The sequence below is a fragment of the Paraburkholderia sp. GAS41 genome (assembly GCF_050436545.1).
GTDB lineage: Bacteria > Pseudomonadota > Gammaproteobacteria > Burkholderiales > Burkholderiaceae > Paraburkholderia.
The window spans coordinates 112,304-169,223 of sequence record NZ_JBNDMK010000012.1; the positions used below are offsets into that span (position 1 = coordinate 112,304).

Below are 56,920 nucleotides of genomic sequence, written 5' to 3' on the forward strand. Positions count from 1 at the left end.
AATCAGCGCCAGATGTCTGTCATTTCAATGTTGCTTGACAACTATTCCTCCCGTTGATTATCTTGGCGTCCATGGTGCGATCCTGCATGGCGGTCCGACCACGGACCCGAGCCATCACGGCGACTCTCGCCCTGGCACGATGCACGCCGGGAACACGCTGCCCGCACCATACAACACGGCACGTCAGGACACGGCGGCATATTGGAGGAGCAAATGGGCAAGGTTAGAGGCATGCGCTGGTGGATGATCGGACTCGTCACGTCAGGTCTCATCGTCAATTACATCGCGCGCAATTCGCTCGCGGTCGCCGCGCCGGAAATGAACCGGCTGCTGAGCATTTCGACCGCGCAATACTCCTATATCGTCGCTTCGTTTCAGGCCGCGTACATGGTCATGCAGCCGATCGCCGGCTACATCCTCGACGTGGTCGGCATCAAGATCGGCTTCGCGCTCTTCGCCATTGCCTGGTCCGGCGCGTGCATGCTGCACGGCACGGCCAACGGCTGGATTTCGCTGGCGGTGTTCCGCGGCATGCTGGGTCTAACCGAAGCCGCCGGCATTCCCTCCGGCCTGAAGGCCACCTCCGAATGGTTTCCCGCTAAAGAGCGTTCCATCGCAACCGGCTGGTTCAACATCGGTTCGTCGATTGGCGCCGTGATCGCGCCGCCGCTGGTGGTCTGGTGGGTGCTGCATGGCAACTGGCGCATGGCGTTCGTGTCGATCGGCGTGCTTGGGCTGATCTGGAGTGTCTTGTGGCTGCTGTTGTACCGTGCGCCGAAAGATCAACCGCGCCTGTCCGATACCGAGCGCGACTACATTCTTGCCGGGCAGGAAGCGCAATACAAAACCGCGACCGTGGCGCGTCCGTCGTGGCGCGCCATTATCCGGCGCCGCGCGTTCTGGGGCATTGCGATTCCGCGTTTTCTGGCCGAACCTGCATGGCAGACCTTCAACTTCTGGATCCCGCTCTATATGGTGAGCGTGCGCCATATGAACCTGAAGGAAATCGCCCTGTTTGCGTGGCTGCCGTTCCTCGCGGCGGATATTGGCTGCGTGCTGGGCGGCTATCTCGCACCGTGGTATCAGAAGCGCTTCAAGACGTCGCTGATCACCTCGCGCAAGCTGGTGGTGGTGACGGGTTCGCTCTGCATGATTGGACCGGCGTGCATCGGCCTCGCCACCAGCCCGTACGTGGCGATCGCGCTGTTCTGTATTGGCGGATTTGCTCACCAGACGCTGTCGGGTGCGCTCTATACGCTTGCTTCCGATGTGTTCGGCAAGAACGATGTCGCCACCGCAACGGGCCTGACGGGAATGGCAGGCTATGCCGGCGCCACGCTGTTCTCGCTGGCGGTGGGCGTGGTGGTGGCGCTGGTCGGCTACGACCCGCTGTTCGTGGCGCTCGCCTGCTTCGATCTGGTCGGAGCCGTGGTGGTATGGTTCGTCCTGAAAGAACCGCGCGAACCGCAATCGCGCAGCGCCGATACAGTCCCGCCTGGAGTCGACGCAGCGCGTGCATAAACTAATCAGCTGCCGGTCCGGCAACGCGGCAACGCATTGACGGCGCAAGGTGCGCAGGACCGCAGCAGCAAGGAGAAGCAGGAAGAATGAGCAAGCAGGAATCGAAGGCTAAGCCGTTTCGCCGGCTGTTGCTGACCGGCGCCGCCGGCAATCTCGGCCAGCAGTTGCGCAGCGCGCTGGCGCAGTGGGCGGATATCGTGCGTCTGTCGGATATCACGCCGCTTGGCGAAGCGGCTGAGCACGAAGAACATGTGGTGCTCGATCTCGCGGATCGCGCGGGCGTGGATGCGCTGCTCGAAGGCGTCGACGCTGTCGTGCATCTGGGGGGCATTTCCGTGGATGCGCCATTCGACGACCTGCTGGAAGCGAATATCCGCGGCACGTATAACCTGTACGCGGCGGCGCAGAAACACGGCGTGAAGCGCGTGCTGTTCGCGAGTTCCAATCATGCGATCGGTTTTCATCCGACCACGAGCGTGCTCGATGCCGATGCGCCGTTACGTCCGGACAGCCTCTATGGCGTGACGAAATGCTTTGGCGAATCGTTGTCGCGCTACTACTTCGACCGTTTCGGTCTGGAGACGGTCTGCCTGCGAATTGGTTCGTCGTTCGAAGTACCGAAGAACCCGCGCATGATGGTGACGTACCTGAGCTTTCGCGACTTTATCGAACTGGTGCGCTGCTCGCTGTTCACGAACCGTGTGGGACATGCAATCGTGTACGGCGTGTCGAACAACCGGGTGGTGTGGTGGGATAACACCAAGGCCGCGTTCCTGGGTTATCGGCCGCAGGACAGTTCAGCGCAGTTCGATGAACTGTTCTCGATTCAGGCGCCGACAGCCGAATTCGACGATCCGGCGCAGCGCTTTCAAGGTGGACCTTTCGTGGTGGCGCTGCCGCAGTCGGAGTAGGGCTACGCGCAGTTCCAAAGGCTTCGCGCAGCTACAAACGCTTTGCGCGGCTCCGAAGGCTTCGCGCGGCTCCAAAGGGTTCGCTTAAACCCGCTCCTGCGCCTCGCTGCCCCGCGAGGCGCGCCGTATCACCTGCGGCGGTTGCCCGAATGCGCGCAGGAACGCCCGGCGCATCCGCTCGCGATCACCGAAACCCGTATCGCGCGCGACCACTTCAATGGGATGCAGGCCCGACTCCAGCATCAGGCGCGCGGCCTCGATGCGCAGATGCTCGATCGCCTTCGCGGGCGATTGACCTGTCTCGGCGCGGAACGCACGGCTGAATTGCCGCGGACTTAAATGAGCGGCTTCGGCCAGCTGTTCGACGGACAGTTCAGTGTGAAGATTCTGCTTCGCGTAGGCGAGGGCAGTCTGGATGCGGTCCGAGCGCGGCTCCAGTTCAAGCAGCGCTGAAAACTGCGATTGCCCGCCTGCCCGCCGGTGATAGACCACCAGTTTTCTCGCCACCTGGCGCGCAATTTCAGCGCCCGCATCCTTTTCGACCAGGGCCAGTGCGAGGTCGATACACGCCGTCATGCCCGCGGAAGTCCATACCGGCCCGTCGATGATAAAGATGCGGTCTTCTTCCAGCTTCACCGCCGGATAGTCATGGCGCAGTTTCGCGGCGAAATACCAGTGGGTGGTGGCGCGCCGCCCGTCGAGCAGGCCCGCTTGCGCGAGATTGAACGCGCCGGTGCAGGTGGAGCCGATCCGCCTCGAGGTCTGCGCCGAGCGTTGCAGAAAGGCGATCAGCCCCGCACCGGGCGCGATCACCTCGTTGTCGCCCACGACCAGCACGGTATCGAAACGGCTGTCGTCGAACGCCTGGGTTTCGACCGCGAAGCCGGCTGACGTTTGCACCGGGCCACCGTGTTCAGAAAGCAGCACGACTTCGTAGAGGGGCTTGGCGGCCGTGAGGTTGGCGAATTCGCAAACACTCGTAATAGCCAGGTTGATGACCTGGAAGCCGCGGTACAGCACGATTCCGATACGTAACATGGAGGTGTCCTCGGGCGTCGCAAATGGATGGCTTAAAAGGTGGCATCTATGACATTGGAGACGCCTGATTATGAGCCTAATCTCCTCTCCATGCAGGCCGACATGAGTCGGTCGTCATGAACCCCAGGAGAAATGTGATGAACGATACGACGCACAAGGGCACGGCCCTCATTACCGGCGCCTCTTCAGGCATCGGCGCGATTTACGCAGATCGGCTTGCCCGCCGCGGCTATGACCTGATTCTGGTGGCGCGCAACCGCGAGCGGCTTAACCAGTTGGCCGATCGTCTGACGACCGCAACCGGCCGCTCGATCGAAGTGGTCGCGGCAGACCTCGGCAACAAGTCCGACGTGCGCCGCATCGAAGAGATCCTGCGCACCGATTCGAGCATCACGATGCTGGTGAACAATGCCGGCATCGGCGGCGCCGGTCCGCTGCTGGTTTCCGACGTGGACACCATGGAAGGGATGATCGAGTTGAATGTCACCGCGCTCACGCGGCTGACCTATGCGATCGCGCCGGCATTCGTGGAGCGGGGCGCGGGCACGATCGTCAACATCGCCTCGATCGTGGCCGTGGCGCCGGAAATCCTGAACGGCGTGTACGGCGGCACGAAGGCCTTCGTGCTGGCGTTCAGCCAGTCGCTGCACCACGAACTGGCTGCGAAGGGCGTCCGCGTGCAAGCGGTGTTGCCTGGCGCGATTCGCACGGAATTCTGGGACATCGCGGGTCATCCGGTCGACAACCTGCCGCAGAGCATCGTGATGAGCGCGGACGATCTGGTCGACGCGGCGCTCGCCGGTCTGGACCAGGGCGAACTCGCCACGGTGCCGTCGTTGCCGGATTCGGCCGATTGGGCTGCCTTCGAATCGGCGCGTGCGGCGCTGGGCCCGAATCTGTCGCGCAATGCACCGGCTGCTCGGTACGGTGTGGGCGCTGCCGCTTGAGGTAACGGGAGTGTTCGAGGAGCCGCAATCGACGCGGCTCCTCGCCGTGCGGGGGCTTCGCTCATCAGACGCGATGCTCGCCCGCCGGGGGCGGCCTACCTAGCGCAGGATTCTGGAAAACAGAAGGTGCTTGAACCGCACCACGGGCTGCGGGCTGCGTTGCGCCTTGGCGAGCAAAATCGAACCCTGGAGTGAGGCGACGATGAAGCTGGCCACATCGTTGCAATCGAAATCCGCGGGCAACTCGCCCGCCTTGATCGCCGACGCGAGGCAGTATTCGAAACTCTGCTGCAGTTCGGCGAAGATCGCGACGACGCGCTGGCGAATGGCGTCGCTATGGTCGCTTGCTTCGAGCGCGAAGTTGCCCAGCAGGCACCCGTTGCGCGTCTGGTTCTGGGAGACGCGGGCGATGCTCCAGTCGATATAGTCGCCCAGACGCCTGAGCGGCGGGAGGGCGTCATTGCGCAGCATGTCGCGCACGGCCTCACGGCTATTGGCGAAGTAAAGCTCGAGGATCTCGAGACCGAACGCTTCCTTTGAAGCGAAGTGGTTCGTGAACGATCCTTGCGGTACGCCCGCGGCCTGCACGATATCGCGCACGCTGGCGCCCGCAAAGCCGCGTTCATGCACGACTTTCAGGCCTTCGGCGAGGATTTTCCCGCGGTGTGAGGGTCTAGACATAGTGAGGAAATTGTACGGTCGTCCATATTGGGGCGTCAACGGATATGGGGCCTCGCAGCCAGGAGAGCGGAAAAGCCGCCCTGCAAAGACCAGGGATATCCTTGACATCAATAAGCCGTTCCATTTTAATACGGACAGTCGTATTGGTTTGTGGAAATTGATATTTTCCTGCCGTGCAGAATCTGCCCGCCGCCAATCACGCCAACCTTGCCCGCGCGCCGGGCGAATCTAAAAGCTCAAAGGGATCGGGATATGGACCGGCTGCAAGCCATGAAAGTGTTCACGCGGGTGGTGGAGACGAACAGTTTTTCGCGCGCCGCAGACACGCTGGACCTGCCGCGTGCGTCGGTCACCACGATCATTCAGAACCTCGAGGCGCATCTGAAGGTGCGCCTGCTGCAGCGCACCACGCGGCGTCTGAGCCTCACGCCGGATGGCGCGGCGTACTACGAGCGCTGCGTGCGCATTCTGGCGGACATCGAGGAAACCGAAAGCTCCTTGTCGCACGCCCAGCGGGCGCCGCACGGCAGATTGCGGGTCGATATGCCGAGCGCGCTCGGCAAGCTGGTGGTCATGCCCAAGATCGACGAGTTCCACGAGCGTTATCCGGACATCGAGTTGATGGTCGGCTTCGGCGACAAACCCGTTGATCTGATTCAGGAGGGTGTGGACTGCGTCATCCGCATCGGCACCTTGCAGGATTCGAGTCTGGTCGCACGCCGGATTGGCGTGTTTCAGCGTGTGACGGTGGCGAGCCCGCTTTATCTGGAACAACACGGCAAGCCGGAAACCATCGAAGATCTGCAGAACCACGTTGCCGTCAATTACTTCCTTGGCCGCACAGGGCGCGTCATGGATTTGACCTTCGGGGTCGACGATCAGACCGTGGAAGTCAAGATGCGCGGCAATATTGCCGTGAACGACGCCGAAGCCTATGTGGCAAGCGGTCTGAAAGGCGTGGGTATGCTTCAGGCGCCGCGCTTCATGGCCTTGCCGCATTTGCGTTCCGGCGAACTGGTCGAGGTGCTGTCGCAATGGAAACCTTCGCCACTGCCGATCTCGGCGGTATATCCGCATAACCGCCATCTGTCACCCACCGTGCGAGTGTTCGTCGACTGGGTGGCCGAGCTGTTCGGCCGTTGCCCGTTGTTCTCCGGTCAGGAAGACGCCGAGCAGCGCTGCCTGCCGACCACCGCGCCGGCTGCGGCTCCCGCCATCCGGCGCAGTGCGCCGGTGGCCGCCGTGGATAACGTGGAACTGGCGGTCTAAACGCGTCGCCCAGCTAGAAATCCTGGGCCAGGCTCCTAAGCGGTCCGTCCAGGCAGGCTGCATGAGTCCCCGGAGCCGGACGCCGCTTGCGCAGCGGATTGTTCGGCACGGTCGGATTGTGTTTCGGGAATACAAGTCTTTATCCGCCGCCCTTTGAGCACGACAATATGTCGTATTACAACAAGGGAGACGGCGCGAGGGCGCCCGACAGTAGACATGGTGTCGACGCTGGATCTTGGACTGTGTATCGAAGATGTCCACATCACAGGACATGCGCAACTCATCACGCTGCGCAGCTACCGGCCCGCATCGAAGGGTGCGACGCTGCCCGTGGTCCTGTATTTCCACGGGGGCGGATTCTGCGGCGGCACGCTTGAAGGCGCGGATATCGCAGCGCGCCACATTGCCCACGCGACGCCGGCATGGGTCGTGTCGGTTGGCTACTCGCTCGCCCCGCAGTTTCCCTTTCCCGTCGCCCCTGAAGATGGCTATCGCGCGTTGCAATGGGCGGTGTCGCAAGCGCGAGGGCAACGCGCCGATCCGCAACGGATCGGCATTGCCGGTCACGATGCGGGCGGCAATCTCGCTACTTGCGTCTCCGCCATCGCGCGCGACCGGGCGGAGATTACGATTTCAGCCCAAGGGTTGCTGGCGCCGCTGCTCGATCCGAGCATGACGCGCGGCGCCGATCATCGAAAACCCGCCACGCCCCCCGATCTTTTTGAGCGCGCCCGATGCTATCGGAACTATCTGCCGAATGCTGCGCAACGGCTCCATCCTTATGCGGCGCCGGTCGATTCGCGGCGGCTCGCCGGCTTGCCGCCCGCGCTGATCGCCAGCGCACACGACGCGTTGCGCGAGGAAGCCGAAACCTATGCGGACGCGCTGACCCGTGCGGGTGTCGTCACTGAAGTGCGCCATTACGAGGGTACCTCGCGGGACGCTTTGGCCTCGCATGCCGAGGCTTTGGCTGACCTTGTCGCGTTCTTGCGGGCGCGCCTGAAGCAAGCTTGAATCCGTGTGTTCGAAGGATGACGTTTGGCGTGGCATAACGTGTCGTGCGAATTGGTTCGGCGGTGTGTCCATCGTGTTCGCAGAGGGACTTGCCGACGACCGTGTCCAGCGAAACCAAAGGATTCCCACAGCTTGCCCAGCCGGGCCCAACTATGCGGTAATCTGCGGACGCCCGGTTCCGTATCCGATAAAGAGGGCGTAGGACCGCGCCAGGCAAGCCACCGGCTGACGAGCCCACCACGAGCACCACGAGCACCAAGAGCCCACCACGAGGTCGTCTATGGATTATCTGGAGAGTCTGCGGGTTTTCCGCGCGGTGGTCGAAGCGAGGAGCTTTACGCGCGCCGCAGATATGCTCGGCCTGACCACACCCATCGTGTCGCGCTCCATCTCCGGACTCGAGCGGCGGCTCGGCAGCCGCCTGTTCAATCGAACCACGCGGCAGGTCTCGCTCACCGAGGCGGCGGAACATTTCTACGAGGGTTGCGCGCGGATTCTCGACGATCTGGAAGCGCTCGAAGCCGATGCGTCGGCGCAGACCCGCGAACCAAGCGGCGTGTTGCGCCTCGTCGCGCACACGACCGCCACAGTCAACCGGCTCGTGCCATTGATTTCGACCTTCAAGCGCAAGCATCCCAAAGTGAGTCTCGACGTGACGCTGACGGAGCGGCCGGTCGATCTGGTGGCGGACGGTTATGACCTCGGCATCGTGCTGCCTTTCATGTTGAGCACCGACACGGTCGTGACGCGCCTGCTCGAACGCATGACCTTTGTCATCGTGGCGACGCCGGAGTATCTGAAACGGCATACGCGGCCGGCCCATCCGTCGGAGTTGAGCGGACATATGTTCGTGGCGCTCTCGCCGGAGTTTCGCAAGCCTCAATTGACCTTCCGGCTTGGCGCGGAAGATCTGGTGATCCCGTTCAAGTACGACATCGCCTCGAACAACGCCGTGTTCAATCGGGAGATGGTGCTGGAGGGGTTGGGTATCGGCGCGCTTCCCCTTGCACTTGCGCAGGCCGAACTGGCCAGCGGCCGGCTGGTGACCCTGCTCGATGACTTCGAGGTGATCGACCCGGCGGTCGATCTACGGCTTGCCTACAACACGCGCACGCTGCTACCGGCCAAGGTGAAAGCCTTTGTCGAGCATGCGGCGGAGTTCTTCGCGGATGTGTCGGCTGTTTAAGCGTTGTCGCCGGATCTGAAGATCAGACAATTTGGCGGCTGGCTGGGGCATTGAACCGTCCGTTGAACTGCTCATTGAACTGTTCATTGAACCCGCCCTCGACGCTGCCGTGAGCCGTCCGTTTGCCCGTATCGCAGCGCGCACTCTTGTCGCCATCGCAACAATCAGATGTACCCACGAGATTGATCCGCGAGCGCAGCATCACTACTCTGTGCACATGCACACTCACTCACCCGAAAACGACGATTGCTTCGCGATTCGTCAGGCCGCCCGGCATATTTCCCAGCTTTACGAGCGGCATTTGTCCGAAGCAGGCGTGACGCCGACGCAGTTCAGCCTTCTCGTCGCGCTGCGGCGCGGCGTGAATCTGACCATGCTCGAATTGGCGCAGGTGATGGTGATGGATCGAACCACGCTGGTGCGCGCACTCAGGCCTTTGCTGCGAAATGGCCTGGTCGCGGATAAACCGGATGGGCAGGGCGCGCGGCGTCTGCAACTGGCCCTCACCCAGAACGGTCACGCGCGGCTCGATCAGGCCATGACGTACTGGCTCGCGGCGCAAAACGAGTTCGAGCGCAATTTCGGACCACCGCAGGCGGCTACGCTGCGGCACGAATTGTTCCGTCTGACACGCGATGTTTCGAAAGCCTAAATAAAGATTGGGCCGATGGCCCACTCCCAAACTGCAGTTTTTCAACCCATTTAGTGCATACACACAGGTGAAATCATGTCGAGTCCTGCCACTCCTGCTTCCGCTGTCCCCAAACCGATCGCCGACGCTGCCAAAGGCGGCCGCATTCCATGGATGCGCCTCGCCTACGGCGCGGTAGCGTTGGTGCTGGCGGCCGCCACGGGTTACTGGTTCTTTGTTCTGCGTTTCGAGCAGTCAACCGACGACGCCTACGTCGGCGGCAACGTGACGGTGATGGCGCCGAAGGTCTACGGCTTCGTCACGGATATCCTCGTGCAGGACAACCAGCATGTCGCCGCGAACCAGGTGCTGATCCGGCTCGATGCCCGCGACTATGACGCGAAGCTTGCGCAGGCCACCGCCGAGGTGGATAGCGCCCGCGCGGCGGTGCAGGAGTTGCAGGCGAAACAGACGCTGCAGGCTGCCGTGATCAACCAGCATCAGGCGGAAGTGCGGGCCTCGTCAGCCGAATTGACGCGCAGCGCCGAAGACCAGACGCGCTACCGCGAACTGGTCAAGGACGACGCCGTCTCCAATCAGATCGTCGAACGTGCCGACGCGGATTTTTCCAAGGCGCAGGCCGCGGTGCAGAGCAGCGGCGCAACGGTGCTCGCGGCACAACGCGAACTGGATGTACTCGGTGCGCAGATTGCCGACGCGCAGGCACGTGTCAACACGGCGCTGGCAGCGCAGCGTGTGGCACAACTGAACGTTGAATACACAACGATTCGTTCGCCCGTCGACGGTTACATCGGCAATCGCACGGCGCGGGTCGGCATGCTCGCCAATATCGGCGCGCCGCTCCTGACCGTGGTGCCGTCCACGGACCTCTGGGTGGACGCGAACTTCAAGGAAGACCAGCTGAAGAAGATGCAGATCGGCGACCAGGCCGACGTTGCGCTCGATGCCTCGAGCCGCACGCTACATGGCTATGTCGAAAGCCTCGCGCCCGCAACCGGCGCCACCTTCAGCGTGCTGCCGCCGGAAAACGCAACCGGAAACTTCACCAAGATCGTGCAGCGCGTGCCGGTGCGAATCCGCCTGAACGTGCCGCACGACATGGAGAACGTGTTGCGGCCGGGGCTGTCGGCGACCGTTGAAGTGCATCTTGCCGACGGCTCGCAAGCGTCGAGCGGTCACTAAGCGAACCGGGACAACATCATGACAAGCGCTCATCCGCTCGATCCGGCGTCCCAGCCCATGCGGCAACGTGTGTTGGCATTCGCACTCATGTGTCTGGGATTTTTCATGGCAACCCTGGATATCCAGATCGTCGCTTCCTCGCTGAGGGATATCGGCGGTGGACTTTCCGCGAGTCAGGACGAGTTGTCATGGGTGCAGACGGCCTATCTGATTGCGGAAATCCTCGTGATTCCGATGTCGGGCTGGCTCTCCAAAGTGTTCTCGACGCGCTGGCTATTCGTTGCCTCCGCGGTGGGTTTTACCGTGACCAGCATGCTGTGCGGCATTGCGTGGGACATCAATTCGATGATCCTGTTTCGCGGCCTGCAAGGCGCCATGGGCGCGGCGATGATTCCGACCGTGTTCACGACGGCCTTTGTACTGTTCCCCGGCAAGCAGCGGCTCGTTGCGTCCACCACGATCGGCGCGCTGGCTTCGCTTGCGCCGGCCATCGGCCCGGTGATCGGCGGCTGGATCACCGACCAGTGGTCGTGGCACTGGCTGTTCTATCTGAACGTCGTGCCCGGTGTGGCAGTGGCCGTGTTGGTGCCGAAGTACGTGAATATCGACAAGCCCGATCTGTCGCTGCTGAAGAAAGGCGATTACCTGGGAATCCTGCTGATGAGCGGCTTTCTCGGCTGCCTCGAATATGTGCTGGAAGAAGGGCCGCGCAAGAACTGGTTTGGCGATCACATCATCATCGCCTGCACGTGGATCTCAGCCATTTGCGGCTTTCTCTTCATCGTCCACGCACTGACTGCGGATGAACCCATCGTGGATCTGCGTGCGCTGGTGGTGAGAAATTTTGGCATCGGCAGCTTGCTGTCGTTCATCACGGGGATCGGCATTTTTGTGGCGGTGTTTCTGACGCCTGAGTTTCTCGCCCAGGTGCGCGGTTTCAGTTCGCTGCAGATCGGCATCGCGTTGCTCTCGGTGGGCGTGTTCCAGTTGCTCGCGCTGGCCGTCTATGCGGTGGTGGCACGGTTTGTCGATATGCGTCTGTTGTTGCTGTTTGGCTTGCTCTGCTTCGGGCTCGGTTGTTATCTGTATGTCCCGCTGACGCACGATTGGGGCTGGCAGCAACTGCTGTTGCCGCAAGCGTTGCGCGGTATCGGCCAGCAGTTCTCGATCCCGCCGATTGTCACGATGGCGCTCGGATCGCTGCCGCAGTCGCGGCTGAAATTGGCCAGTGGACTGTTCAATCTGATGCGTAATCTGGGCGGTGCGATCGGCATCGCGGTCAGCGCCACCATGCTCAACGACCGGCTCAATTTTCACTATCTGCGGCTCAACGAAAGCGTGACTGGTGGCCGTCCGGATGTGGAGTCGCTGCTCGCGGAGCAGACCGCACATTGGTCATCCGTGGCGGGCGACGTACTCGACTCGACACAGTCCGGGCTAGCCAGCCTGCATGCGCTGGTGTTGCGCGAAGCCTTGGTGCTGACGTACTCGGACACCTTCTACGTGCTGTCGCTGTGCTTCGTTGTCGCGATCGCCAGTGTGGTGTTTTCCAAACCGTTCTCTAACGGTGCGCCGCCGCCGGACGCACATTGAGGCCAATCATGAAAAAGCTCATTGTAGAAGTTCTGGCTTGTCTTTCGGTGGCCGCATGTGCGGTCCAACCGGCTACGCATGCGGATTTGCCGGCCACGGTCAAAACGGTTGCACCAGCCAGTTGGAGTGTCGAAGCGCCACAGGATGCCGTGGACGCGAAGACCTGGTGGTCGCAGTTCGGCGACCCGGTGCTCGACGAACTCGTGGATTCGGTGCTTAACGGTAACCTCGATCTGCAGGCTGCCGCGGAGCGCGTCAAGCAGGCGCAAGCCATCACCACGCAAAAGCACGCGGTGCTGCTGCCGGAACTCGATGCGACGGCCACCGCGGCGGACAGCCGCATCAACACGCCGCCGCCGCTCGGCTATGTGCGGCAGGGCGGTGTCGGTCTCGCGCTGAACTGGTCGCCGGATGTGTTCGGTGGCGAGCGGCTCGATCTGCTGGCTGCGCAGGCGCAGCTGGTTGGGCAACAGCATGCCGAGGACGCGTTGCGACTTGCGCTCGCGGCCAATACGGCTTCGGCCTATGTCGACTTGCGCTGGGCCCAGCAGGAATTGAAAATCTTGCAGGATAACCAGGTAATCCGGCAGCGGGCCTTGCAACTGACGCAGGAGCGTCTGAAATATGGCTTGTCGACGCAACTGGATGTGGCCCGCGCGCGAAACCAGCTCGATGAATTGCAGGCGCGTATTCCGCGTGCGCAATCGACGGTCGAACACGAACTCAGCCTGATTGCGGTGTATTCGGGCCGGACGCCGGAATCGGTAGACAAGCTGGTGCTGGCTACGCCCGGTACGATTCCCAACCCGGAAGGCGCGGCGCCGACGACATTGCCATCCGAGGCGCTGCTGCGTCGTCCCGATGTGCTGGTCGCCTATGCGACGGTCGAGCAACGCGCGGCGGAAGTGGGCGTATCGAAGGCGGAGCGTTATCCGAAGTTCAACCTGAATCTGAGCGACGGTTTGCTGGCGGCTTCTTACATCGGCATGCCGGCGTTGACCGATAACCTCTTCAGCGCGGCATTGAATGCCACCAGCCCGATTTTCAATGCGGGGCGGATCACGGCAAATATCCAGCAGAGCGAAAGCAAAATGCGCGAATCGCAACTGAATCTGCAGCAGACGATGCTCCAGGCGCTCAGGGAAGTGGAAGACACGCGCAGCGATCTGGTGAGCACGACCGCGTCGACGCAAAAATTGACCGATGCGTTGGGGGCGTCGGATCAGTCGCTCAAACTCGCAAACCAGCTGTATAAGGGCGGTGCGACAGACTTCCTCGATGTTTTGTCGGCCCAGCAGACTTATCTACAGGACTCCGATTCGTTGAATCAGGCAAAGCGCGAGCACGCGCTGGCCGCGGTGGCGCTTTACCGGTCGCTTGGGGGGGGCTGGAGTCAGACGACGGGAGCCGCGCTCGCGTCAGACGGTCATGCGGCAGGCGGTTGAACGCTTTGCGCTTTGCGGGCCAATGCATTAGATTGTGTAAGGTCCGTGCCTGTCTTTGTAAGGGTCACGCGCACGAACAAGCAATGACAGCAACCAGCTTGTATCGACAGGAGAAGAACATGAAGACAGTCGGAATCTTGAGCGCGTTATGTCTGACAGTAGCGATCGCCATGCCGGTGGCCGCTTACGCACAGGCGAGCGATGCGATGGCCGGGATGGACAACGGCTCCATGGCGAGTGGTAAAAAGGCCGCCACGAAGGCAGACAAGGCGCTAGCGCGGGCAGTGCGCCGCGCGTTGTCCAAAGCGCAGGGCTTCAATGTCTCGAACGTGTTTGTGAAGGCCCGCAGCGGCGCGGTAACGTTGTCAGGCAGCGTCGATACCGGAGACCAGATCGCCCAGGCCGAGCAGGTCGCCCACACGGTACAGGGCGTGACGTCGGTTTCGAACAAACTGACGCTGTTTCATGGTGGAAATGGTTAAATGAGGAGGGTTGTCGGGTTCGCCAAGGCAGGTTTGGCGATTCTGTCTTGGTACCTTGCATGACTTTCTGCACCGCATGGGTAGTCGCGTGCTCGCCAATGCGGTGCAAACCCTTCCTCCCAACAACCTCATTCGCACCCCCCACCTTCCAAAACGCGACATCGGCAAATTAGCCACGACGCGCCGCAACATCTCCCCAAACGCCCACCCAGCAAGCTTTTCACCTTGCCGCTAACGCTCGTGCTTTTTCGCCCGTGTCGTATTTGCGCAAGCGTCTGTCGCAATTAGTCGGCCTGTCGGGGTTTTTTCTGGCAACTATGGAGGCACACAGTGCGGGCCGGCGCCTGCACCACGAGGAGATGGATTCAATGAATTCCCCAAAGGTCGTGGTCGAAGGTTTATGTAAGGTGTTCGGAGCGAATCCCAGGCTGGCGCTCGATATGCTCGCCAGCGGCTCCACGAAGGATGAAGTGCATGCGAAAACGGGTCACGTGGTCGGCGTTCACAACGTCTCCTTCGACGTTCAGGAAGGCGAGATCTTCGTGTTGATGGGCCTGTCCGGTTCCGGCAAGTCGACCCTGATCCGCCTGATCAACCGGCTGGTCGAACCGACAGCGGGCAAGGTACTGGTGGACGGCCGCGATATCGCCGCCGTGCGCCGCTCCGAGCTGACCTCGCTGCGCCGCACGGACATGAGTATGGTGTTCCAGTCGTTTGCGCTGATGCCGCAACGCACGGTGCTCTCGAATGCCGCGTTCGGCCTCGAAGTTGCCGGCGTAGGCCGCAAGGAACGCGAAAAGCGCGCGCTTGGCGTGCTCGAACAGGTTGGCCTCGCCACCTTCGCGCAAAAACTGCCTGCTGAATTGTCCGGCGGCATGCAGCAACGGGTCGGTCTGGCGCGTGCGCTGGCCGTGAATCCGTCGTTGATGATCATGGATGAGGCGTTTTCCGCGCTCGACCCGCTCAAGCGCAAGGAAATGCAGAACGTGCTGCTGGAACTGCAAAGGAACCAGCGCCGCACGATCATGTTCGTCTCGCACGATCTCGAAGAGGCGCTCCGCATCGGCAACCGGATTGCAATCATGGAAGGCGGCCGTGTGGTGCAGATCGGCACGCCGCAAGAAATCATCAGCAATCCTGCAGACGACTACGTACGGGCGTTTTTCGAAGGCGTCGACACGAGCCGCTATCTGACGGCCGGCGATCTGATGCAGACCAACGACGTGCCGCTGGTGCGTAATCTGGATGTGTCGAGCGTTGCGGCTTCGTTGAACGGTAGCGCGGAATACGCTTTCGTCCTCGATGCGGAACGTCGTATTCGCGGTTTTGTCACCCGCGACGCGATCGGCAATGCCGCACCGGACCTGCTCAAGGTCGAATGCATCTCACGCGGGGCGTCGCTGGAGCATGTGGTCTCGCGCGTCTGTGCCAACGCCACTGCACTGCCGGTCGTCGACGACGACAACCGCTATTGCGGCTCTGTCAATCAGGCAGCTGTCCTGAAGGTTCTTACGCGCAATCGAGGTTCTCATGTCTGAGATCATTCCGCTCGGCCGCTGGGTCGATGATTCCGTTCACTACCTGCTCGACCACGACGCGAATACGTTCGATGCGATCGGCAAGGCCATCGAGAGTTTCGCCGCGCTGATCGAACATAGCATGCAGGCCATTCCGATGTGGGCGCTGATGGCGTTCTTTATCGGCATCGGCTTGTGGCGGGTAGGTTGGCGCTTCGCGTTCTTCACGACGCTCGCGCTATTGCTGATCTATGCCACGGGCTTCTGGGACGAGACAGTCATCACTCTCGGACTGACGCTGTCGTCGACCTTGATCAGCTTGCTGTTTGGTATTCCGCTCGGCATCTGGACCGCCAAAAACAAGCATGTGGCGATGGTGGTGCGACCGATTCTCGACCTGATGCAGACCATGCCGGCCTTCGTCTACCTGATTCCAGCCGCCATGTTGTTCGGCCTCGGGCGCGTGCCTGGCATTCTCTCCACGGTGATCTTTGCCATGCCCCCGGCCGTGCGGCTGACGAGTCTTGGCATCCGTCACGTGAATCGTGAGATCGTCGAAGCAGGTCAGGCCTTCGGCTGCACGCCGTGGCAACTGCTCTACAAGGTGCAATTTCCGAACGCGCTGCCGTCGATCATGCAGGGCGTCAATCAGACCATCATGATGGCCTTGTCGATGGTGATTATCGCCTCGATGGTCGGCGCAGGTGGCCTCGGTAACGACGTGCTGGCGAGCATCCAGCGGCTCGATATCGGCCTTGGCTTCGAAAGCGGCCTTTCGGTCGTGCTGCTGGCGATCATTCTGGACCGCATTACCGAAAGCTTCGGCCGTTCGCCGGGCGCAGCCAATGTGCCGCGCTTCGCGGGCTTGCGCAGCGTGATGCGTGTGCGGCGCGACCAGCCCGCCGTGCAAAGCTGATTCAGGCCCGCTTGAGCCGGGCAGTAGCAGGCCCGGCTGGGTAACACGCAAACGCGACTCAGGTATCGCGAAGCCCTTCGGGACTTCGCGATGGAAACACTCACCGTGTGCATCATGGAGCGTGACGTGACGTCTGCTATGACTGAATCGGCGCGCCTCGACGTGCCGTTGTCGAGTCTTGCGCATTTCGGTTTCCTGACGCTGCCCAGTTTTTCGATGATCGCTTTTACCAGTGCCATCGAAGTCTTGCGCATGGCCAACTACGTCGGCCGCGCGCAGCATTACCGCTGGTCGGTGCTCACGCCAGACGGTGTTCCCGCGCGTGCCAGCAATGGTATGACGGTCAAACCGACCCGCTCGCTGGACGAGGCTGGCCTGCCCGACGTGCTGATCGTCTGCGGCGGCACACAGATTCGCAGCGCCGTGGATGCGGATGTCAAAGCCTTGCTCGGCGATGTCGCGGCGCGAGGCGTTCCGCTCGGCGGCATCTGCACGGGGGCCTATGCGCTCATGGCGGCGGGGCTGCTCGACGATTATCGCTGCACCGTGCATTGGGAGGATCTGTCGGTGCTACACAAGGAATTCCCGCGCGTGCATTTCGCCGACGAACTGTTCGTCATCGATCGCGACCGCCTGACTTGCACCGGCGGCACCGCACCGCTCGATCTGATGCTGAATCTGGTGGAAAACCGGCTGGGTCAACAACTGGCTGCTCAGGTATCCGAACAATTCATTCTCGAACGGATTCGTGGCGCCGGCGATCCGCAGCCGATTCCAGTCGACGCGCGGGTGGGATTCTCGCGCGCCGAGCTGATCGAAGTGGTGCGCCTGATGGAAGCCAATATCGAGGAGCCGTTATCGCTCGAAGAACTGGCGCGCCTGGTGCAGCTTTCACAGCGCCATTTGCAGCGTATGTTCAAGGTCTACCTGAGCGTATCGCCGACGCATTACTACCTGACGCTGCGACTGCGCCGCGCACGCGATCTGCTACGGACGACCGATGCATCGATCGCGCGCGTGACGACCGTGTGCGGTTTTCACTCCGCCTGTCATTTCAGCAAGGCGTACCGGGCGCAGTTTGGCCATGCACCTAGCGTCGAGCGTCGGCAAGCCAGTTGAACTAAACAATAACGATGGAGAGACAGAACATGCAGAGAAAGCTGATGGCCGCAGCGTGCTTACTGGGGCTGGCGAGCGCCGCCGCCGACGCGGCCGATCCGGCCGTATGCCGTGATGTGCGTTTCGCCGACGTGGGTTGGACCGATATCGCGGCGACCACCGGTCTCGCCTCAACGCTATTCCAGGGGCTGGGCTATCGTCCGACCAAGACCATCGCCTCGGTGCCAATTACTTTTGCCGGTATCAAGAGCAAGCAGATCGACGTGTTTCTCGGCTATTGGGCGCCCACCATGGACCCGATCATCACGCCGTTCGTCAAGGCAGGCACGATCAAGGTGTTGGCGACGCCGAACCTGAGCGGCGCGAAATATACCCTGGCGGTACCGGACTATGTGTACAACGGCGGCCTGAAGAACTTCGCCGATATCCAGAAGTACGCCGACAAACTCAACGGCAAGCTCTACGGTATCGAACCCGGTAACGACGGCAATGCGCTGATCAAGAAGATGATCGACGCCAATCAGTTCGGACTCGGAAAATTCAGGCTGGTCGAATCGAGCGAAGCGGGCATGCTGGTCGAAGTGAACCGGGCGATCCGCGAGAAGCAGTGGATCGTGTTCCTCGGCTGGGAACCGCATCCGATGAATGTGCAGATGAAGATCGACTATCTGGCCGGCGGCGACGCGGTATTCGGTCCGAACTACGGCGAAGCGAAGGTGTTCACGGCAACGCCGCCCGACTACGCTGCGCGCTGCCCGAATGCGGCGAAACTGGTGTCGAATCTGCAGTTCACCACGGCCATCGAAAACCATGTCATGGTGCCGATCATGGACAAGACGGATGCGAATCAGGCCGCACTAGGCTGGCTCAAGCAGAATCCGCAAGTGCTGGATCAGTGGCTGGCCGGCGTCACGACAATCGATGGAAAGCCAGGCTTGCCGGCCGTAAAGTCGTATATCGCGGCACACTAACCGGTAGCGACGCGTAGAGAAATCACCGGGTGGCGGGGCGTGCACTGGGCCAGCGGGCTCGGGGTGCGCCCCGCGTTTTTATTACGGTCTCCGTATCATGCGTGGATCGCGAATCCTTGCGCGTACCCTTGCGGATCGCTGCCGTCCCAAACGCGGCCATCCATCAAAACCTGCGCGGCGGCTTCAGCCGGAATCGCAATCCCGATACCTTGCGCGGCTTCGCGATACAACTGCGTCTGGTTGATCGCTGCCGCAATCTCACGATAGTCATCGCGGCGGCCAATCAGCCCCCAGCGCTCGTATTGCGTCAGAAACCATATGCCGTCAGTCATACGGGGATAGTTGACCGTGCCGTCTTCGAAGAACTTCACAGGCAGCCGGTTGGACTCCGGCGATACCCGTTCGCGCGCGAGGCGCTTTGCAATTAACGCTTCGTCGATGCCGATAAATTCCGGTCGCACCAGCCAGCGGGCAATCTCGTTGCGATGCCCTGGACCATCCAGCCAGCGGCAGGCTTCGAGCATGGTTTGCACCAATGCGCGCGCCGTATTGGGGTGCCGGTTCACGAAATCGCGCCGGCAGGCCAGCACCTTCTCCGGATGGTCGGGCCAGATTTCGCTGCTATAGGCGATCGTGCGACCGACGCCGTGCGCTTCCGCGGCAGCATTCCACGGCTCGCCCACGCAGAATCCGTCAAGCCGGTCCTCCGCGAGCGCGGGCACCATCTGCGGCGGCGGAATCACCACGCTTTCGATATCGCGCAAGGGATGCACGCCTTGCGCGGCCAGCCAGTAGTAGAGCCACATGGCATGCGTGCCGGTCGGGAAGGTCTGCGCGAAGACCGGCTTGCGTCCGAGCGTCGCGAGGGCCTGCGGCAGCGTGCGCTGTTCGGCCAGGGCGTCGGCTAGGCGGTTCGATAACGTGATGGCCTGACCGTTACGGTTGAGCACCATCAGAATGGCCATGTCCGTTTGCGGACCCCCGAGACCGAGTTGCACGCCATAGGGGAGGCCATATAGCGCATGAGCGGCATCCAGTTCGCCGGCCAGCAGTTTGTCACGCAGGGCGGCCCACGAAGGCTGGCGCGAGAGTTCGAGGGTCAGGCCGTGCGCATGCCCGAATTCCAGCAGCTTCGCCGCGACGAGCGGCGCCGCGTCGGCCAGCGAAACAAAACCGAGCCGTAGATGGGTCTTTTCGAGCGGCGCGGCCGCGCAGGCTTGGGTATCGGGAGCAGGATGGTTCATGAGCGACGCTTCATTTGGGCAAGTCCGCGGCCGCGACGATCTGGCGCGCGACCTCGGCGAGCTTGACGCCCTGGTTCATTGCACGCTTGCGCAGGCTTGCATAAGCGGCGTGTTCGGTCAATTTCTGCTGATCCATCAGCAGACGTTTGGCGCGGTCGATCAGCTTGCGCTCGGCCAGTTCGTTCTCGACCTCGGCGAGCCGCTGGCGCAACTGGGTTTCCTGCGCAAAACGGGCAAGTGCGACTTCGAGAATCGGCGCGAGCTTTTCCGTGGCCAGACCTTCGACGAGGTAGGCCGTGACCCCGGCGCTCACCGCATCGCGAATCAGTTGCTGGTTGGCATCGGTGCTGAACATCAGGACTGGGCGCGGCGCGGTCGCTTTCATGACCGCGAGTTGTTCGAGCGTGTCGCGTGAGGGCGATTCCGTGTCGATGATCACCACGTCTGGCCGCTCGCTTTCGACACGCCGGTGCAGCGCCTGCGATGTCGTCGTGCCGGCCAGCATGTCGTAGCCGAGCCGCGCGAGGGCGTCGCGCAGATCGCCAATCGGCTTGTCGGTGTCGGTTACGAGCAATACGCGCAGCATGGTTCGGATCGGGTCAGCAGCATCAAGGATTCAGTTCGAGTGTCATCGCATCCGTTGGCGGGGGCCGGATGCGAAAAACGTCGAACGTCATTGCCCGACTTTAATTGCGAAGCGCGGCGCTTTCCTCCGGAGAAGAAAGCTCCCTGAGGAGCTTCGTTGTGTGTGGCGGAGCGGGGCGCGTGGGCTTGCGCCAAAGCGCTCCCGCTTATGTTCTGTCGCGCCTTTGCGGAGAACGATTGGGTTAAAGCAAGCTGTATGCCATATGGATGCAGCACGCCGCGCTGGTTCGACAGGCCTTCCGATCGATGGCGCCGTAGCGCGGCATGCACAGCAGTGGGGCGAGGCGGGGAGCGCGCACTGAACTGGCGCGCGGTCGAGGCGTGCGTGTTTGGGCCATGGGTCCGAGGCGCGTCATGGCATGCGGGCTGTCAAGCGGTATTGGATTCTGCTTCCGGCCAAAGTCGTGAAAAAAGGTAGCGGAACGACGCAATCGGCAAGGCGAGTTCGACGGGGCCTTTGGGTGTCCTTGAACGGACAATGCCTAATTTGAACAGGTCTACGAGAACACGATCTGCCGCTCGCGTGGGCAATCCCATCATGCCTTTGAATCTTGCCCGGTCCATTGACTTCACGGTGCCGAGGTAGGCAAGGGGTTGTGCTGCTTCGGTTTTCAGATACCGGTAGTCTGCTTTAGTGGCTTCGGCGGCGAGCATCTGTGCCAGCCTGGCTTCGAACGCCTGCATCTGCAGTATGCCGTCCATAAACCTGATCTGGTCGAGGCAGATATTCATGGCAAAGGCGATAAATTCCACCAAACCTCTTTCGCTCAACACACCTTTGCCGTCGTAGTCGCCTTTCCGGCGGGCGTCGGCCGTAGCTAGATGTCCATAGTAAGCCGTATGCTCGCGCGCAAAACCGCGCATGGGCGACCAAAGGCCTTGTGTCAACCTTGGCGCCGAGAGTCCGATATGCGTATGCAACCGGGCCGTACGGCCGTTGCCGTCCAGAAACGGGTGAATCCACGCCAGTCTATGGTGGGCCGCCATCAAGGCGATAACCGCGGTTTCTCCAGCCCGGGCATAACGGTAGGTGCGATGCCACGCTTCCACGAAGTTCGCCACGGTGGCGGGATCAGGGGGAATATGCGCCCCACCTTGCCCCCCGGTTTCGCCACACGCCAGGTACGCCACGGCGGCTATTGCATGTCGGTGGGCGAACGGGAGGTGGAGAGCGCGAGCATTACGGCGCCGGCGTTTTCGGCGGTATGGACACGCAGACCACGCGGTGTGCGCGTATTGACGAAGATAGGTGCTGAAGCTGCAATCAGCCGATGCTGAAGGCCACGATTCGCGCGCGCCAGCAGCCCGATGTCGATGTGACCCCGCTGCGCGCCGCTCTGGCATGATTCCAGCCGGAGAAGACGCGCGAAAAACTTCGCTAGCGGGTAGCGGCCATCAACGCGACGGCAAACGGGTCGCCGGTTTTAGCGACGACGGAACTGCGTATTGCGGGCGCCGCCGCCACCGGAGGCGCGTTCGTCCTTGTGACGGAAGTTGATCCGTCCTTTGGTCAGATCGTAGACCGACAGTTCGAGCGTCACGCGATCGCCCGCGAGAATACGAATGTGATTCTTGCGCATGCGTCCGGACGCATAAGCGCCAACCACGACGCCGTTGTCGAGCGTCACGCGGTAACGGCTATCCGGAAGTACTTCGTCGACAATACCGTCAAGTTCAAGCAGTTCTTCTTTCGCCATGCATAACTCCTGGTCGATGGGGTAAGGGCGCTTTGCTTAACGGCAAAGCTTGTGATGCGGTAGCGCGGGCCGCCAGACGGCTGACCCGCGGGAAAAATGACGCGGCGCGCAGAGCACGCGTTGCCAAGGTGTACAGGCCGATCAAAGATCGGCGACCGACTGGCCGTCTACGCGCCCGTCGATCAGTTGTTCGGCGTGCGCCATGCACGCAATGCGCGCCTTGCCGGTGCCTTCGAACGGCCACAGATAAGGCAGGCGGAACACTCGGCCGTCGGCTGCCGGATTGGCGCCAACGCGGCAGATGCGCACCGAGGCTTCGTAGCCGGCGTCCGGGTTGCGGCTGGTCGTGCCGTCAGCGGGACGGCGCGGGTACACGAGCGGATGGATTTCGTAGCCCTTGTAGGTCTTGACAACTGAATTCATTAAGTCCTTGTCCTGTAATACGTGGCCGGCGTGTCACGCGTGTTACGCGCGGCACAACAGGCCCGGCAGCGCAGCACCTTGGGGCGCGCCGCCATGCAAAGAGAGTGGCACAGGCCCGATGGCAGGGGCTTCAGCGCAGCCGCGCAAGATCGCGGATGTGATGGAGAAGAAACGCGCTAATGTCGCACGGACATCGGACGCATGAAAAACTGCACAACTCGCGACGGCGAATGCGGGCTTCGCATTGCCGGAATGACGGGATCGCCGACAGGCGGCGGTCGAACAGTCGGGGGTGGTGCGGAGACGCTAAATAACGCTGCTGAGACTGCAGATGCGGCGGAATACAACTATTTCAATATGATGCACTAAATGGGCCAGCTTGGATAGCAAAAACTGCCCGTCGAGCTGCGGCGGACCGGAAAACGGCGCTCAAAAAGGCCTCGTCAGCCATGCGCGGCACGGATGAGCGCCTTGTGTGACGGGCGCCAGCGAGAAGTCGGCGACGCTGGCAGAAGTTGGCCGCGGTTGACGGACGTTAGCGGGTTATTTCCGCAACGCGTTTCTGCAGTTCGCGCGAGGCCGCGAGCGGAATGCGTGCGTCGTCCCAGACTGCGAGCCATTCCACTTCCTTCGCGGTAAAAATCTGGCCGTGATTGCGCAGCGTGTACTGCAAAGAATCGATGATGTGATTGCGGATGATTTCAGGCGTGGCTTCATCGTCCAGCACGGCGCGAAACGCTTCCAGGGTGGCCATCGGTTGCTCCATGAAATAGGTCTGGCTTTTATCGCACGAAAAAATTCTGGCGACGAGGCGAACAAAAATGAGTGCGCGCCGGCCAGTCCGCACGCGCGTGTGCACCTGGCGCTCGCGTGCGCCACGATGCTCACGTAGGATGCGCGTTTTCGCGGGCGGCTTTTTATCAGCCGACTCTCGACAACCCATACTGGAGGGACCCTCACCGTGCGCTATCAGCACTACAAAGGCGGCATCTACGAAGTGATTTGCGAGGCGATCCTCGAGCCGGACCCGAGCGTGACGATGATTGTCTATCGAGGCGTGGATGGTAGGATCTGGACGCGTCCGGCGACGGTTTTTTTCGAGCTGGTCGACCACGAAGGCGGTCAGGTGCCGCGCTTCGCTCCAATCAACTGATCCGGTCAGCCGCACCTATCCGGCCACCCGGATCTCACGAGGAAATCTGCATGCGCCTGTTGCTTGCCATCATTCTGCCGTGGTTCCAGTTCTTCACGATTGGGCGTCCGTTCGCGGGGATCATTTGTCTGATCTTGCAGATCACGCTGATCGGCTGGATTCCGGCGGCAATCTGGTCGGTCTATGCGCTCAGCCAGTACAAGACCGACCAGAAAATCGAGCGGGCGCTCGGCGCGCGCCGTTAGGCTCTATGCGCCGCTTTCCGATGAGGTTTCGGTGCGTGGCCGCCTGACGTGGATGCGGCGCGGACGGCAGCACGGGCGAGGGGTTCCTGCAAGGCATGCTGTTTGCTGAGTGCAGGCTACCTGATGGACATAACGAGAAACGCCATGCGCCCTGACCACACCGTCGTTGACTACGCCTCGTCCGGCGAGACATTTTCAGTTACACCACTTCAATCGGGCGATGGCGACCCCGAATCACAGCGGGGAATGCTCACCCGGATGACGTTTTGTTTCGCGTGGCTATTCGGACTCGAAGCATTTCTTGCCGCAAACGCGGCGGAATCGCGCACGGTGCCCGGCAAACGTCATTAAGTTTGGCGGTCGGTTTGCAAAACACGGTTGGCCTATTGGGAGCTTTTACACTTCCCGCCGCCCGCACCATCCCGCTTTCCCGACGCGCCCGCCCTTATTCGTCACCAGCAATCTGACCGGTCACTGGATGGACGCGGCGCGCGAATGCGACTAGCGCAACTACGCCGATCGGCGACAAAAGAAAAAATGCGAGCAACATGATGGCATTCGCGATGATGAGGTGCGTCAGTTTAGTCGCTTGTCGGGTTTGGAAAATTACGTGAAAACACAACACACTGTTCAGTTTGTGGGAATGAACTGGCGTGTCGCACCAGGCGAACAGGCGGGACCGTATAAAGCAGCGCTCCCCGGAGCCGGGGCCGGGAGAAATTTTCCGTAAAGGTCAGTTTGCATTTCAGCAGGGGAAAACAGGCGCGCGCACGGTAAAGTTAGATCAAAGCAGCCTGGACGCGATTTCATGGATACGAGCAACGAATTGACGAGTGCCGACGTACCGCCGGTTGTCTGGATGACCGGACTGCCCGGTGCAGGCAAAAGCACGATTGCAGAGGCGCTGCATGCTGTCCTCGTGAGCGAGGGCGCAAAAGTAGCGGTGCTCGACGGCGATACCCTGCGCGAAGGGCTGTGCTCGGACCTGGGCTTTTCGGATATGGATCGCATCGAAAATGTGCGCCGGATTGCTCATGTCGCCAGACTATTCCAGCAGACCGATCACACCGTGGTCGTCGCCACCATTTCGCCGCTGGCGATTCAACGCGAGATGGCCCGCGCGATCGTAGGCGCCGGTTTTCTGGAGACTTTCATCTCGGCGTCGGCGGATGTCTGCTCGCAGCGCGATCCGAAAGGCATGTATGCGCAGGCGCGAAGTGGCAAGATCGCGCAATTTACCGGCGTGTCCTCGGTCTACGAGGTGCCGGCCAATCCGGACCTGGTGATCGACACTGCGCGTTGCCGGGTCGAGAGCGCCGTCGCCGCGATCGTCCTGCGGCTGGGCAAAAGTGTGCGAACGGGCAGCGTCCAAAGCACGGGCAGCCGGTGAGTAACGGAGCCGGATCAACGTCTGATGAGAGCGTCACTCCTCGGTAAAGAACCGTTTCCGGGCACAGGGTTACGGTGGCAATGCGCCAATCTCCATGGCATCCGGCACCTCGATCACCAGATCCGACGCTGCAACCGCCACGCACGGCAGGATCAGGCCCTCGGCTTTCTCTTCCCGCGAAACCCCCGGCCATTCGATGGTGTACGACACCGTGCCGCTAATCAGCCGGCATAGGCACGTGCGGCACGTACCGTTACGGCACGAACGCGGCAGGCGCAGATTGGCAAAGCCGGCGGCTTCGAGGACGGTCAGCGAATCGGGTGCTTCGAAGGTACGTCCGAGCGGTTCGACACGCACGGTGAACGGCGGCTTGTTTTCAGACATGGCGGCAAACGGGAGTCAGCCCGCCACGATACCGCAGTCGTCTCTTGCCTGCGCGCTCGCGTCAATGAGTCTGGCCGCGCCGCAGATACCGGTATACCGTGTTGCGCGCGAGACCTAGCTCGCGCGCAGCGGCGGAGACATTGCCGCCGTGCCGTGAGAGCGTTTGCGCGATCAAGGTGGCCTGCCAGTCCTCCATGCGCGCCGGCGAGGCTTGCGCGGGCAAGTCGCTTTCATGAACAGGCAGGTGGCCGAGGTTGCCGCGTTTCGCGTTGCGGGCCGCAGGTTGTGCGCTGGCGTCCGCGCAATCAGCGGGCTGCGTGGCGGTGACGGCATCGCAGTCGGGCAGGAAATCGTCCGGCAGATGTTCGATCTCGATCTGGCGTTCTCCCTCGGCCATCAGGCCGGCTGTGCCCAGGACGTTGGCCAGTTGCCGCAGATTGCCCGGCCAGCGGCAACGTCGGAATTGCTCGAGCACCGCTTCCGACACGCGCGCCGGCACCCGTTCCGCCTCACGCTGCGACTCGAGGATGCGCGTGACGAGTACCGGCAGATCCGTCCGTTCGCTGAGGTCGGGCAAAGTCACGACGAGTCCGTTGATCCGGTAATACAGGTCTTCGCGGAAGGTGCCCGCTTCGATCATCGCGCGCAGATCGCGGTGGGTCGCGCAGACGATGCGCAAATCGACCGGAATCGCCCGTGTGCTGCCAAGCGGAGTCACGGTGCGGTCCTGCAGCACACGCATCAGCCGCACCTGCTGGGCGAGCGGCATATCGCCGATTTCGTCGAGAAACAGCGTGCCCCCATCGGCCTGCACGACCTTGCCGACGCTGCCGCGCTTTTTCGCGCCGGTGAACGCGCCGTCTTCGTAGCCGAACAGTTCGGCTTCAATCAACGTATCGGGCAGCGAGGCGCAGTTGAGCGCGACAAACGGCGCCGTACGGCGCGGCGAATCGTAATGGATCGCGCGCGCCAGCCATTCCTTGCCGGTGCCGGTCTTGCCCAGCACGAGGATCGGGATATCGCGGCCGCGCACTTTTTCAACCCGGCGCAGGATCGCGGCCATATGCGCGTCGCCGGTGTCGAGTGTGGCGAGCGTCACCAACGGTAGCGTTGCGGATGGGCGAGCGGCGGGGCGCAGCGCAACCGCGACGCCTGCTTCTCCACCAAGGCCGGCGGCCGGCAAAAGTTGGCGCGGCGCGGCGAATTCTCCGCGCGCGATCACACGGACCCCGCTTGGCAGCGTCAGCGTGACGCATTCTCCCGGTGTGCAGAGCGTCTGCTGCAACAAGGCCGGAAAGGCCATGCCGAACAGTTCGTCGAATGATTGCTGTTGCAACTGCGCGAGTGGCTGCCCCAACTGGAACAGCGCACTGCGGTTCGCCGACAGAAACGTGCCATCCGGCGCAAACGCCGCGAGACCTTCAACCAGCGTGCCGATGAATTCCGCGCGCGCATGAAAATGGATCCGCACCGCGTCGGCGAACTGGTTGGAAAACAGATGGTTTTCGATCATTTGCGCCGACATCCGCACCAGCGCCAAGGTGTGCTTGTGAAAACCGCGCGTGTCGCCGCTCACATCGAGCGCGCCGATGATGCGCCCGTAGGGATCGGCAATGGGCGCGCACGAGCAGGTGAGGATGCGATTCGCGCGCAGGAAGTGTTCGCCGGCGTGCACGACCGTGGGCTGGCGCTCGACCAGCGCCGTGCCGATTGCGTTGGTGCCGCGATCCGCCTCCGCCCACGACACGCCCGGACAGAGCGCGACGCGGTTGGCCTTTTCGACAAAGTCGCTGTCGCCGAAGCTGTGCAGGATCACGCCGTGATTGTCGGTGAGCAACACCATGCTTTGTGTGTCGACGATCTGCGCGTGCAGCGTCTCCATCACCGGCAACGCGTGCGTATAGAGTGAATGATTGCGTTCGACCAGATCGCGCAGGGCCGGTGCGTGCAATGGGTGGAAATCGGGCGTCTCCGAGGCGCGCAGTCCCACCTGCAGCGAGCGCGCGTGCGCTTGCGCAATCACGTCCGGCTGCTCCGTCGAGGGGCGGGCAGCCATAGGCGTCGTAAGGGGCGTGCCAGGGCGTTGGGTCACTGCTCGTCTCCGGTTGGATTTCGACGCAGGGGGTACATTGCCCGCCTGTTGCCATCCCGCAGCGCAGCATGCCGCGCTGCCGTCAATTTGATCTTACAGGATTGAACCGGCCGGCTGTACGGGATCACTTTTCCCGAAGGAAAACTTGCGGCACGCCGGAAGTCGTCTACAGTGAATGAATTCAACCGTCACAGGCGTGTTTGCATAGCTTTTGCGGTTGTTGTAGCCCGCGCCTCGACCCCGGAGGGAGGCAAGCAGAAAGCAGGCGTGCGCGGCCCCGAGCGATCCACCCGTCAACCGAAGGCGAATCCCATGCAGATCATTTTCCCGAACGAAACCCCGGAATATTCCGGGCGCGAACTTACCCTGGCGTTCCCGGCAATGGTCGACGGTGAAAGGGTGGAATGCATGATTACGGCCGAGGCGCTCGAAGATCACTTTGGCGCAGCCTCGCCGCGGCTCGAAGACATGGTGGGCGCTTTTGCGGAGCATCGCAGCCGCATCGAAGCGGCGACCCGGCGCCTGCTGTCTGAAACGCGCGCGCAATGTCTGGTCCTGCGCAGCGGTTATGTGCGCTTCTACGAAGCGAACTGGCGCAATTAACGGCCCATCGGAACGGGTAGTGAAAAGTGCGGCGCGTAGGCGCCGCAGGGTGCCGCGCGCTCGAACGCGGCCGGCGCCCGCCGGCGCCCGCCGGCGCAACGCTTACTCCGCGCCGAGATAGAAATAGCGGAATAGAAAAATCGCCGCGATGATCCACACCACCAGCTTGACCTGGCGCGCGCGGCCGGTCAGCAGCTTGAGACCCGCATACGAAATAAAGCCAAACGCCACGCCGTTCGCGATCGAATAGGTGAACGGCATGAGCAGCGCGGTCAGGGCGGCGGGGACGACTTCGGTGGCATCGTCCCACGGCAGGTCGACCATTTCGCGCAGCATCAGGCATGAGACGTACAGCAGCGCCGGCGCCGTGGCATAGCCAGGCACCACGCCCGCGAGCGGCGCAAAGAACAACGCGGCCAGAAACAGGATGGCGACCGTGATGGCGGTGACGCCGGTGCGGCCACCGGCCTGCACGCCCGAGGCGCTTTCGATATACGCGGTGGTCGACGAGGTGCCCAGCAGCGAACCCGCGAGGATGGCGGTACTGTCGGCCAGCAGCGCCTTGTTCAGACGATGCATCTTGCCTTCGACCAGCAGGCCGGCGCGATTGGCGACGCCCATCAGCGTGCCGGTGGCGTCGAATAGCTCGACGAGGAAAAACACCATGATGACGTTGAGCACGCCGGTCGAGAGGGCTGCGCGAATGTCGAGGTGAAACAGCGTCGGCGAGATCGACGGCGGCGCCGAGACAATGCCGTGAAACTCATTGCCGCCGAAGAAAAAGCTCAGTACGGTCACGCCCACAATCCCAAGCAGGATCGCGCCGCGGACCCGCAGAAAATCGAGCGTGACAATCGCGAAGAAACCGATCACCGCGAGAATCGCATGCGGATCGTGCAGGTTGCCGAGCGTGACGAGCGTGGCCGGACTGCCGACCACCACGCCGGCGGACTTCAGCGAAATGATCGCCAGAAAGAGCCCGATGCCCGCCGTAATGGCGATCCGGATCGAATGCGGAATGCCGTTGACGATCACCTCGCGCACGCGGAACAGCGTGACGATCATGAACAGGCACCCGGAAATGAACACGGCGCCGAGCGCGGCCTGCCACGTGAAACCCATGCCTTTGACCACGGTGTAGGCGAAGTAGGCGTTCAGGCCCATGCCCGGCGCGCAGGCAATTGGGTAGTTCGCGTACAGGCCCATGATCAGCGAGGCCAGCGCCGCGACGAGGCAGGTCGCCACGAACACGGCGTCTTTGGGGATGCCCGCGTCGCCGAGAATCGCCGGATTGACGAAGATGATGTAAGCCATCGTCAGGAAGGTGGTCAGGCCCGCGAGTAGTTCAGTACGCAGGTTCGTGCCAGCTTCGTCGAAGCCGAAGTATCGTTTTACGGAGTCCATTGGGCGAGTCTTGGTCGTGGTGAAGCTGTTTGTTCTGGTGAGAGAAAGGCGCTGCTGTTTCTCATGGCGGCAGACGCATGCGAAGCGCTACGGGCGGATTGTAGTCACGATTGAGGGCGAAATACGCTGGCGCGACAGTGACCGTGGAGCCGGCGCAACAGTCAGGCGTGACTCGCGCGTGTGTCGGCTCGGTAGGTCATGTATCGGCATTGACGTGGGTTGGCATGGTGCCGGCTCGCGGTATCGAAGGGGCGAGATGATACCTTGCCGGCACGCTCGTTGAGGCGGCAGGCCGAGCGAAGGGCGCGGCAGTGCAAGGTCTGCCAGCGCACGCAACACGCAACACGCAGCACGCAGCACGCAGCACGCAGCACGCAGCACGTAGGCACGCCCACGAGCGCGCTGTCCAGCACGCGCGACCTGCCGGACGTATCAGGCGCTATTGCACGCAGACGCCGCTGTTGCCAGTCGCGACGCGCTGTTGCGAGACGATGCGGCCCGCGTGCTGCGCGTTTTCCGGATAGTTGATCCAGTCGAGCGGATCGTAGCCCGCCGCGCGCCATTGGGCGAGATCGGACCTCACTTCGGCGCGGGTCTTGGGCGCGGACGGATTGCACGACCCTTGCGTGGCCTGGGCGAATGCGGTCGACGCGCAGCACGCGGCTAGCAACGTCCCGAGGGCGATACGGGAAAGGCTCTTCATGGCTCACTCCTATGGAGCAATCAGGATAATCCCTAAATTTCAGGGCTGGCTTCCTGCCGACGGTTTGCCCATTCTGTCCAGCACGGCGCTGAGCAGATCGATCGGCAACGGAAACACAATGGTCGAGTTCTTGTCGGCGGCGATCGTCGTCAGGGTCTGCAGGTAGCGCAACTGCATCGCCTGCGGTTGTTGCGCCAAGGTCTGCGCGGCCTCGAGCAGATGCTGCGAGGCCTGCAATTCGCCTTCCGCATGAATCACCTTGGCGCGCCGTTCGCGTTCGGCTTCCGCCTGACGGGCAATCGCCCGGATCATCGTTTCGTTGATATCCACATGCTTGATTTCGACGATCGCCACCTTGATGCCCCATGCGTCGGTTTGCGCGTCGAGCACCTTCTGGATATCGGCATTGAGCTGTTCGCGATCGGCTAGCAGGTCGTCGAGTTCATGCTTGCCGAGCACCGCGCGCAAGGTGGTCTGCGACAACTGGCTGGTGGCCTCGAAGTATTTCGCCACCTGAATCACCGCCCGCTCGGGATCGACGACGCGAAAGTACACCACCGCATTGACCTTGACCGAAACGTTGTCGCGCGTAATCACGTCCTGCGGCGGCACGTCAAATACCACGGTACGCAGATCCATCCGCACCACCTGCTGGACCACCGGAATGATTAGCACGAGGCCCGGTCCCTTGACCTTCCAGAAGCGCCCAAGCATGAAGACGACCCCGCGTTCGTACTCGCGAAAAATGCGTATCGACGAGGCGATGAGTATCGCGATCAGCATGATCAGGATGCTGCTAAAGCCGAATGTGAATCCGATCATGAAGGCTCCCTAGTGGTGATTTTCTACGGGCACCACGGTGAGCGTGAGGCCACGCCGCGCCGTGACCCGCACCGCATGGCCGGGCGCGAGCGGTTCGGCGCTGCGCACCTGCCAGCGCTCGCCATGCACCTGAGCCCAGCCTTCGCCGTTGCCCATGCTGCCGTGCGGCACGAGGCCCTCGCCGAGCACGACCCCGAGGCTGCCGATCAGTGCCTCCGAACCGGTCACGACCGGCCGGCGACGGGCGCGCAGCGCAACGCTCGATACCGTGAACACGAACAGCGCGCTGAACGCGGTGACGGCCGCGATCACCGGTAACGGGATGCCGTAGCCGGGCACGTCGGTATCGATCAGCATCAGCGCGCCGACCACGAACGCGACGATGCCGCCGAAGCCCAGCGCGCCGAACGTGGGCAGAAACGCCTCGGCGATCAGGAAGGCGATGCCGAGAAAGATCAGGCTGAGCCCGACATAGCTGACAGGCAGCATCTGCATGGCGAACAGGCCGATCAGCAGGCTGATCGCGCCCACCACGCCCGGCAGCACGAAGCCGGGATTGGCGAACTCGAAGAACAGGCCGTACATGCCGATCATCAGCAGAATCAATGCCACGTTCGGATCGGTGATCACGCCAAGGAAATGGCTGCGCCAGTCGGGTTCGAGCCTGACGATGGGCGCGTTGGCCGTGTTCAGCCGCTGGTCGCCGGCGACGGTGTTGAGCGTGCGGCCATCGAGTTGGCGCAGCAGGTCGGGGACGTCGCGCGCCTTCAGGTCGATGACATGCTGCGTCAGCGCTTCGTCGGCGGACAGGCTCACGGCTTCCCGCACCGCGTGTTCGGCCCAGTCGGCGTTGCGGCCGCGCAGTTGCGCGAGGCCGCGGATATAAGCGGCCGCGTCGTGGACCTGCTTGCGCAGTTCGGTCGATTGGGTATCGAGGGGGATGGCGTTGGCGTTGGAGTTTGCGTTGCCGGCAGCCGCATTCGAGGCCCCCGCAGCGCCGGACATACCCGCCGCGCCAGAACCTCCCGCCGCGACACCTTGTCCGGCAGGGCTCACCCCCGGCAAACCCGGTGCGTTTTGCCCGCTGGGTTCGGCGCCACCCATCCCGATCTGCACCGGCGTCGCCGCGCCGAGATTGGTACCGGGCGCCATCGCCGCAATGTGGCTGGCATAGACGATATAGGTGCCCGCGCTCGCCGCCCGCGCGCCGCTCGGGGCAACGAATGCCGCTACCGGCACGGGCGAGCTGAGAATCGCCTTGATGATCTGGCGCATCGACGTGTCGAGGCCGCCCGGCGTGTCGAGTTGCAGCACGGCCAATTGCGCCCGATCCTGCGCGGCGCGTTGCAGGCTGCGCTCGATGAAGTCAGCGGTTGCAGGTCCTATCGCCCCGCTGACGGGAATCACGACCACCTCGCCGGGCGCGACAGCGGCTGCGATGCAAAGAGGGAAGGACGCGGCGAATGCCAGCAGGAATCCAAGCGCGGCGATGCCGCGCAGGAACCGGACCGCTAAACCGCTGGGGATACGCCGACGGCGCGGGCCGGATTGCCGGAACGGGAGAAACGGGTACGTTCTCATCGTGGACGGCCAGCACGCCAACCCGAACGGAGTCGGGCGACGCGGACCGAAAAAAGGGCACGCCTGCTGCTTACAGCTTAGTCCGATTCTGGCGGATGCGTGAGATCGGCGCGCGCCAGCCGGTAGTCGGTCGGCCGCATACCGGTCCATTTGCGAAACGCGCGATGAAACGCGCTCGGTTCGGCGAAACCGACTCTCGTCGCAATCTCGGCGATGCTGCGCCGGCTGTCCTGCAGTTCCGCAATGGCGATGTCGCGCCGCAGATCGTCCTTGATCGACTGATAGGTATAGCCCTCCTGCTTGAGATGCCGCCGCATGGTGGCCTCGGCGACGTGCAGGCGCAGCGCGATCTGGTCGGCGGCGGGCCAGGTGGCCATCGGCAGCGCGCGCAGCGTCTTGCGAACCCGCGCGGCCAGCGAGCCGGGATTGCGGTACTTGACGATAAAGTTGCCGGGAGCGTCGCGCAGAAACGGCTTGATCGTCTGGGTGGTCTGGATCACGGGCAACTCGAGAAAGTCCGCCGGCAGGTCCACGTAAGAGGCGTCTTCGCCAAAGCGCATGTCGTCGCAGAACATCAAGCGGTATTCTTGTGCCGCAGCCGGCTCGGCGCAGCGAAAGCGCGCGGCCAGCAGCGGAATGCGCCGGCCAACGAGCCAGCACACCAGCCCGTACACGAGGATGAAATACGTCGCGTAGGCGAACATGGTGGGTTGCGGCGTGCCCTCACGGTGGCGGAAGGTCATCCGCACGCGGTCCGGCTCCGTAGTGACGTGCGCGCTCAGGTCGTCGAGCACGAGGCGCATGAAGCTGAGCGAGCGTGACAGTGCCTGAGCGCCATTGCGTGCCGTCAAGGCGCACTGGGTCATGGCGATAAAGCTGCCGAAACGCATCGGGTGCGAGTCCTGACCGAAAAACTCGTCGTCGAGCGCGCGCGCAATGCCGGCCCACAGCGCGCCGTATTGCGCCGACGTCACCCGGCTTTTTGGCGCCGCCAGCATTTGCGGCGAGATGCCGGCCGCTTCGACGAGCGGCAAAACATCGAGGCCGCGTGCGCGTGCAAGCGCGAGTGTCTCTTCAACGAGGCTCAGCGAGATCGTCCCTCTAGCGTGTTTGGGTGTCATTGGATCAAAAGCAGTTGCATGGATACGGCTGGCGAGCGGGTTGGCAGATGGGCAAACGCGGTGCGGATAAGCGGCCGTGAGCAGCGCAAAGCTGGCAAATGCGCTCAGGAATCCGCGTGGCTTGAGATGTCCGCCACCTGAATTCAAGGCCAAGGCGGCTGCCCCGTTAGGCCGCTATGGTAAATCCGCTCACGCAGAATGATCGGCCAGAGCATCGAACCTGTCCAGCAGCTTGCTACACTGATCCTCACATTGACGCAGAGGCGAGGCCCCTTCATGGACGATTTCTACACCGACGACCAACGGATGATCCGCGACGCGGCGCGCGACTTTTCGGTCGAATGCCTGGCGCCGCACGCGGCGCAGTGGGACCGCGACGCAAAACTGCCGGACGAGGTCGTCAAACAGATGGGCGAGCTGGGTTTGCTCGGCATGATCGTGCCGTCCGACTGGGGCGGCTCGTACACCGACTATGTCGCCTATGCGCTGGCGCTCGAAGAAGTGGCCGCGGGTTGCGCGTCCTGCGCGACCTTGATGAGCGTGCACAACTCGGTCGGCTGCGGTCCCATCCTCAACTTCGGCACGCAGGCGCAGAAAGATACCTACCTGGAGGATCTCGCCACAGGGCGCCGGATCGGCGCATTCTGTCTGACCGAGCCGCAGGCGGGCTCGGAGGCCCATAACCTGCGCACGCGCGCGGAGTTGCGCGACGGGCAATGGATTCTCAATGGCAGCAAGCAGTTCGTGACCAACGGTGCACGGGCCGACATCGCCATCGTGTTCGCCGTCACCGATCCGGAGCTGGGCAAGCGCGGCATCTCCGCGTTTATCGTGCCCACGGATACGCCCGGCTTCAATGTCGGGCCGCCCGAGCACAAGATGGGCATTCGGGCGTCCGACACCTGTCCGATCGCGTTCGACGACTGCGCCGTGCCCGAAGCGAATCTGCTCGGCCAGCGCGGCGAAGGGCTGCGCATCGCCCTGTCGAATCTCGAAGGCGGACGCATCGGCATTGCGGCGCAGGCGTTGGGGATCGCGCGGGCGGCGTTCGATGCGGCGCGTCTGTACGCGAGTGAGCGTGTCCAGTTCGGCAAACCGCTCAAGGAGCACCAGAGCGTCGCCAATATGCTGGCCGACATGACCACGCGTCTGAACGCGGCGCGTCTGCTGGTGCATCACGCAGCGCGGTTGAGAAGCGCGGGCAAGCCGTGTTTGTCCGAAGCGTCGCAGGCCAAGCTATATGCCTCCGAGATGGCCGAGGAGGTGTGTTCGCATGCAATCCAGATTCATGGCGGTTATGGGTTCCTGGAAGACTACGGGGTGGAGCGACACTATAGGGACGCCCGTATCACGCAGATCTACGAGGGAACCAGCGAGGTGCAAAGAATGGTGATCGCGCGGAATGTTTGAGCGCAGAATAAGCCGCCAGTCGAGCGCGGATGCGCATTCAAAGCGGGCTTTGATTGGGATCAGAGTACGCGACAGCTTTGCATGGGGCCCGAGTAAGAGCTTTGCATGGGATCAGAGTAAGCGCTAAAGCGCCAACTCTGATCGACAGCTTTGCATGGGATCAGAGTAAGCGCTAAAGCGCCAACTCTGATCGACAGGAGACGACGATGACCGGCCGGACACTTTCGACGCAGCGCTTTCTCGAGGCGCGTGACCTGTTACTACGCCATCGCACGGACTACGAACGCGCCTACCGCGAATTCGCCTGGCCGGCGCTCGACGAATTCAACTGGGCGCTCGACTATTTCGATGTGATCGCAGAGGGCAATGACAAGCCGGCCCTATGGATCGTCGACGATCCCGCCAGCCTTGGCACGCAATACTCCTACGCCCAGATGTCCGAGCGCTCGGCGCGCATGGCGAACTTCCTGCGCGCGCTCGGCGTAGGGCGCGGCGACCGTCTCCTGCTGATGCTGCCCAACCGGGTCGAACTCTGGGACGTGATGCTGGCGGCGATGAAACTCGGCGCCATCGTGCTGCCCGCGACCACCCAGCTATCCGCCGACGACGTCCGCGACCGCGTGCAGATCGGCGAGGCGCAATACGCGGTGGTCGATAGCGCCGAGCTGGCGAAGTTCGATAGCCTCGACATCCCGCTCACGCGCGTCTCGGTCGGTGCGCCGCGCGATGGCTGGATCGACCTCGCGGCAGCCTACGACGCGGCACCGCACTTCACGCCAGACGGCCCGACCCGTGCCACCGATCCGCTGCTGCTGTACTTCACCTCGGGCACGACCTCGAAGCCAAAACTCGTCGAACACACGCATCAGAGTTATCCGGTCGGCCATTTATCGACCATGTACTGGATCGGCCTGCAAGCCGGCGATATCCACTGGAACATCAGCTCGCCGGGCTGGGCCAAGCACGCATGGAGCTGTTTCTACGCGCCGTGGAATGCGCAGGCGTGCGTGTTCGTGTTCAACTACCCGCGCTTCGTGCCGAAGGAAACGCTCGACGTGCTGGTGCGCTGCCAGGTCACCACGCTGTGCGCGCCGCCCACGGTCTGGCGCATGCTGGTGCAGGAGCCGCTCGTGGAGTATCCGGTCAGGCTGCGCGAGATTGTCGGCGCGGGCGAGCCGCTGAATCCGGAGATTATCGAGCGCGTCCGGCATGCGTGGGACATCACGATCCGCGATGGCTTCGGTCAGACCGAGACCACCTGCCTGGTCGGCAATTCGCCGGGGCAGCCCGTGGTGGCGGGTTCGATGGGGCGCCCCTTGCCGGGCTACCGGATCGAACTGGTCGACGCGGACGATCAGCCGGTCAGCGAAGGCGAGATCGCCTTGCCGCTGGCGCAGCGCCCGCTCGGCCTGATGACGGGCTACGCGAACAGCGCCAACGCCACGGTGCAGGCCATGCGCAACGGCTACTACCACACGTCCGATGTCGCGCTGCGCCGCGACGATGGCTACTACGTCTACGTGGGTCGCGCCGACGACGTCTTCAAATCGTCCGACTACCGGCTGAGTCCGTTCGAACTCGAGAGCGTGCTGATCGAACACGAGGCGATTGCTGAAGCCGCCGTGGTGCCGAGCGCCGATCCGTTACGCCTGTCGGTGCCCAAAGCCTTCGTCACCGTACGGCACGGCTACGAAGCCGGCCCCGAACTCGCGCGCAGCGTGTTCCAGTTTTCGCGCGAGAAACTCTCTCCCTACAAGCGCGTGCGGCGGCTGCAATTCAGTGAGTTGCCCAAGACCATCTCCGGCAAGATCCGCCGCGTCGAACTACGGCGTCGCGAACTGGAACGGCAAGCTGAACCCGCGCGCCTGCCTGGCGAGTACTGGGAAGAAGACTTCCCGGACCTGTCGGGCACGAACAGCAACTAAACGGAAGGAAGACGCATCATGATCGAACTCGATTTCGCCAGCGACGGCGCCATTGCCCTGCTCACACTCAAGCGCCCGCCCGCGAATGCCTTTACACCGGAAGGCTTGCTGCAACTGCAACACACCGTCGAACGCCTGAACGGCGAGGCGCGCGTGCGAGCCATCGTCATTACCGGCGACGGCCCGAAGTTCTTCAGCGCGGGCGCCGACCTGAACACCTTCGCCGACGGCAACCGCGACGTGGCGCGCAACGCGGCCATGCGCTTCGGCGCGGCCTTCGAGGCGTTGCAGAACGCACGCGCGGTGGTGATTGCCGCGATCAACGGCTATGCGATGGGCGGCGGACTCGAATGCGCGCTGGCCTGCGATATCCGCATCGCCGAGCAGCACGCCCAACTCGCCTTGCCGGAGACGGCGGTCGGCCTGTTGCCTTGCGGATGCGGCACGCAGACGCTGCCCTGGCTGGTGGGCGAGGGCTGGGCAAAACGGATGATTCTGACCGGCGAGCGAGTGGATGCCGCAGCAGCGTTACGGATCGGTCTCGTCGAAGAAGTGGTGGAAAAGGGCGCCGCTCGCGAGGCCGCGCTGGCCATGGCCACGCGTGTCACCACGCTGAGCCCGCAAGCGGTCACGTTCAGCAAGAGTCTGATTCATCAGGCGCGCCATGGCGTGCCGCGCTCGGCCGCGCTGGCGGTTGAACGCGAGCGCTTTGTCGATCTGTTCGACGGCCCGGATCAGCGCGAAGGCGTCAATGCATTCCTGGAGAAGCGTGCGCCCCAGTGGCAGGTGACGCAGGGACCGCAATAAGGGGCGCAGGCGGCCGGCTTGAACATCCGTCCGGGGACGTTCAAGCTTCGCCAAGCGACTCCGTACCGAGTTCCGCAGCGGCAGGAACCGGTGCTTTATCCGCCGCCGCTTTCACACGACCCACCCACAACGCGGCGAGCGTCGTCAGCGTCACCGCGACCCAGCCGACCGTGCCATATCCGGCAATCTGTCCACTCGATGTGCTGGTCAGCATCAAGCCGCCAAGCCATGCGCCGCATCCCGTGCCCAATGCCTGGATCGCGCTGTTGGCGCTCAGGAACGCACCACGCCGGGAAGGTTCGGGGACCGTGGTCAGCATCGCCTGCATCGGCACCATCCGTCCCGACATCGCGACCATGAAGAACGGGAAGAACAGCACGACAGCCACGAACGGCAGGTCGGGCAGATGGGTCACGAACAGGACCGGCAGCATCGACAGCACGGCGGCGATCCGAAACACCCGGTGCTTGCCGTAGCGGTCGGCGAGCCGGCCAATCGCGCGCGAGGTGAAGAACGTCGCGAAGCCGCCTCCCATATACATCCACGACAGATGCGCAGGCGGCACGCCATGGTTGAGGACCAGCATCGGCGCGATGAACGGAATCACCAGCATATGCGACACCATCATCACGAAGGTGAGCGCAAAGGCATTCAGGTGGCGCGGATTGCCGAGCAGGCGCAGCAGGTCGGGCAGCACCTGGCGCAACGGCGGCGGCCGGCGGCTTAGATGCTCCGTGAGCGACGGCACCACCAGCGAGCCGCAGAACCAGATCAGCACGGACAGCGCCACCAGCAGCACGAACGGCGCCGCCCAGTTGAAGCGCGCGCCGAGCATCACGCCAGCCGGCACGCCGGCAATCGCGGCCAGCGAGAAGGCGGTCATGATGGTGCCGGTGGCCGCACCGCGCCGCTGGGCCGGAATGACGTCGCCGACGATCGCCATGATCACCGAGCCCAGCACGCCGCCGCTGAGGCCGGCGAATGCACGCGCGGCGAGCAGCAACGGATAGCTGCTGGCGAGCGCACAGCCCAGGTTGGAGAGCGCGAACAGCGCATAGATGGTCAGCAACAGCTTGCGCCGGTCGAAGCGGTCGATATAGGTGGCCGCGAACAGCCCCGAGAGTCCCGAACACCACGAATAGGCCGACACCGCCGTCGCGAAGGCGGCCGGTGCGATGCCGAAGCTGTGCATGATCTGCGGGCCCAACGGCATCATGATCATGAAGTCCATGATGATGGTGAACTGCGTCAGCGCGAGCAGCCATAGAAGGCGGCGTTCGTGCTGGGTACTGATGGCGTACATCGGCAGGTGTCCTTGATAAGGTAAGGCCAACCAGAAGGCTGACCGTCGACACGGCGTGGGTCAGTCGTCGAGGTTTTCGTGGACCGCTTCGGCGCCCTGTTTCCAGTAGCTCGCGGCACGGATGCGCGATTTGTCGACGCCACGTTCAGTGCACAGGTGATAACGCACCGCGCGCATGGTCGCGGATTCGCCCGCGGCCCAGACGTAACCGTCGCCCTCCGGCAGATACGTATCGCGTACCGCTTGCAGCAGCGCCGCGCCGCGATAGGGTGATTCGCTGCGGTAACGCCACACGGCGTGCAACTCGGCCTGGGTGTCGAATTCGATGCGCGCGGACGCATCGGCGACTTCGAGCACGACGGCGACGCGTGTGCCCGCGGGTAGTTCCTGCAGGCGACGGGCGATGGCGGGCAGCGCGGTTTCGTCGCCGATCAGCAGATGCCAGTCGAAGCCAGCCGGAATCACCAGCGAGCCGCGCGGGCCGCCAATGCCCAGATACTGCCCAACCTTCGCCTGCGCGGCCCAGTTTGCAGCCGGGCCGGCTTCGTGCATGGCGAATTCGATATCCAGCTCACGCGCAGCGCGGTCAAAGCGACGCGGCGTGAAGTCGCGCGCCACCGGCCGTGGCTGGTCTTCCGCGAACACCGGGCCGTTCGGACCCGCGCTCGGCAGTGCCGGCCGGTCGGCGCCCGGCGCCGGAAAGAAAACCTTGATGTGATCGTCGAACGAAGACGATTCGAAATCTTGCAGATCGTCGCCGGTGAAGGTGACGCGAATCAGATGAGGCGTCAGCGGTTGGACCCGCTTGACTTGCAGCAGACGGAATTTCAGCGGATGACGTACGCGGGTGACCGCGAGATCGGACCTGGTCAGCATAAGTGTTCTCTCCAGTTATATCGGGCAGCGCTCGGAATCCCGGCTAGGCGGGCTCAGATAGCGGCAGCGCCGCTGTCGGTTCCAGTCGGGGCGGCTGGGCCGGCTTCGATTTCCGCCGTGGCGCGGGCGAGGATTGCGGCGATACGGCGCTGTTCAGCGGCCGGGACGCTGTCGCGGCGCAGCAGCGCATGTTTGAGTCCGCGACGGGCTTCGATCAGCTCCGGCAGCCAGCCGCCTTCGGCCGGATCCAGTTGCTCTTCGCCCGCAAAGGCGCGGCGCACCGAGTCCATCTTGCGGGCAATGTGAGTCAGTTTGGCGAGCATCAGTTCGACACGCTCGCGGTTGTCGGCGAGATGCTGGCGGCCGGGTTCGGCCAGTTCATAGCGCTTGCGGTTGCCTTCCAGCTGGACCGTCACAAAGCCCAGTTCCTCGAGATAGGTCAACGCAGGGTAGATCATGCCGGGGCTCGGGCTGTAGAAGCCGTTCGAGCGCGCTTCCAGCGCCTTGATCAGTTCGTAGCCGTGGCTCGGTTGGGCGTCCAGCAAGGCCAGCAACAGCAGTTGCAGATCGTCCGAGCTGAATTTGCGGCTGCGCGGGAATGCATCGCCGTCGCCGCCGCCGAAGCCGCCCGGACCGCCAGGGCTGCCGGGGCTGCCGAAGCGGCCACCACGCTCACCGCCGCGATGATGACGGCCGATTGCGTGCCACAGGGCATGCAGCGAAAAGCCGTTGGAGGAATACAGGCCGTCGATCTCATGGGAACGGCGGGAAGGGTGGGAATGGCGCATCGGTGTGCTCCGTTATGTCTTAAGATGTGTCGTAAGATATATATCTAAAGATAGTTTGTCAAAGGGAAAATGTGGGGGTATCGGTGTTCAAGGAAGGCACGGGAGCACTCCGCCCAGATGGAGAATCAATAGTTCTCGCATGGCTACTGGGATCGATCGGATTCTGCGGGTTTGGCTCGGTTGTTTTTCTTGGGCGGCAACTGGCGGGGAGTGACGGCGCGCTAACGGCATCAATCATGATGGCAACTGAACCGCCCCGGAAATGAACTGACCCCCAGCCAGAACCGCAATCGATAATGGCCCCAGGAATTCGATGGCTGTCGCAAGTGCCAGGGGGCATTCGGACAATTGCCATTGCAAAACATCTCCCCATACCCGCCATGCAGACGCCCAGAATCACGGAGGATGCCGAAAAAGCTTTGACGTATGATCCCGGATCCGAGGTGAGGACGAAGGCGCCGACCAAAGCGCCGGCGACGCCAAACCTCACGAAGGATGCGTGAACAGGACCGACACTGCTGGCCTCTAAACCATCCGAAAAGCTGTTTGGTTGCGTCGCTCGTCGCGACTCGAGAGACGCCTGGCTGTCAGCTTGAGGTGGGCGAAGCTGCTTCGTTCCGCCTGATCGGGACGAATCCGACCTGCAGGCCGAAGAGCTTCGCGACGCTGTTGAGCGAGTCGACGGTCGGATTTCCAGTCCCGCGCTCGATGTCCTGGATGACCCGGCGGCTGACGCCTCGGTGCGCGGCGAATTCCGCCTGGGTCAGGCCCGTCATCTCGCGCATCGCTTTCATGGCCTCAGGAATGGTCATGTCGCCCTGGCCGATCCTTTCGTAGAAAGCGCGGCGCAGGGCGTTCTGCTCTTCACGGGTAGGTCGGTTCCGACGGGGCATGATGAGCCTCTGGCGGTTGAAGGGATTTCAGTTGTCGGACCTGCGTATCAATGGATTGCGTCAGAAACTCGATGATGTCGCGATCGACACCCTGCGCATCCATGATGTCGGGCAGGCGTTCGATCTGCGAGGCAAAGCGGCTCAATGCCTGGACGAGCATTCTGCGCTCGTGGTCAGGTACAGGCAGAGCCGTAAGAACGTCGGCCCAGTCAGTCAGTTCAACCCGGGTGTCTGGCCGATACCATCTCAGCGCACGTGGTATCAGATCGGGATCAAGGTACATCGGTGCGAAGTCGAACAGGGGGGTGAGCCGGACTTTGCCCTCGACCCGTTGCACGGCCGTGTTGCGCGCGTGATTGTCCGAGTTACGCATCGCCAGATTGAGCACGTCCCGCTTGATGAATTCGAGCGTTTCGGCTGATGGATCGGTCACAACCTTGCGGATCCCGGCCACGACCTCGAAGAGGCTCGGGCGCAGGTCAAAGCCGGACAGCCCCAGGATAGAGGCCACGCTTTCCTGATGGAGGCGCGCAACTTTCCCGCCGCTCGCGATCCGGTCAAAGCGCGGGACCAGCAGAACATCTCCATGCAGGGTCGGCAAGTCCGCGTGTGTGCGGATACCAAGCGCGGCGGCCACCCGCATGTACGCCGCTTCATTGCGCAGGACCTTGTCGTCGGCCGCGCTATTCCCGCGCGGCAGCTTCGCGATCAGATGCTGGGTAGCCTCGGCATCGGGCAGGATGGCATCACCGTGCAGCAGGCCCGCCCGGTCCCGGGTTAGCAGGTATTTCGGCGCCGCACCCTGGACCCCCGTGGTGCCGGTGCCCAGCATCCCGTGCAGGAACATCGTTTCCTTGAATTCCGCGCTGCGCACGACGACGTCGTCGATCGTCAGGCCGGGTAAGCCACGAGCGGCCGGGTGTCGCGCCACGTGCGTCTCAAAATAGTCAGCTGCCTCGGCAACCCTGATCCGGCCGATCGGATTGAAGGCGCCCGAGCAGATCAGGGGGAAGTCCGCGTCGGGGCCATCCGGTAGCTTCAGCTCACCCAGCAGGAAGCGACGACCGGCCCCTTGTGGGGCGAGGTCATAGAGGAAGGCGGGCATCGTCTGGGCCGTGCGGAGGTCCATATCGACCGGCTCAGCCAGCGACAGTGGGTCGTCCGTGTGTTCGACGGCGTACATAACCAGATGATTCCACTGGCAAAGGCGGCCGTTGAGTTCGATCTGCGCGCAGTCGACCCAGCGATCGTCGAGGAATATTTGTAGGGTGCAATCCATGAGGCAACTCCTTGTGCCTCATAAATGTAGCACAATAGACCGGTAGAATGCTTATACGCTTCTTATAAGTGCGTTTTGTGTCGAATCAGAGGGTGGATTGCGCCAGAACAGTCGTCGCCGCTACGGCAGTCACCCCGTCGCGGAACGGTGGCGTCAGTCGCACGTACTCTGACACCCTACGGATAGTCCACGGGATGCTGGAAAGTATAGGGAGCTCACGTATATATTTATAAAGCGTTGTTAAACCAGTGAATGAGAGCAAGGGTTCGTCTTGGAGATTGCTGGCGCCCTTATGGATGGCTCGTCTAAGTCAAGCTATTTTCGCGTTGTTCGGCAATGCGATTTATCGAGTCGGCCAGAAAATCGAAGACTACATCCCGCCAGATGCAAATTCACGACGTCCCCGTTAGCTGAGTGGCATCTCAGTCGTCTGCTTGACGCGCTTGAGAGGTATCTCGGTTTCGACCTTACGCACCCCTCTGATTTGCGTAAGGTGCTCCATCTGGAAGCGCTGATAGTCGTCGAGATCCTTTGCGACGACGCGAAGCAGATAGTCGTAGCTTCCCGCCATCAGGTGACATTCGAGCAGCTCTGGGATGGACTGAATGATAGGCGGCTGTGAATTTGCGACTCGCTATCTAAACGTAGAGCGTGGGCCGTTTTCAATGACATAAAATCATTAACGTTATGACATTGATGCTCTCGGGAAATCAGCCACGTGCGACCAGAATGCTTCTCAACGCGGCATCGGGCCGTATTCATCGGAGCAAGATCATGTTTGCAATGACTGGCGTGACAGGACAGGTTGGGGGCGCGGCGGCGCGTGCGTTGCTGGATGCGGGGCATGCGGTTCGGGCGGTGTTGCGCGACAAGTCGAAAGCGGCCGCCTGGGCCGATCGCGGCGCGGAAGTGGCCATTGCCGAGGTCGAAGATACGGCGGCGTTGCAAGCCGCGTTCGCGGGCACTGAAGGCGTCTTCGTGATGGTGCCGCCGCATTTTGCGCCGCAGCGCGGTTATCCGGAGGCACGGGCCGCCGCTGCGTCATTGGTCCGCGCGCTTAATGCGGCCATGCCGGGTCGAGTGGTGGCGCTGTCGTCGATTGGAGGGCAGCGTGAGTCCGGCCTGGGACTGATCACGCAAGTGCATATCCTCGAGGAGGCGCTTGCCGCGCTGCCGGTTCCCACCGCCATTTTGCGTCCCACGTGGTTCATGGAGAACGCGTCATGGGACATCGCTCCGGCGCGCGAGACCGGGTCGATGGCGAGTTTCCTGCAGCCGCTCGATCGGGCGTATTCGATGGTCGCTACCGCGGATATCGGTCGCGTGATTGCCCACACGCTTGTAGAAGCGTGGCAGGGCCGCCGCGTGATCGAGATCGAAGGGCCGCGGCGCTATACGCAGCATGAAATTGCGGCGTTGCTCGGCGCGGCGTTGGGGCGCGTGGTGCAGGCGCAGAGCGTGCCGCATGAGCAGTGGGAGGCGCTGTTTCAGTCGCAAGGCACGGCTTGGCCTATGCCGCGGATCGAGATGATCGACGCGTTCAATAGCGGGTGGATCGACTTTGAAGAGACCGGCGTCAACGAACGGGTGATCGGCCAGACGCCGTATGAAACGGTGTTGAAGGAGCTGGTCGAGCGGGCGGCTGGGTGACGGGTTGGCTTCGAAGGACTGATTTCGTGCGGCTAGCTTTCAGCGGCTAATTTCGACAGGCCGACTTCGAGCGGCTAATTTCGAGCGGCTAATTTCGAGCGGCTAATTTCAAAGTGGCCGACTTCGACGGGGAAAACGGACTGGGCGCCTCGCGCGCCCTCGTCCGCCGCCGCGCACCAAGGCGTCCACACTCGCACGCTCAATGCCCCGGACGATACAAAGGTATGAGAACACCATGTCCATGTAGCACTGCAGCGACCATTCGTAGAATGGTTTTCTCCGGGCCGCCCAGCTATCTTGGTTCCATGCTGTTGGCCTCAGGTGTATGCGCAGATTGCTGCGATGAATGCGCCGCCAACGAGCGACAGGAACATTGCCATGTTGACCTATTCGATCCGTTATCGCGATGTTTGCGGGCGTTGGTCGGTTGCCTTCGCACAAGCCGCTTCACAATCCGACGCGGAAGCGATTGCGCTTTGCCGTTACGGCGCGTTTTATTCTGTTAGCCGCTTCGTTTGACAGAATAGGCGCATGATCGAGGCACGCGCTGGCTGAAACGGCCGCGTTCGATCGACTGTCGGGAGACGCGCGGCGCCGCTTCGCTCACCGGCGCCGCAGCAACATGCGCAGAGGTGTTGCGCGTGGCGTCAGCGAGTCCGTTTTGTATGAGGTGCCATGGAAAAACCCGTCATCCTGGCGGTCGACGACGACCCGATCGTAGCCGGCGCGGTAGCGCGCGACCTGCAGGTCGCCTACGGCGAGCATTATCAGATCGTGCGCACGGTGTCGGGGCAGGCGGCGCTCGAGACCGCGCAGCAACTGCGTCTGCAAAGCCGTTCCATCGCCTTGTTCATTGCGGACCAGCGCATGCCGCAGATGAGCGGTATCGAGTTCCTCGAGCAGGCGGTCAAACTGTTTCCGCAAGCGAGGCGCGTGCTGCTGACGGCCTACGCGGACACCGACGCCGCGATCCGCGCAATCAATACGGTGCATCTGGATCAATACCTGCTTAAGCCCTGGCATCCGCCTGAACAGAATTTCTATCCGGCACTCGACGATCTGCTGGCCGACTGGCAGGCCTCTTTTCGTCCGGCGTTCCAAGGTATCCGGCTGCTCGATCACCGCTGGTCGCCACAAGGACATCTGTTGCGCGACTTCATGGCGCGCAATCATATTCCGTACTGCTGGGTCGACGTAGAGCGGCAAGACGAGGCCGACCCGCTGCTGAAGTCGCTGAATCCGGCCCAACTGCAACTGCCCGCGGTGGTGTTCGAGGATGGCAGCGTGTTGAGCCGTCCTTCGACTGCGCAGATCGCCGAGCGGGTGGGACTGCGCACACGTTCGACCACGCCTTTCTACGACCTCGTGATCGTCGGCGGCGGCCCGGCGGGGCTGGCTGCGGCAGTCTATGGCGCCTCGGAAGGGCTCAAGGTGGCGATCATCGAATGCGATGCGCCAGGCGGCCAGGCCGGCACCAGTTCGCGCATCGAAAACTATCTCGGCTTTCCGGCCGGCGTGAGCGGCGCGGAGTTGTCGCGTCGCGCGCTGATGCAGGCAAAGCGCTTCGGCGCGGAAATGATTCTGACGCAACACGCAGTCGGCTTGCGTGTCGAGGCGCCTTACAAGTTTGTGGTTTTGTCGGACTGCTCGGAGTTGAGCTGCTTCGCGCTCGTGGTTGCAAGCGGCGTGTCCTATCGCAAGCTGGCGGCTCGCGGCATCGAGGAACTGACCGGCGCCGGTGTGTATTACGGCGCGGCGCTGGCCGAGGCGGTCGCCTGCGCTGATCAGGATGTGTATGTGGTGGGCGGCGCCAACTCGGCGGGGCAGGGCGCGATGTTCCTGTCGAAGTACGCGCGATCGGTGACGCTCCTGTGCCGGGGCGACTCGCTCAGTGCAGGTATGTCGCACTATCTGATCGAGCAGATTCACGCGACCGCCAATATTCGTGTCCGGCCTTTCACGGAAGTCGACAGCGTAGGCGGCGAGGGGCACCTCGCAGAGATCAGCTTGCGTGACGTTCAGACCGCACACGTCGAAGCGTTTCCAGCGAGCGGTCTCTTCATTTTTATCGGCGCCGCGCCCCGCACGGATTGGCTGCGCGGACTGGTCGAGCGCGACGAGCGTGGTTTTCTGCTGACGGGGCGCTCACTCGTAAAGGCAGGCCGAGCGCCGGCCGGATGGCGGCCTGAGCGCGACCCTTTTCTTCTCGAAACCAGCGTGCCCGGTATCTTCGCGGCCGGCGATGTGCGCGCCGATTCGATCAAGCGCGTCGCGGCGGCTGTGGGAGAAGGTTCGATCGCGGTGCATTTCATCCATCAGTACCTGGCTAACACATGAGCGACCTGTCCACCTTGTTCGAGATGCCGCTGTTCGCCGGGTTGTCGGAGGCGTGCAAGCAGAAGGTGAGGGAAAACCTGAGCGAACGCCGCCTGAAGCTGGGCGACATTCTGATGCACGAGGGCCAGCACGTCACCCATCAGTTCATTCTTCTCGAAGGCGAACTCGTCACGGAAAAAGTCGTGAGCGGACGGCAGATGTTCAATGAAAGGCGGACCGCGCCGACCTCGATTGCCGACGCTTCGCTGCTCGCCGGCGTGCCTGCGCCCTGGACCTACACCGCGGCCACAGACTGCCATCTGGTCGCCCTTTCCGAGGAGATGTTCCATAGCCTCGTGCGCGAGTGCGAGTCGTTCAGCAGGATCATTTATCGGTCGATGTACGCACGTGTCAACGTCTACGACACGTTTATCCTCACCGGCGAAAAGCTGGCGGCGCTCGGTCGCCTGTCGGCCGGGCTGGCGCATGAGCTGAACAATCCGGCCGCGGCGGTCGCGCGTGCCGCAGACAGCTTGCACGGCGCGCTCGACACCGTGCGCGAGGCAACCCGCGTCCTCGTCATGAGTGCGATGCCCGCGCCAGTGATGACCCGGATCAACGACTGGGCGAGTCGTGCTGCACCCGAGCCGGATACCACGCCGCACGCCGCGTTGCGGCAAAGCGAAGCGGAAAGCCTGCTCGCCGACTGGCTGGCGGAACGCGGCGTTGCCAACACCTGGCTGCTGGCACCGCAACTCGTCGCGGCCGGGTTCGCGCCGGCCGATCTTGCGCCGCTAGCCGACGATGTGACATCCGAACAGTTTGGCGCCGGCATCCGCTGGCTGGCGGCAACCCTGGAACTGCGTTCTCTCGCAGAGCAGGCATGGCTTGGCGCAGGCCGGATCTCGGAGCTCGTCAAGGCCATGAAGGACTATTCCTATATGGACCAGGCGCCGCTGCAGGAAGTCGACATCCACGACGGGATCGAAGATACGTTGACCATCATGCAGTTCAAGCTCAAGCACGGCGTGATCGTCACGCGGAACTACGATCGCGCCTTGCCGCGCGTACCCGTCTACGGCAGCGAACTGAACCAGGTCTGGACCAACCTGATCGACAACGCCATCGACGCGATGGACGGCCACGGCGAGCTTTCCATTCGTTCGTATCAGGAAGGCGGATACGTCGTCGTCGAGATTGGCGATACCGGGGCGGGCATTCCGGCGGAGATCGTGCCGCGGCTCTTCGAACCTTTCTTTACCACCAAGCCGCTAGGCAAGGGTACCGGTCTCGGCCTGCATATTGCCTATCGGACCGTCGTAAGCCGCCATAACGGGACGATCAACGTTGTCGCCGCGGTGAGTGGTGGAACGACCTTCGAGGTGCGCCTGCCGCTTGGCACGTCGTGATGCGGTCGCGGCGGGCTGTTTCGTGCGCGCGGCGCATGGTTCGCGCTCGCATTTAGCACAGCGTAGACGCGCATGATGATCGTCATGTTTTTATTGCGCGGTTTGCTGGCGCTGGTACTCGTTCTTTTTCATCTGCAGATACGCTTGCCGGTCCAGTTCATGCAATTGGCGTGGATACTGCTCGGTGGCATCGAACCATGTTGCGAAGCGTTGATCGACGCGCTTGTCCGCCGGCACGGCCAGCGAACCGAGATAGGCGTCGATGGCGAGGTAATAGCGCATGGTATTGCGCTCGACGAGGCCGCGCACACCGCCGATGTAATCGCCATTGGACGCCTGCGTAAAGCCGACTTTCGCACTGCCGATGGTGGCGAGATAGGTCTTCATGGCGAGCCGTCCTGCCATGCCGAATCCATACGAATACGTGAGATGCAGGAAGGTGCGCCCTTTGCCGATATCGACGGCTTCCAGCACGATGCGATAGTCCTTCGTGCTAAGCGGTCCCTCGGCCGCGCTGAGATCCACCTGGAAGTAGTCGGGACTCGTTGCCACCGAACGGTAATTGAACTGCACGCGGGACGTGTCGCTGAGTTCCTGTTCCGTCTTCTTGCCGACGTTCATGCTGATGATCGCGCCGTTGCTGCCTGAAGTGGCATGGCAGTACTTCGTGTTGAGGTGAAGGATCAGGACTTCGCACCAGTTCGCCGGGCCTTGCTGCGGATCGTTGAAGGCGCTGTTGACGGTCGCGAACGGATAATCGACGACGGCATAAATGTCGCCCTTCAAGCTGTTCTGCGTTTCTTGCGAGTCCAGATGAATCGGGCGATGAAACACGTTCGAACTGAGTTGCGGCGCGAGCGTGGTGTACTTGTCTTTAAGCGCCGTGGCGTTGTCGTCGGCCCATGTTGGAGCACCGGACCAGAGGCCTGACAGCGCGAGTGCGACGAGTGCGAGTCGCCTGATGATTCGCATGATCCGCTGGTGACTCGTCACATCGCGCTCCCGTCGGGTTGGAAAAATTTCATGCGTCCTCGTCTAGTTCGGACGCTTCATCTGGCAAGTGGTCGGCTGTGCCGCAGCGGCCGCGTCCAGCACGGCATCGGTGCGCCAGCCATAGCCGGTATTTTCCTGGTCATATTTGATGTCCTTACCATCCGCCTTGACCCAGGTCGCGATCACGAGAGGCTGTTGCAACTGGTGATCGGAGGCGCGCATTTCGACGATGCCGTTCAGACTTTCGACCTTCATGCCTTCGAGCGCCTTGGCCACCTTGACCGGATCCGTCGATTTCGTTTCCTTGAACGCCTGGCTCACCATGGCGATGCTGGTATAAGCGGCCATGACGAAGAAATCGTCGTCATATTTCTTCTTGAAGCCGTCCATGATCTGACCGGCTTGCGGAGGATTGCCTTTGGTATTCGCGCCCATATAGGCGACATACCTGACGTGCCCGGCGCCTGCTGCGCCCATGGCAGTCGGCACGCCGGTCGTGTTTGCGTAGTAGGTGAAATAATCGGCGGTCACGCCGGCGTCTTTGCCCGCCTTGATGAGCAGCGCGAGGTCGCTGCCCCAGTTACCCGTGATGATGGTATCGGCGCCGGACGCCTTGATCTTGCTCGCATAGGGCGAGAAATCCTTGACCTGTGCCAATGGGTGAAAATCGTCGCCTACGATCTGGATATCCGGACGCTTGCGCTTGAGGTATTCGCGCGCGGTGCTCGATACGTCATGACCAAAGGAGTAATCCTGATTAATCAGGTAGACCTTCTTGACGTTCGGATCTTTGGCGAGAAAAGTGGTCAACGCCTCCATCTTCATGTCGACGTTGGCGTCGAAACGGAAGTGCCAATAGTCGCATTTGCTATTGGTCATGCCCGGATCGATCGCCGCATAGTTGAGGTAGATGATTTCCTTGCCGGGATTGCGTTCGTTGAATTTGGACACCGCGTCCTCGAGCGCCAGGCCCACTGACGAACCGTTTCCCTGCACGATATAGCGGATGCCCTGATCGGCAACCTCATTGAGAATAGTGAGGCTTTCCTGCGGCGACAGCTTGTTGTCGAATCCGACCACTTCGAATTTCTGGCCGCCGCCCCAGTCCTGCTGATTGGCGACCTCGGCAATATATTGCCAGCTTTTGAGTTCATTGCTGCCGAGCGAACCCATCAGGCCCGACAACGGGTCGATAAACGCGATTTTCACCGTTTCTGCTGATACGACACCCGACGCCAGCGCAATGAAAACCGTCGCGCCAGCCGAAAAAGAACGTAGTGTTTTCATGAAATTGTCTCCGACGATTTCAGGAATCGAACTTAAACCATACTAATGACGCTCAGCAGCGGCAACAGGCAAGGTGAACTGAAACACCGCGCCCCGCACGGGCGCCGCGCTGGCCCATAACCTTCCGCCGTGCGACTCGACGATCGAACGGCTGATGCGAAGCCCCATGCCGGTACCGTGGGACTTCGTTGTAAAGAACGGATCGAAAATCTGTTCTGCGAGCTGGGGCGGAACGCCCATGCCGGTATCGCAGACGGACACGAGAATCTGCCCGTTTTCGGCCTGCTGCGAGCGGATGACCATCTCCCGGATGCCATCGACATTCTTCATCGCTTCGATGCTGTTGACAATCAGGTTCATCGCGACCTGCTGCAATTGCACGCGGTCTCCGATAATCTGCGGAAGCCCGGCTGCCAGATCGGTGCGCACCGATATGTCGTATCGCGCTGCCTCGCCATGCAGGAGGCCCACGGTTTCCCGCACGATCTCGCTGACTTCGACGGCTTCCTGATGCAGGGAACCCTTTTCGAATTGTGTGCGGAGCCTGGCGATGATCTGGCTGGCACGTTGTCCGTCTCGTACAATATTGGTGACTGCCGAGCGCGTTTCGTCCAGATCGGGCTCGTCGCGATCGAGCCATCGCAGACACGCGCTCGCATTGGCGATCGCACCTGTAATGGGCTGGGTGATTTCATGAGCGAGGGAAGCGGCCAACTCTCCCATGGTGGTCGCCCGGTTGATCCGTGCGAGATCGGCTTGCGCCTGACGTAGCGCGTCTTCGGCACACTTCTGCTCGTTGATGTCGGTCGTAGTGCCAAGGAATTTCAGAACCTTTCCATCCGCATCGCGCATGGGCACAGCTTGCTGGAGATGCCAGCGATAGCATCCGTCCTGCGCGCGCAGCGAGCGGGTTTCGATGGCGAATCCACGTCCCGCGCGCACACCGGCCCAAAACGCCAGCGATGCCGCTTCGCGATCCTCGGGGTGGACTGCGGTCATCCAGGCCTCCGGATTCGAGCGGACAAAATCGAGCGTCTGTCCGGAGTAGTCGAGCCAGACCTGATTCACGAAGTCGGGTGTGCCATCGGGATTGAGTGTCCACGCAGAGACAGGAAGTCGCTGCAGCAGTCCGGCCTGCAGTTGCAGATCCGAATAGAGGTGCGCATTCTCCAGTGAAATGGCGGCTTGCGAGGCCAGCAACAGCAGCATGGTCATCCGTTCCGGGGTGAAAGCACCCAGAGTCAGATTGTTCTCCAGATAGAGTACGCCGACCATTTTCGCCTGCTTGACGATCGGCAGAAAGAGGACGGATCTGGAGCGTCTGCGCTGCACATATTCGTCCTGTGAATAGAGCTCGTCGGAAGACGCATCGTCGAGGAGCACGTGCTGCTGCGTCCGCATCGCGTAATGCAGTACGGACTGAGGCAGATCCAGTGGCGTGATCGTCGCGCGGCGCGCCGCAATCTCGATCTTGCCCAGATTCGTGAAGGCCTCCGCTTCGATTCGCGGCTCACCGTCCCGCATCAGGATCAACAACCCCCGCTCGGCGCCCGCATTCTGCAAGGCGATCGTCATGAGCCGCTCGATCAGGCGGGGCAGGAGCATTTCTCCCGACAGCGTCTGCGATGCCTTCACCAGGGCGGTGACGTCGATGGGCTGATCCGGTGATGGCGGTGTTCTGCCCATGCCACGCGCATCCGCCACGGACAGCCCCGGATGGCGCGCGTCGAGCTGTCTGACCTTGCCGTCGGCGCCCCACCGCTCGTAACAATTCCGCGCGTTGCGGAGATAGGCGTTGGCAACGGTCGCGAAGCCGCGCGCCGCGTAGAAGCGTGCGGCGACCTCGTTGGCAAGCGCTTCATTGTGGATGAACCCATGCGCTTGGGCGGAATGGATCGCATCTTCGTAAAGCTGTTCGGCGTGCAGCGCGCGGCCTTCGATGCGGGCGATTTCCGCACCTGCCAGCGCGAGGCGATTGGCGAAGTTCTCGGGGCAATGTTCCGCCCATATTTCGAGTTGTTTGTAGTGGGCTTCGAGCGCATCCAGATGTTCGCCCCGTTGGCCTCTTGTTGCAGAATCGCAGCACGCCGCACGGGCAAGCGCACCGTAGAACTCATACTCGGCCACCTCGAAACCTGGCGAAATCGAAAGCAGCGAGCGGGCCTTCAATGAGGCGTCAACCGCTGAAGCAAACTCGCCTGCATGAAAGTACGCCTGCAGTTTTCGGATCCAGTAGCAGGAACGGACCATCGGAGGGTGGCTATCCAGATCGCGCACGAACGCTGTTTCGTCGAACGTTGCATGCTCGAAGGAGCCGAATGGTGTCGTCAGGCCCCTGAGTGTTCGGATCAGCGCCAGTTGGGGACGCGTCATGTCAACGACGATGCCGAACTTCGCCTTCCGCGCGAAAGCAAGGCTATCCTCGGCTTCCCTTTGCAGATCGTCGAGCGAGCCTCCGGCCGCGAAAAGCAGTCTGTTCAGGCAGAGATGACTGTATGCAGCAATGGTCAGGTCACCTGCCGTTGTTGCCACGTCGAGCGTCCGGCGCATTACGCTACAGCAAGCCAGCAGATGTTTCATCCAGGGCATGGTGCAATAGGCAAATGCATGATACGTAGCGGCCTGGAAGCGCTTCAGGCCGTGCCTCTCGATCAGGTCATAGCCGAGCTGGGCAAACCGAAAGGCGTTCTTGTAATCACCGAACCTGTGCCCCGCGATGATGCTGAAGTCGACGTAGCTCCTGCACGAGCCGTGGTTGTTACCCTGCACGATGCTGAGACTAACGGCTCGGCAAATCACCAGGGCATGAAGATTCCGGTTCGCGAACCCTGCGGGAATCGACACCTTCGTCAGAACATCCAGCGTCGCGATCGATGCGGGGTCGCTGATCAGGGGGAGGTCAATGATCTCTTCGATCTGGCGACTCCCGAGTTGTCGCCAGATTTGCTCGTATTCGCGTCGTACCGCTTCCTCCGTTGGATGACGTGGCCAGTCGATACCCACACGGCGCATATAGTCGAGGCAAGTGGAGACTGCAAGGTCGACCTGACCGAGCGTCATATAAATATCCATCGCAAGGCACGTGGCGGACGCCGCCTCGATGGTGTCCGCGGCACGCGGTCGCAGTATGTCCAAACGCTTTGCAGCGACGGCGACTTCCCCAGTCAGGAACTCGCATTCGGTCTTCTGCAACTCCATCTGGAAGACAAGATCGTGGCGACTCTGCCAACTGTCATTCGTCAAAAGGGTTGCGCCCGCGATGGCGTAATGAAGCGCTGAGGCGTAGGCGGTAGAAGCCTTGGCTCGCTTGCTGGCGATCAGGTTGAGTTCGGCCAACTGGCAGCGCTCATTGTCCGCAGTAATGAGCTCGGCGCCACGGTTGAGCTGATTGACGATCTCGAATATTGCCTCCTCACGCCTTTCGGGTCGAAGGTGGGCGTTGAGCTGTCGCCCAATGCGTAGGTGAGCCTCTGCGCGCGCTTCTTGCGCAGGAAGGGAATAGGCCGCTTCCTGTATGCGGTCATGCACGAACCGATAGGACCCGCTCGCGCTGACAATCAGCTCCGCGTAAAGCGCTTCCCGCAGTACCGCTTCGGTCTCCTGACCGGATGTTCCAAGAACAGTAGAAAGTGTGGCGGCTTCGGCGCTGTTTCCAATGCAGGCAAGTTGCTGGAGTGCGATCTGCGTCGCAACCGGAAGCCTCTTGTGCTTCGCCACCATCAGGTCCACGACATTGTCGGTAAAGCCTCTGGTATGAATGACATCCAGATCCCAACGCCACTGTGCACTTCCATGCTCGAAAGCAATCAGCTTTTCCTCAACCAGGGCACGGATAAATTGAGTGGCAAAAAACGGATTGCCGCCAGTCTTCTCGTGGATGAGTTGCGCCAGAAGCATGGCACGCTGCGCATCACAATGAAGGCTGTCCGCAATCAGGTGTGCCAGGTCATCGGGGGCGAGTGGCGTCAGGCGGACCTCGTGAACGGCTCCTTCGGCTTCGCGGACGGCTGACAGCTTTCGCATCAACGGATGCGCCGCATCGACCTCATCGTCCCGATAAGCCCCGATCACAAGCAGGTGGGTCAGGTCCTGCTGGATCAGCAAATTTTCCAGAAAGTCGAGCGTTGCCGCATCGAGCCACTGCAGATCGTCGAAAAACAGGGCAAGCGGATGTGCGGGGCGCGCGAAAATGCTGATAAACCGCCGAAACGCAAGGTGCGACCGGGTCTTCGCCACTTGCGGCGGCAAGGAAGGAACCGGTGGCTGCTCTCCTATGATCAGCGTCAGTTCTGGAACCAGGTCTACGAGCAGGGCGCCATTCGGGCTCAACGCCCAACGAAGGTCATCTCGCCACTTGCTCAGCTCGACCTCGGGTTGACCCAGCAAGGGGTGGATCAGGCTTTGGAAAGCTTGCGCTAGCGTGGCGTAAGGAATGTCTCGTTTGTATTGATCGGACTTGCCTGCCACCAATAATCCACGGGTCGGTACCAGACATTTGTGCAGCCCAGTAACGACAGTGGATTTGCCAATGCCGGCGGATCCAGAGACGAGAACACACTCCGGCCTTCCGCCGGCCACGACACGATCGAACGCCGCAAGCAGACTGCCGGACTCGCGCTCCCTCCCGTACAGCTTTTCGGCTATCAACCCGCGGTCCGACAAGTCATGCACGGCGAGAGGAAATGTATCGATGCGGCCATACGACTGCCATTGCACCAGGCACTCCCGAAGATCGCGCTCGAGGCCGGCCGCGGTCTGATATCGCTCCTCCGCGTTTTTCGCGAGCAGCTTCATGACGATGGCGGATAGTGGCTCCGGAACCACGCCGTAATTCGCGGGCGCTATTGGCTGACGCGCGATGTGGCAATGCACCCACTCCAGCGGATCGGCGGCGGTAAACGGGAGATTGCCCGTCAGCATTTGATAGAAGGTGACGCCCACAGCGTAGAGGTCGCTGCGGGAATCGATCGAGCGATTCATCCGGCCGGTCTGCTCAGGCGCCATATAGGCGAGCGTGCCTGCGACCATCTCCGGCGGCACAGGCGGCTGACGCTCGCGCAGCAGTCGCGACGCGATGCCGAAGCCGGTGAGCCACACGTGACCGGAAGCGTCGACCAGGAGGTTCGCAGGTTTGAGGTCCTTATGGATCAGGCCTTGCCGGTGGGCCTGACCGAGCGCCGCCGCCAGACCGATGGCGATGCGCAGGAAGCGCGTCAGATCGATCGGACGACCCTTGTGCTGGTTGATCAACCCATCGAGAGGTTCGCCGCCGGGGTCCTTAAGAATGAGGGCCGCGCGCCCCTGATAACGAGTCAGCGCCAGCGGCTGTGCCGCCCATGCCGCATCGAGTTCGGCCGCTAGCGACCATTCGTGTTCGAGCCGCTGGAGGCTGTCAGGCGATGGGTGTTGAGTGGCGACTGCGAGCGCCAGGATCGGCGCCGGATTGCCGAGCGCTCTGCCGCGATAGAGCGTGAAGTCCGCCTCCTCGCGAAGCGCCTCTAACATGTACCCGGAATCCTCTGCCATGGAGAACACTCGTGCTGTCAGTTAGAAAGGACGGTTCTTTCACAAAGAAAGGAATGAGCCTTCGATTTCCGCAATCGCGCGTAATGCTATTGTCAACTGAGGGGAGTCGCCCCTGAGGGGCTGGCGGTTTTCCCCGTCGCGAGACTTGATGATTGTCGCACACCGATTTGCGATCGGGAGACCAGGGGTCGCCCTCTGGTTTGCGCTCATCTGAATTGCACACTGGAAAGATGTTGACGCGGTGACGAATCCAATTTAATATTTCCACTGGAAAGATTGAGGTGGCACAACGACTCTCGTAAGCCGGCAGCGCAAGGTGATCCTGAGCGGCCATCCAGAACTTCAAAAAATAGATCGTTGTACCAAAGAAACGGGGGGTATTCATCCCAATGGCGTTCACAACCCAATAAAGGGCCGCCTGGGGCAACAACATCGAGAGAGACATGCGAGTACTACTGGCTGAAAATGACCTGCCTACAGGTCAAGGGCTTTTTTGCGCTTTGAGAG

At 62.1% G+C, this 56,920-nt stretch carries 50 protein-coding genes and 1 pseudogene (1 of these 51 only partly in view); 27 read left to right on the plus strand and 24 right to left on the minus strand.

Annotated features, from left to right (window positions below; all coding sequences use genetic code 11):
- The first annotated feature begins 213 nt into the window (after positions 1-213).
- Together P3T43_RS18200 and P3T43_RS18205 are read left to right on the plus strand one after the other, a co-directional pair.
- Positions 214-1,521: an MFS transporter gene (locus P3T43_RS18200; protein WP_429282427.1), complete on the plus strand. Its 1,308-nt coding sequence runs from the start codon at positions 214-216 to the stop codon at positions 1,519-1,521.
- Between the two features lie 86 nt (positions 1,522-1,607).
- Entirely contained in the window at positions 1,608-2,432 is an 825-nt protein-coding gene (locus P3T43_RS18205) for an NAD-dependent epimerase/dehydratase family protein (RefSeq protein ID WP_429282428.1), read from the plus strand.
- 84 nt (positions 2,433-2,516) lie between these two features.
- Here the strand turns inward: P3T43_RS18205 and P3T43_RS18210 are convergent, their stop codons facing one another.
- Positions 2,517-3,470, minus strand: coding sequence for a GlxA family transcriptional regulator (locus tag P3T43_RS18210; RefSeq protein ID WP_429282429.1), 954 nt, complete (start codon positions 3,468-3,470; stop codon positions 2,517-2,519).
- A 137-nt stretch (positions 3,471-3,607) separates the two neighbouring features.
- On the opposite strand from P3T43_RS18210, the gene P3T43_RS18215 reads away from it, so the two are divergent.
- Positions 3,608-4,417 carry an SDR family NAD(P)-dependent oxidoreductase gene (locus P3T43_RS18215; protein WP_429282430.1) on the plus strand — a complete coding sequence of 270 codons (810 nt, stop codon included), beginning with the start codon at positions 3,608-3,610 and terminating at the stop codon, positions 4,415-4,417.
- Positions 4,418-4,516: 99 nt separating this feature from the next.
- Here P3T43_RS18215 and P3T43_RS18220 read toward each other — a convergent pair whose 3' ends face one another.
- The gene (locus P3T43_RS18220; protein ID WP_429282431.1) at positions 4,517-5,098 is read right to left on the minus strand and encodes a TetR family transcriptional regulator C-terminal domain-containing protein; all 582 of its coding nucleotides are present in this window, start codon (positions 5,096-5,098) and stop codon (positions 4,517-4,519) included.
- Positions 5,099-5,350: 252 nt separating this feature from the next.
- On the opposite strand from P3T43_RS18220, the gene P3T43_RS18225 reads away from it, so the two are divergent.
- From P3T43_RS18225 to P3T43_RS18280, 12 genes are all read left to right on the plus strand, one after another.
- Positions 5,351-6,367: a LysR family transcriptional regulator gene (locus P3T43_RS18225; protein WP_429282432.1), complete on the plus strand. Its 1,017-nt coding sequence runs from the start codon at positions 5,351-5,353 to the stop codon at positions 6,365-6,367.
- A gap of 216 nt (positions 6,368-6,583) precedes the next feature.
- Positions 6,584-7,381 (plus strand): alpha/beta hydrolase, encoded by a 798-nt coding sequence (locus tag P3T43_RS18230; RefSeq protein ID WP_429282433.1) that lies wholly within the window; start codon positions 6,584-6,586, stop codon positions 7,379-7,381.
- 280 nt (positions 7,382-7,661) lie between these two features.
- Positions 7,662-8,567: a LysR family transcriptional regulator gene (locus P3T43_RS18235; RefSeq protein WP_429282434.1), complete on the plus strand. Its 906-nt coding sequence runs from the start codon at positions 7,662-7,664 to the stop codon at positions 8,565-8,567.
- Between the two features lie 217 nt (positions 8,568-8,784).
- On the plus strand, positions 8,785-9,219 hold the full coding sequence (locus tag P3T43_RS18240; protein WP_429282435.1) for a MarR family winged helix-turn-helix transcriptional regulator: 435 nt from the start codon (positions 8,785-8,787) through the stop codon (positions 9,217-9,219).
- 75 nt (positions 9,220-9,294) lie between these two features.
- Positions 9,295-10,401 (plus strand): HlyD family secretion protein, encoded by a 1,107-nt coding sequence (locus P3T43_RS18245; RefSeq protein WP_429282436.1) that lies wholly within the window; start codon positions 9,295-9,297, stop codon positions 10,399-10,401.
- A gap of 18 nt (positions 10,402-10,419) precedes the next feature.
- Positions 10,420-11,994, plus strand: a complete 1,575-nt coding sequence (locus tag P3T43_RS18250; RefSeq protein ID WP_429282437.1) for a DHA2 family efflux MFS transporter permease subunit — start codon at positions 10,420-10,422, stop codon at positions 11,992-11,994.
- Between the two features lie 8 nt (positions 11,995-12,002).
- Entirely contained in the window at positions 12,003-13,439 is a 1,437-nt protein-coding gene (locus P3T43_RS18255; protein WP_429282438.1) for an efflux transporter outer membrane subunit, read from the plus strand.
- Positions 13,440-13,558: 119 nt separating this feature from the next.
- The gene (locus P3T43_RS18260) at positions 13,559-13,921 is read left to right on the plus strand and encodes a BON domain-containing protein (protein WP_429282439.1); all 363 of its coding nucleotides are present in this window, start codon (positions 13,559-13,561) and stop codon (positions 13,919-13,921) included.
- 368 nt (positions 13,922-14,289) lie between these two features.
- Positions 14,290-15,459 carry a quaternary amine ABC transporter ATP-binding protein gene (locus tag P3T43_RS18265; protein ID WP_429282440.1) on the plus strand — a complete coding sequence of 390 codons (1,170 nt, stop codon included), beginning with the start codon at positions 14,290-14,292 and terminating at the stop codon, positions 15,457-15,459.
- Positions 15,452-16,354 (plus strand): choline ABC transporter permease subunit, encoded by a 903-nt coding sequence (choW, locus tag P3T43_RS18270; RefSeq protein WP_429282441.1) that lies wholly within the window; start codon positions 15,452-15,454, stop codon positions 16,352-16,354. Before P3T43_RS18265 ends, choW begins: the two co-directional genes overlap by 8 nt.
- A gap of 138 nt (positions 16,355-16,492) precedes the next feature.
- Positions 16,493-17,473: a GlxA family transcriptional regulator gene (locus P3T43_RS18275; protein ID WP_429282506.1), complete on the plus strand. Its 981-nt coding sequence runs from the start codon at positions 16,493-16,495 to the stop codon at positions 17,471-17,473.
- 29 nt (positions 17,474-17,502) lie between these two features.
- The gene (locus P3T43_RS18280) at positions 17,503-18,444 is read left to right on the plus strand and encodes a choline ABC transporter substrate-binding protein (RefSeq protein WP_429282442.1); all 942 of its coding nucleotides are present in this window, start codon (positions 17,503-17,505) and stop codon (positions 18,442-18,444) included.
- Positions 18,445-18,539: 95 nt separating this feature from the next.
- Here the strand turns inward: P3T43_RS18280 and P3T43_RS18285 are convergent, their stop codons facing one another.
- The 6 genes from P3T43_RS18285 to P3T43_RS18310 all read right to left on the minus strand — a co-directional run bounded on the left by P3T43_RS18285 (position 18,540) and on the right by P3T43_RS18310 (position 23,207).
- Positions 18,540-19,688 carry a CmpA/NrtA family ABC transporter substrate-binding protein gene (locus tag P3T43_RS18285; protein ID WP_429282443.1) on the minus strand — a complete coding sequence of 383 codons (1,149 nt, stop codon included), beginning with the start codon at positions 19,686-19,688 and terminating at the stop codon, positions 18,540-18,542.
- 10 nt (positions 19,689-19,698) lie between these two features.
- Positions 19,699-20,274 carry an ANTAR domain-containing response regulator gene (locus tag P3T43_RS18290; protein WP_429282444.1) on the minus strand — a complete coding sequence of 192 codons (576 nt, stop codon included), beginning with the start codon at positions 20,272-20,274 and terminating at the stop codon, positions 19,699-19,701.
- Positions 20,275-20,702: 428 nt separating this feature from the next.
- Positions 20,703-21,677, minus strand: a complete 975-nt coding sequence (locus P3T43_RS18295; protein ID WP_429282445.1) for a Fic family protein — start codon at positions 21,675-21,677, stop codon at positions 20,703-20,705.
- An 80-nt stretch (positions 21,678-21,757) separates the two neighbouring features.
- The gene (infA, locus tag P3T43_RS18300; protein ID WP_042325066.1) at positions 21,758-22,030 is read right to left on the minus strand and encodes a translation initiation factor IF-1; all 273 of its coding nucleotides are present in this window, start codon (positions 22,028-22,030) and stop codon (positions 21,758-21,760) included.
- 141 nt (positions 22,031-22,171) lie between these two features.
- Positions 22,172-22,453, minus strand: a complete 282-nt coding sequence (locus P3T43_RS18305; protein ID WP_429282446.1) for a hypothetical protein — start codon at positions 22,451-22,453, stop codon at positions 22,172-22,174.
- A 535-nt stretch (positions 22,454-22,988) separates the two neighbouring features.
- Positions 22,989-23,207: a hypothetical protein gene (locus P3T43_RS18310; protein WP_429282447.1), complete on the minus strand. Its 219-nt coding sequence runs from the start codon at positions 23,205-23,207 to the stop codon at positions 22,989-22,991.
- Between the two features lie 207 nt (positions 23,208-23,414).
- On the opposite strand from P3T43_RS18310, the gene P3T43_RS18315 reads away from it, so the two are divergent.
- The 4 genes from P3T43_RS18315 (at position 23,415) to cysC (ending at position 25,241) form a co-directional block, all read left to right on the plus strand.
- Positions 23,415-23,606, plus strand: coding sequence for a DUF1653 domain-containing protein (locus P3T43_RS18315; protein WP_429282448.1), 192 nt, complete (start codon positions 23,415-23,417; stop codon positions 23,604-23,606).
- Positions 23,607-23,656: 50 nt separating this feature from the next.
- Positions 23,657-23,851 (plus strand): YqaE/Pmp3 family membrane protein, encoded by a 195-nt coding sequence (locus P3T43_RS18320; RefSeq protein ID WP_429282449.1) that lies wholly within the window; start codon positions 23,657-23,659, stop codon positions 23,849-23,851.
- A gap of 144 nt (positions 23,852-23,995) precedes the next feature.
- The gene (locus P3T43_RS18325; protein ID WP_429282450.1) at positions 23,996-24,202 is read left to right on the plus strand and encodes a hypothetical protein; all 207 of its coding nucleotides are present in this window, start codon (positions 23,996-23,998) and stop codon (positions 24,200-24,202) included.
- A gap of 457 nt (positions 24,203-24,659) precedes the next feature.
- Positions 24,660-25,241, plus strand: a complete 582-nt coding sequence (gene cysC / locus P3T43_RS18330; RefSeq protein WP_429282451.1) for an adenylyl-sulfate kinase — start codon at positions 24,660-24,662, stop codon at positions 25,239-25,241.
- A gap of 69 nt (positions 25,242-25,310) precedes the next feature.
- Here the strand turns inward: cysC and P3T43_RS18335 are convergent, their stop codons facing one another.
- Both P3T43_RS18335 and P3T43_RS18340 read right to left on the minus strand, forming a co-directional pair.
- Entirely contained in the window at positions 25,311-25,625 is a 315-nt protein-coding gene (locus P3T43_RS18335; RefSeq protein WP_429282452.1) for a 2Fe-2S iron-sulfur cluster-binding protein, read from the minus strand.
- A gap of 61 nt (positions 25,626-25,686) precedes the next feature.
- Positions 25,687-27,717, minus strand: a complete 2,031-nt coding sequence (locus tag P3T43_RS18340) for a sigma-54-dependent Fis family transcriptional regulator (RefSeq protein ID WP_429282453.1) — start codon at positions 27,715-27,717, stop codon at positions 25,687-25,689.
- A 312-nt stretch (positions 27,718-28,029) separates the two neighbouring features.
- Here P3T43_RS18340 and P3T43_RS18345 point away from each other — a divergent pair, with 312 nt between their 5' ends.
- Entirely contained in the window at positions 28,030-28,320 is a 291-nt protein-coding gene (locus P3T43_RS18345; protein WP_429282454.1) for a DUF1488 domain-containing protein, read from the plus strand.
- A 102-nt stretch (positions 28,321-28,422) separates the two neighbouring features.
- Here P3T43_RS18345 and P3T43_RS18350 read toward each other — a convergent pair whose 3' ends face one another.
- The 5 genes from P3T43_RS18350 to P3T43_RS18370 all read right to left on the minus strand — a co-directional run bounded on the left by P3T43_RS18350 (position 28,423) and on the right by P3T43_RS18370 (position 33,951).
- The gene (locus tag P3T43_RS18350; RefSeq protein WP_429282455.1) at positions 28,423-29,724 is read right to left on the minus strand and encodes an NCS2 family permease; all 1,302 of its coding nucleotides are present in this window, start codon (positions 29,722-29,724) and stop codon (positions 28,423-28,425) included.
- Positions 29,725-30,163: 439 nt separating this feature from the next.
- A complete protein-coding gene (locus P3T43_RS18355) occupies positions 30,164-30,427 on the minus strand; it encodes a DUF4148 domain-containing protein (RefSeq protein ID WP_429282456.1) in 264 nt (87 codons plus the stop codon).
- A 39-nt stretch (positions 30,428-30,466) separates the two neighbouring features.
- Entirely contained in the window at positions 30,467-31,249 is a 783-nt protein-coding gene (locus P3T43_RS18360) for a slipin family protein (protein ID WP_429282457.1), read from the minus strand.
- A 9-nt stretch (positions 31,250-31,258) separates the two neighbouring features.
- Positions 31,259-32,830, minus strand: coding sequence for an NfeD family protein (locus P3T43_RS18365; RefSeq protein WP_429282458.1), 1,572 nt, complete (start codon positions 32,828-32,830; stop codon positions 31,259-31,261).
- A gap of 77 nt (positions 32,831-32,907) precedes the next feature.
- The gene (locus P3T43_RS18370) at positions 32,908-33,951 is read right to left on the minus strand and encodes an AraC family transcriptional regulator (protein ID WP_429282459.1); all 1,044 of its coding nucleotides are present in this window, start codon (positions 33,949-33,951) and stop codon (positions 32,908-32,910) included.
- A 276-nt stretch (positions 33,952-34,227) separates the two neighbouring features.
- Here P3T43_RS18370 and P3T43_RS18375 point away from each other — a divergent pair, with 276 nt between their 5' ends.
- The 3 genes from P3T43_RS18375 (at position 34,228) to P3T43_RS18385 (ending at position 38,093) form a co-directional block, all read left to right on the plus strand.
- Positions 34,228-35,361 carry an acyl-CoA dehydrogenase gene (locus P3T43_RS18375; protein ID WP_429282460.1) on the plus strand — a complete coding sequence of 378 codons (1,134 nt, stop codon included), beginning with the start codon at positions 34,228-34,230 and terminating at the stop codon, positions 35,359-35,361.
- Between the two features lie 206 nt (positions 35,362-35,567).
- Positions 35,568-37,286, plus strand: coding sequence for an AMP-binding protein (locus P3T43_RS18380; protein WP_429282461.1), 1,719 nt, complete (start codon positions 35,568-35,570; stop codon positions 37,284-37,286).
- Positions 37,287-37,304: 18 nt separating this feature from the next.
- The gene (locus P3T43_RS18385) at positions 37,305-38,093 is read left to right on the plus strand and encodes an enoyl-CoA hydratase (protein WP_429282462.1); all 789 of its coding nucleotides are present in this window, start codon (positions 37,305-37,307) and stop codon (positions 38,091-38,093) included.
- 40 nt (positions 38,094-38,133) lie between these two features.
- Here the strand turns inward: P3T43_RS18385 and P3T43_RS18390 are convergent, their stop codons facing one another.
- The 6 genes and pseudogenes from P3T43_RS18390 to P3T43_RS18415 form a co-directional block, all read right to left on the minus strand.
- Positions 38,134-39,396: an MFS transporter gene (locus tag P3T43_RS18390; protein ID WP_429282463.1), complete on the minus strand. Its 1,263-nt coding sequence runs from the start codon at positions 39,394-39,396 to the stop codon at positions 38,134-38,136.
- 60 nt (positions 39,397-39,456) lie between these two features.
- Positions 39,457-40,272, minus strand: a complete 816-nt coding sequence (locus P3T43_RS18395) for a siderophore-interacting protein (RefSeq protein ID WP_429282464.1) — start codon at positions 40,270-40,272, stop codon at positions 39,457-39,459.
- Positions 40,273-40,325: 53 nt separating this feature from the next.
- Positions 40,326-41,060, minus strand: coding sequence for a PadR family transcriptional regulator (locus P3T43_RS18400; RefSeq protein WP_429282465.1), 735 nt, complete (start codon positions 41,058-41,060; stop codon positions 40,326-40,328).
- Between the two features lie 587 nt (positions 41,061-41,647).
- On the minus strand, positions 41,648-41,953 hold the full coding sequence (locus tag P3T43_RS18405) for a helix-turn-helix domain-containing protein (protein WP_429282466.1): 306 nt from the start codon (positions 41,951-41,953) through the stop codon (positions 41,648-41,650).
- A complete protein-coding gene (locus P3T43_RS18410; protein WP_429282467.1) occupies positions 41,925-43,232 on the minus strand; it encodes a type II toxin-antitoxin system HipA family toxin in 1,308 nt (435 codons plus the stop codon). The genes P3T43_RS18405 and P3T43_RS18410 overlap by 29 nt, the downstream gene beginning before the upstream one ends.
- Before the next feature lie 406 nt (positions 43,233-43,638).
- Positions 43,639-43,827, minus strand: a pseudogene (locus P3T43_RS18415) (Lrp/AsnC ligand binding domain-containing protein); the annotation flags it as partial.
- Positions 43,828-44,006: 179 nt separating this feature from the next.
- Here P3T43_RS18415 and P3T43_RS18420 point away from each other — a divergent pair.
- From P3T43_RS18420 to P3T43_RS18430, 3 genes are all read left to right on the plus strand, one after another.
- Positions 44,007-44,882, plus strand: a complete 876-nt coding sequence (locus P3T43_RS18420) for an NmrA family NAD(P)-binding protein (protein WP_429282468.1) — start codon at positions 44,007-44,009, stop codon at positions 44,880-44,882.
- A 675-nt stretch (positions 44,883-45,557) separates the two neighbouring features.
- Positions 45,558-47,219, plus strand: coding sequence for an FAD-dependent oxidoreductase (locus P3T43_RS18425; RefSeq protein ID WP_429282469.1), 1,662 nt, complete (start codon positions 45,558-45,560; stop codon positions 47,217-47,219).
- Positions 47,216-48,607 (plus strand): ATP-binding protein, encoded by a 1,392-nt coding sequence (locus tag P3T43_RS18430; protein ID WP_429282470.1) that lies wholly within the window; start codon positions 47,216-47,218, stop codon positions 48,605-48,607. Before P3T43_RS18425 ends, P3T43_RS18430 begins: the two co-directional genes overlap by 4 nt.
- Before the next feature lie 90 nt (positions 48,608-48,697).
- On the opposite strand, the gene P3T43_RS18435 is transcribed toward P3T43_RS18430, so the two are convergent.
- The 3 genes from P3T43_RS18435 to P3T43_RS18445 all read right to left on the minus strand — a co-directional run bounded on the left by P3T43_RS18435 (position 48,698) and on the right by P3T43_RS18445 (position 56,413).
- Complete coding sequence (locus P3T43_RS18435) at positions 48,698-49,579, minus strand: hypothetical protein (RefSeq protein WP_429282471.1); 882 nt, start codon at positions 49,577-49,579, stop codon at positions 48,698-48,700.
- A 63-nt stretch (positions 49,580-49,642) separates the two neighbouring features.
- On the minus strand, positions 49,643-50,887 hold the full coding sequence (locus P3T43_RS18440) for a branched-chain amino acid ABC transporter substrate-binding protein (protein WP_429282472.1): 1,245 nt from the start codon (positions 50,885-50,887) through the stop codon (positions 49,643-49,645).
- Positions 50,888-50,929: 42 nt separating this feature from the next.
- Complete coding sequence (locus P3T43_RS18445) at positions 50,930-56,413, minus strand: AAA family ATPase (RefSeq protein WP_429282473.1); 5,484 nt, start codon at positions 56,411-56,413, stop codon at positions 50,930-50,932.
- 443 nt (positions 56,414-56,856) lie between these two features.
- On the opposite strand from P3T43_RS18445, the gene P3T43_RS18450 reads away from it, so the two are divergent.
- On the plus strand, positions 56,857-56,920 hold the 5' portion of the coding sequence (locus tag P3T43_RS18450) for a response regulator transcription factor (RefSeq protein WP_429282474.1). Its footprint extends 590 nt past the window's final position; 64 of the gene's 654 nt are visible here — the first part of the coding sequence; its start codon is at positions 56,857-56,859; the stop codon falls past the right edge of the window.

Excerpts from the sequence above, each read along its gene's own strand:
- P3T43_RS18285 (WP_429282443.1), bottom strand. The coding sequence starts at position 19,688 with ATGAACCATCCTGCTCCCGATACCCAAGCCTGCGCGGCCGCGCCGCTC.
- P3T43_RS18305 (WP_429282446.1), bottom strand. The coding sequence starts at position 22,453 with ATGAATTCAGTTGTCAAGACCTACAAGGGCTACGAAATCCATCCGCTC.
- choW (WP_429282441.1), top strand. The coding sequence starts at position 15,452 with ATGTCTGAGATCATTCCGCTCGGCCGCTGGGTCGATGATTCCGTTCAC.
- P3T43_RS18320 (WP_429282449.1), top strand. The coding sequence starts at position 23,657 with ATGCGCCTGTTGCTTGCCATCATTCTGCCGTGGTTCCAGTTCTTCACG.
- P3T43_RS18240 (WP_429282435.1), top strand. The coding sequence starts at position 8,785 with ATGCACACTCACTCACCCGAAAACGACGATTGCTTCGCGATTCGTCAG.
- P3T43_RS18355 (WP_429282456.1), bottom strand. The coding sequence starts at position 30,427 with ATGAAGAGCCTTTCCCGTATCGCCCTCGGGACGTTGCTAGCCGCGTGC.
- P3T43_RS18420 (WP_429282468.1), top strand. The coding sequence starts at position 44,007 with ATGTTTGCAATGACTGGCGTGACAGGACAGGTTGGGGGCGCGGCGGCG.
- P3T43_RS18215 (WP_429282430.1), top strand. The coding sequence starts at position 3,608 with ATGAACGATACGACGCACAAGGGCACGGCCCTCATTACCGGCGCCTCT.
- P3T43_RS18255 (WP_429282438.1), top strand. The coding sequence starts at position 12,003 with ATGAAAAAGCTCATTGTAGAAGTTCTGGCTTGTCTTTCGGTGGCCGCA.
- P3T43_RS18280 (WP_429282442.1), top strand. The coding sequence starts at position 17,503 with ATGCAGAGAAAGCTGATGGCCGCAGCGTGCTTACTGGGGCTGGCGAGC.
- P3T43_RS18260 (WP_429282439.1), top strand. The coding sequence starts at position 13,559 with ATGAAGACAGTCGGAATCTTGAGCGCGTTATGTCTGACAGTAGCGATC.
- P3T43_RS18360 (WP_429282457.1), bottom strand. The coding sequence starts at position 31,249 with ATGATCGGATTCACATTCGGCTTTAGCAGCATCCTGATCATGCTGATC.
- P3T43_RS18295 (WP_429282445.1), bottom strand. The coding sequence starts at position 21,677 with ATGCCAGAGCGGCGCGCAGCGGGGTCACATCGACATCGGGCTGCTGGC.
- P3T43_RS18290 (WP_429282444.1), bottom strand. The coding sequence starts at position 20,274 with ATGCTGCGCGTATTGCTCGTAACCGACACCGACAAGCCGATTGGCGAT.
- P3T43_RS18380 (WP_429282461.1), top strand. The coding sequence starts at position 35,568 with ATGACCGGCCGGACACTTTCGACGCAGCGCTTTCTCGAGGCGCGTGAC.
- P3T43_RS18265 (WP_429282440.1), top strand. The coding sequence starts at position 14,290 with ATGAATTCCCCAAAGGTCGTGGTCGAAGGTTTATGTAAGGTGTTCGGA.
- P3T43_RS18405 (WP_429282466.1), bottom strand. The coding sequence starts at position 41,953 with ATGCCCCGTCGGAACCGACCTACCCGTGAAGAGCAGAACGCCCTGCGC.
- P3T43_RS18390 (WP_429282463.1), bottom strand. The coding sequence starts at position 39,396 with ATGTACGCCATCAGTACCCAGCACGAACGCCGCCTTCTATGGCTGCTC.
- P3T43_RS18365 (WP_429282458.1), bottom strand. The coding sequence starts at position 32,830 with ATGAGAACGTACCCGTTTCTCCCGTTCCGGCAATCCGGCCCGCGCCGT.
- P3T43_RS18310 (WP_429282447.1), bottom strand. The coding sequence starts at position 23,207 with ATGGCCACCCTGGAAGCGTTTCGCGCCGTGCTGGACGATGAAGCCACG.
- P3T43_RS18395 (WP_429282464.1), bottom strand. The coding sequence starts at position 40,272 with ATGCTGACCAGGTCCGATCTCGCGGTCACCCGCGTACGTCATCCGCTG.
- P3T43_RS18275 (WP_429282506.1), top strand. The coding sequence starts at position 16,493 with ATGACTGAATCGGCGCGCCTCGACGTGCCGTTGTCGAGTCTTGCGCAT.
- P3T43_RS18230 (WP_429282433.1), top strand. The coding sequence starts at position 6,584 with ATGGTGTCGACGCTGGATCTTGGACTGTGTATCGAAGATGTCCACATC.
- P3T43_RS18210 (WP_429282429.1), bottom strand. The coding sequence starts at position 3,470 with ATGTTACGTATCGGAATCGTGCTGTACCGCGGCTTCCAGGTCATCAAC.
- P3T43_RS18235 (WP_429282434.1), top strand. The coding sequence starts at position 7,662 with ATGGATTATCTGGAGAGTCTGCGGGTTTTCCGCGCGGTGGTCGAAGCG.
- cysC (WP_429282451.1), top strand. The coding sequence starts at position 24,660 with ATGGATACGAGCAACGAATTGACGAGTGCCGACGTACCGCCGGTTGTC.
- infA (WP_042325066.1), bottom strand. The coding sequence starts at position 22,030 with ATGGCGAAAGAAGAACTGCTTGAACTTGACGGTATTGTCGACGAAGTA.
- P3T43_RS18385 (WP_429282462.1), top strand. The coding sequence starts at position 37,305 with ATGATCGAACTCGATTTCGCCAGCGACGGCGCCATTGCCCTGCTCACA.
- P3T43_RS18440 (WP_429282472.1), bottom strand. The coding sequence starts at position 50,887 with ATGAAAACACTACGTTCTTTTTCGGCTGGCGCGACGGTTTTCATTGCG.
- P3T43_RS18245 (WP_429282436.1), top strand. The coding sequence starts at position 9,295 with ATGTCGAGTCCTGCCACTCCTGCTTCCGCTGTCCCCAAACCGATCGCC.
- P3T43_RS18325 (WP_429282450.1), top strand. The coding sequence starts at position 23,996 with ATGCGCCCTGACCACACCGTCGTTGACTACGCCTCGTCCGGCGAGACA.
- P3T43_RS18220 (WP_429282431.1), bottom strand. The coding sequence starts at position 5,098 with ATGTCTAGACCCTCACACCGCGGGAAAATCCTCGCCGAAGGCCTGAAA.
- P3T43_RS18350 (WP_429282455.1), bottom strand. The coding sequence starts at position 29,724 with ATGGACTCCGTAAAACGATACTTCGGCTTCGACGAAGCTGGCACGAAC.
- P3T43_RS18200 (WP_429282427.1), top strand. The coding sequence starts at position 214 with ATGGGCAAGGTTAGAGGCATGCGCTGGTGGATGATCGGACTCGTCACG.
- P3T43_RS18225 (WP_429282432.1), top strand. The coding sequence starts at position 5,351 with ATGGACCGGCTGCAAGCCATGAAAGTGTTCACGCGGGTGGTGGAGACG.
- P3T43_RS18205 (WP_429282428.1), top strand. The coding sequence starts at position 1,608 with ATGAGCAAGCAGGAATCGAAGGCTAAGCCGTTTCGCCGGCTGTTGCTG.
- P3T43_RS18335 (WP_429282452.1), bottom strand. The coding sequence starts at position 25,625 with ATGTCTGAAAACAAGCCGCCGTTCACCGTGCGTGTCGAACCGCTCGGA.
- P3T43_RS18425 (WP_429282469.1), top strand. The coding sequence starts at position 45,558 with ATGGAAAAACCCGTCATCCTGGCGGTCGACGACGACCCGATCGTAGCC.
- P3T43_RS18430 (WP_429282470.1), top strand. The coding sequence starts at position 47,216 with ATGAGCGACCTGTCCACCTTGTTCGAGATGCCGCTGTTCGCCGGGTTG.
- P3T43_RS18250 (WP_429282437.1), top strand. The coding sequence starts at position 10,420 with ATGACAAGCGCTCATCCGCTCGATCCGGCGTCCCAGCCCATGCGGCAA.
- P3T43_RS18400 (WP_429282465.1), bottom strand. The coding sequence starts at position 41,060 with ATGCGCCATTCCCACCCTTCCCGCCGTTCCCATGAGATCGACGGCCTG.
- P3T43_RS18345 (WP_429282454.1), top strand. The coding sequence starts at position 28,030 with ATGCAGATCATTTTCCCGAACGAAACCCCGGAATATTCCGGGCGCGAA.
- P3T43_RS18410 (WP_429282467.1), bottom strand. The coding sequence starts at position 43,232 with ATGGATTGCACCCTACAAATATTCCTCGACGATCGCTGGGTCGACTGC.
- P3T43_RS18370 (WP_429282459.1), bottom strand. The coding sequence starts at position 33,951 with ATGACACCCAAACACGCTAGAGGGACGATCTCGCTGAGCCTCGTTGAA.
- P3T43_RS18375 (WP_429282460.1), top strand. The coding sequence starts at position 34,228 with ATGGACGATTTCTACACCGACGACCAACGGATGATCCGCGACGCGGCG.
- P3T43_RS18445 (WP_429282473.1), bottom strand. The coding sequence starts at position 56,413 with ATGGCAGAGGATTCCGGGTACATGTTAGAGGCGCTTCGCGAGGAGGCG.
- P3T43_RS18435 (WP_429282471.1), bottom strand. The coding sequence starts at position 49,579 with ATGCGAATCATCAGGCGACTCGCACTCGTCGCACTCGCGCTGTCAGGC.